This window comes from Phenylobacterium sp., from assembly GCF_035309685.1.
In the GTDB taxonomy this organism is placed as follows: domain Bacteria; phylum Pseudomonadota; class Alphaproteobacteria; order Caulobacterales; family Caulobacteraceae; genus Phenylobacterium.
The window spans coordinates 1-53,692 of the sequence record NZ_DATGEX010000042.1; the positions used below are offsets into that span (position 1 = coordinate 1).

Annotated in this window: 56 protein-coding genes and 2 pseudogenes (1 of these 58 cut by a window edge); 30 read left to right on the forward strand and 28 right to left on the reverse strand. The window is 68.9% G+C overall.

Translation table 11 applies throughout. The annotated features are described in order from the left end of the window. The 5 genes from VKQ35_RS13290 to VKQ35_RS13310 all read left to right on the forward strand — a co-directional run. On the forward strand, window positions 1-857 hold an 857-nt coding region (locus VKQ35_RS13290), incomplete at its 5' end, for an acyl-CoA dehydrogenase (protein WP_324362346.1). Then, window positions 857-2,086: an acyl-CoA dehydrogenase family protein gene (locus VKQ35_RS13295; RefSeq protein ID WP_324362348.1), complete on the forward strand. Its 1,230-nt coding sequence runs from the start codon at window positions 857-859 to the stop codon at window positions 2,084-2,086. The genes VKQ35_RS13290 and VKQ35_RS13295, both read left to right, overlap by 1 nt. A gap of 59 nt (window positions 2,087-2,145) precedes the next feature. Beyond that, on the forward strand, window positions 2,146-2,517 hold the full coding sequence (locus tag VKQ35_RS13300; RefSeq protein ID WP_324362351.1) for a metalloregulator ArsR/SmtB family transcription factor: 372 nt from the start codon (window positions 2,146-2,148) through the stop codon (window positions 2,515-2,517). Beyond that, window positions 2,514-2,963, forward strand: a complete 450-nt coding sequence (locus tag VKQ35_RS13305; RefSeq protein ID WP_324362352.1) for an SRPBCC domain-containing protein — start codon at window positions 2,514-2,516, stop codon at window positions 2,961-2,963. Before VKQ35_RS13300 ends, VKQ35_RS13305 begins: the two co-directional genes overlap by 4 nt. Before the next feature lie 17 nt (window positions 2,964-2,980). Then, window positions 2,981-3,616: a glutathione S-transferase family protein gene (locus VKQ35_RS13310; RefSeq protein WP_324362354.1), complete on the forward strand. Its 636-nt coding sequence runs from the start codon at window positions 2,981-2,983 to the stop codon at window positions 3,614-3,616. 116 nt (window positions 3,617-3,732) lie between these two features. Here VKQ35_RS13310 and VKQ35_RS13315 read toward each other — a convergent pair whose 3' ends face one another. From VKQ35_RS13315 to VKQ35_RS13330, 4 genes are all read right to left on the reverse strand, one after another. Further along, window positions 3,733-4,284: a GNAT family N-acetyltransferase gene (locus tag VKQ35_RS13315; protein WP_324362356.1), complete on the reverse strand. Its 552-nt coding sequence runs from the start codon at window positions 4,282-4,284 to the stop codon at window positions 3,733-3,735. Between the two features lie 263 nt (window positions 4,285-4,547). Continuing rightward, entirely contained in the window at window positions 4,548-5,780 is a 1,233-nt protein-coding gene (locus VKQ35_RS13320) for a glycosyltransferase (RefSeq protein ID WP_324362358.1), read from the reverse strand. Window positions 5,781-6,000: 220 nt separating this feature from the next. After that, window positions 6,001-7,614 carry an amidase gene (locus VKQ35_RS13325; RefSeq protein ID WP_324362360.1) on the reverse strand — a complete coding sequence of 538 codons (1,614 nt, stop codon included), beginning with the start codon at window positions 7,612-7,614 and terminating at the stop codon, window positions 6,001-6,003. Between the two features lie 102 nt (window positions 7,615-7,716). After that, on the reverse strand, window positions 7,717-9,651 hold the full coding sequence (locus VKQ35_RS13330; protein WP_324362362.1) for a potassium transporter Kup: 1,935 nt from the start codon (window positions 9,649-9,651) through the stop codon (window positions 7,717-7,719). Window positions 9,652-9,804: 153 nt separating this feature from the next. Here VKQ35_RS13330 and VKQ35_RS13335 point away from each other — a divergent pair, with 153 nt between their 5' ends. Further along, window positions 9,805-11,355: a DUF4118 domain-containing protein gene (locus VKQ35_RS13335; protein ID WP_324362364.1), complete on the forward strand. Its 1,551-nt coding sequence runs from the start codon at window positions 9,805-9,807 to the stop codon at window positions 11,353-11,355. A gap of 10 nt (window positions 11,356-11,365) precedes the next feature. Continuing rightward, window positions 11,366-12,091, forward strand: coding sequence for a response regulator transcription factor (locus tag VKQ35_RS13340; protein WP_324362366.1), 726 nt, complete (start codon window positions 11,366-11,368; stop codon window positions 12,089-12,091). Between the two features lie 155 nt (window positions 12,092-12,246). Here VKQ35_RS13340 and VKQ35_RS13345 read toward each other — a convergent pair whose 3' ends face one another. Beyond that, window positions 12,247-12,429 carry a CsbD family protein gene (locus VKQ35_RS13345; RefSeq protein ID WP_324362368.1) on the reverse strand — a complete coding sequence of 61 codons (183 nt, stop codon included), beginning with the start codon at window positions 12,427-12,429 and terminating at the stop codon, window positions 12,247-12,249. A gap of 158 nt (window positions 12,430-12,587) precedes the next feature. On the opposite strand from VKQ35_RS13345, the gene ettA reads away from it, so the two are divergent. Beyond that, window positions 12,588-14,252, forward strand: coding sequence for an energy-dependent translational throttle protein EttA (gene ettA / locus VKQ35_RS13350; protein ID WP_324362369.1), 1,665 nt, complete (start codon window positions 12,588-12,590; stop codon window positions 14,250-14,252). Between the two features lie 59 nt (window positions 14,253-14,311). Continuing rightward, the gene (locus VKQ35_RS13355) at window positions 14,312-15,610 is read left to right on the forward strand and encodes a calcium-binding protein (RefSeq protein WP_324362371.1); all 1,299 of its coding nucleotides are present in this window, start codon (window positions 14,312-14,314) and stop codon (window positions 15,608-15,610) included. 13 nt (window positions 15,611-15,623) lie between these two features. Here the strand turns inward: VKQ35_RS13355 and VKQ35_RS13360 are convergent, their stop codons facing one another. Further along, the gene (locus tag VKQ35_RS13360; protein ID WP_324362373.1) at window positions 15,624-16,064 is read right to left on the reverse strand and encodes a hypothetical protein; all 441 of its coding nucleotides are present in this window, start codon (window positions 16,062-16,064) and stop codon (window positions 15,624-15,626) included. Window positions 16,065-16,136: 72 nt separating this feature from the next. Next, complete coding sequence (locus VKQ35_RS13365) at window positions 16,137-17,417, reverse strand: MFS transporter (RefSeq protein ID WP_324362375.1); 1,281 nt, start codon at window positions 17,415-17,417, stop codon at window positions 16,137-16,139. A gap of 201 nt (window positions 17,418-17,618) precedes the next feature. Here VKQ35_RS13365 and VKQ35_RS13370 point away from each other — a divergent pair, with 201 nt between their 5' ends. After that, entirely contained in the window at window positions 17,619-18,554 is a 936-nt protein-coding gene (locus VKQ35_RS13370; RefSeq protein ID WP_324362377.1) for an NAD(P)-dependent oxidoreductase, read from the forward strand. Window positions 18,555-18,606: 52 nt separating this feature from the next. Here the strand turns inward: VKQ35_RS13370 and VKQ35_RS13375 are convergent, their stop codons facing one another. Then, window positions 18,607-19,278, reverse strand: coding sequence for a hypothetical protein (locus VKQ35_RS13375; RefSeq protein ID WP_324362378.1), 672 nt, complete (start codon window positions 19,276-19,278; stop codon window positions 18,607-18,609). Window positions 19,279-19,289: 11 nt separating this feature from the next. After that, window positions 19,290-19,889: a TetR/AcrR family transcriptional regulator gene (locus VKQ35_RS13380; protein ID WP_324362380.1), complete on the reverse strand. Its 600-nt coding sequence runs from the start codon at window positions 19,887-19,889 to the stop codon at window positions 19,290-19,292. A gap of 123 nt (window positions 19,890-20,012) precedes the next feature. Between VKQ35_RS13380 and VKQ35_RS13385 the strand changes: the two genes are divergently transcribed. Then, on the forward strand, window positions 20,013-20,378 hold the full coding sequence (locus VKQ35_RS13385) for a VOC family protein (protein WP_324362382.1): 366 nt from the start codon (window positions 20,013-20,015) through the stop codon (window positions 20,376-20,378). A 9-nt stretch (window positions 20,379-20,387) separates the two neighbouring features. Here the strand turns inward: VKQ35_RS13385 and VKQ35_RS13390 are convergent, their stop codons facing one another. Then, complete coding sequence (locus VKQ35_RS13390) at window positions 20,388-21,773, reverse strand: hypothetical protein (RefSeq protein WP_324362384.1); 1,386 nt, start codon at window positions 21,771-21,773, stop codon at window positions 20,388-20,390. Window positions 21,774-21,813: 40 nt separating this feature from the next. Further along, a pseudogene (locus tag VKQ35_RS22050) lies at window positions 21,814-22,146 on the reverse strand (tetratricopeptide repeat protein); the annotation flags it as partial. A gap of 146 nt (window positions 22,147-22,292) precedes the next feature. Here VKQ35_RS22050 and VKQ35_RS13395 point away from each other — a divergent pair. From VKQ35_RS13395 to metH, 5 genes are all read left to right on the forward strand, one after another. Continuing rightward, window positions 22,293-23,003, forward strand: coding sequence for a LytTR family DNA-binding domain-containing protein (locus VKQ35_RS13395; RefSeq protein WP_324362386.1), 711 nt, complete (start codon window positions 22,293-22,295; stop codon window positions 23,001-23,003). A gap of 67 nt (window positions 23,004-23,070) precedes the next feature. Beyond that, a complete protein-coding gene (locus VKQ35_RS13400; RefSeq protein WP_324362388.1) occupies window positions 23,071-24,042 on the forward strand; it encodes a metalloregulator ArsR/SmtB family transcription factor in 972 nt (323 codons plus the stop codon). Continuing rightward, window positions 24,039-24,986, forward strand: coding sequence for a methylenetetrahydrofolate reductase [NAD(P)H] (gene metF, locus VKQ35_RS13405; protein ID WP_324362390.1), 948 nt, complete (start codon window positions 24,039-24,041; stop codon window positions 24,984-24,986). The genes VKQ35_RS13400 and metF overlap by 4 nt, the downstream gene beginning before the upstream one ends. Continuing rightward, entirely contained in the window at window positions 24,983-26,044 is a 1,062-nt protein-coding gene (locus VKQ35_RS13410) for a homocysteine S-methyltransferase family protein (RefSeq protein WP_324362392.1), read from the forward strand. The genes metF and VKQ35_RS13410 overlap by 4 nt, the downstream gene beginning before the upstream one ends. Before the next feature lie 180 nt (window positions 26,045-26,224). Then, window positions 26,225-28,888, forward strand: a complete 2,664-nt coding sequence (gene metH, locus VKQ35_RS13415) for a methionine synthase (RefSeq protein ID WP_324362394.1) — start codon at window positions 26,225-26,227, stop codon at window positions 28,886-28,888. On the opposite strand, the gene VKQ35_RS13420 is transcribed toward metH, so the two are convergent. Further along, window positions 28,873-29,022 carry a hypothetical protein gene (locus tag VKQ35_RS13420; protein WP_324362396.1) on the reverse strand — a complete coding sequence of 50 codons (150 nt, stop codon included), beginning with the start codon at window positions 29,020-29,022 and terminating at the stop codon, window positions 28,873-28,875. The genes metH and VKQ35_RS13420 overlap by 16 nt on opposite strands. After that, entirely contained in the window at window positions 29,015-29,146 is a 132-nt protein-coding gene (locus tag VKQ35_RS13425) for a hypothetical protein (RefSeq protein ID WP_324362398.1), read from the reverse strand. The genes VKQ35_RS13420 and VKQ35_RS13425 overlap by 8 nt, the downstream gene beginning before the upstream one ends. Window positions 29,147-29,301: 155 nt before the next feature. Here VKQ35_RS13425 and VKQ35_RS13430 point away from each other — a divergent pair, with 155 nt between their 5' ends. Both VKQ35_RS13430 and VKQ35_RS13435 read left to right on the forward strand, forming a co-directional pair. Continuing rightward, window positions 29,302-30,729, forward strand: a complete 1,428-nt coding sequence (locus VKQ35_RS13430; protein ID WP_324362399.1) for a hypothetical protein — start codon at window positions 29,302-29,304, stop codon at window positions 30,727-30,729. An 11-nt stretch (window positions 30,730-30,740) separates the two neighbouring features. Then, a pseudogene (locus VKQ35_RS13435) lies at window positions 30,741-30,899 on the forward strand (vitamin B12 dependent-methionine synthase activation domain-containing protein); the annotation flags it as partial. Window positions 30,900-30,904: 5 nt separating this feature from the next. Here the strand turns inward: VKQ35_RS13435 and VKQ35_RS13440 are convergent. After that, window positions 30,905-32,026: a hypothetical protein gene (locus tag VKQ35_RS13440; protein ID WP_324362403.1), complete on the reverse strand. Its 1,122-nt coding sequence runs from the start codon at window positions 32,024-32,026 to the stop codon at window positions 30,905-30,907. Window positions 32,027-32,143: 117 nt separating this feature from the next. On the opposite strand from VKQ35_RS13440, the gene VKQ35_RS13445 reads away from it, so the two are divergent. Continuing rightward, on the forward strand, window positions 32,144-32,779 hold the full coding sequence (locus tag VKQ35_RS13445; RefSeq protein ID WP_324362405.1) for a hypothetical protein: 636 nt from the start codon (window positions 32,144-32,146) through the stop codon (window positions 32,777-32,779). A 10-nt stretch (window positions 32,780-32,789) separates the two neighbouring features. Here the strand turns inward: VKQ35_RS13445 and VKQ35_RS13450 are convergent, their stop codons facing one another. Then, window positions 32,790-33,275: a hypothetical protein gene (locus VKQ35_RS13450; protein WP_324362407.1), complete on the reverse strand. Its 486-nt coding sequence runs from the start codon at window positions 33,273-33,275 to the stop codon at window positions 32,790-32,792. A 159-nt stretch (window positions 33,276-33,434) separates the two neighbouring features. On the opposite strand from VKQ35_RS13450, the gene VKQ35_RS13455 reads away from it, so the two are divergent. Further along, on the forward strand, window positions 33,435-33,953 hold the full coding sequence (locus VKQ35_RS13455) for a hypothetical protein (protein ID WP_324362410.1): 519 nt from the start codon (window positions 33,435-33,437) through the stop codon (window positions 33,951-33,953). An 82-nt stretch (window positions 33,954-34,035) separates the two neighbouring features. Next, on the forward strand, window positions 34,036-34,692 hold the full coding sequence (locus tag VKQ35_RS13460) for a hypothetical protein (RefSeq protein ID WP_324362412.1): 657 nt from the start codon (window positions 34,036-34,038) through the stop codon (window positions 34,690-34,692). Between the two features lie 18 nt (window positions 34,693-34,710). Here VKQ35_RS13460 and VKQ35_RS13465 read toward each other — a convergent pair whose 3' ends face one another. Both VKQ35_RS13465 and VKQ35_RS13470 read right to left on the reverse strand, forming a co-directional pair. Further along, window positions 34,711-35,202 carry an FKBP-type peptidyl-prolyl cis-trans isomerase gene (locus VKQ35_RS13465; protein ID WP_324362506.1) on the reverse strand — a complete coding sequence of 164 codons (492 nt, stop codon included), beginning with the start codon at window positions 35,200-35,202 and terminating at the stop codon, window positions 34,711-34,713. 89 nt (window positions 35,203-35,291) lie between these two features. Further along, window positions 35,292-35,609, reverse strand: a complete 318-nt coding sequence (locus VKQ35_RS13470) for a hypothetical protein (protein WP_324362414.1) — start codon at window positions 35,607-35,609, stop codon at window positions 35,292-35,294. Between the two features lie 112 nt (window positions 35,610-35,721). On the opposite strand from VKQ35_RS13470, the gene VKQ35_RS13475 reads away from it, so the two are divergent. Together VKQ35_RS13475 and VKQ35_RS13480 are read left to right on the forward strand one after the other, a co-directional pair. After that, window positions 35,722-36,498, forward strand: coding sequence for a sulfite exporter TauE/SafE family protein (locus VKQ35_RS13475; protein ID WP_324362416.1), 777 nt, complete (start codon window positions 35,722-35,724; stop codon window positions 36,496-36,498). Further along, the gene (locus VKQ35_RS13480) at window positions 36,495-37,544 is read left to right on the forward strand and encodes a TauD/TfdA family dioxygenase (protein ID WP_324362418.1); all 1,050 of its coding nucleotides are present in this window, start codon (window positions 36,495-36,497) and stop codon (window positions 37,542-37,544) included. The genes VKQ35_RS13475 and VKQ35_RS13480 overlap by 4 nt, the downstream gene beginning before the upstream one ends. 113 nt (window positions 37,545-37,657) lie before the next feature. On the opposite strand, the gene VKQ35_RS13485 is transcribed toward VKQ35_RS13480, so the two are convergent. Then, window positions 37,658-38,431: a PEPxxWA-CTERM sorting domain-containing protein gene (locus VKQ35_RS13485; RefSeq protein ID WP_324362420.1), complete on the reverse strand. Its 774-nt coding sequence runs from the start codon at window positions 38,429-38,431 to the stop codon at window positions 37,658-37,660. A 201-nt stretch (window positions 38,432-38,632) separates the two neighbouring features. Between VKQ35_RS13485 and VKQ35_RS13490 the strand changes: the two genes are divergently transcribed. Then, window positions 38,633-39,715: a ThuA domain-containing protein gene (locus tag VKQ35_RS13490; RefSeq protein WP_324362422.1), complete on the forward strand. Its 1,083-nt coding sequence runs from the start codon at window positions 38,633-38,635 to the stop codon at window positions 39,713-39,715. Between the two features lie 78 nt (window positions 39,716-39,793). On the opposite strand, the gene VKQ35_RS13495 is transcribed toward VKQ35_RS13490, so the two are convergent. Further along, complete coding sequence (locus VKQ35_RS13495) at window positions 39,794-41,275, reverse strand: phospholipase D-like domain-containing protein (protein WP_324362424.1); 1,482 nt, start codon at window positions 41,273-41,275, stop codon at window positions 39,794-39,796. 209 nt (window positions 41,276-41,484) lie between these two features. On the opposite strand from VKQ35_RS13495, the gene greA reads away from it, so the two are divergent. Further along, a complete protein-coding gene (greA, locus tag VKQ35_RS13500) occupies window positions 41,485-41,964 on the forward strand; it encodes a transcription elongation factor GreA (RefSeq protein WP_324362426.1) in 480 nt (159 codons plus the stop codon). A 507-nt stretch (window positions 41,965-42,471) separates the two neighbouring features. Here greA and VKQ35_RS13505 read toward each other — a convergent pair. The 6 genes from VKQ35_RS13505 to VKQ35_RS13530 form a co-directional block, all read right to left on the reverse strand. Beyond that, window positions 42,472-43,596 carry an energy transducer TonB gene (locus VKQ35_RS13505; protein WP_324362428.1) on the reverse strand — a complete coding sequence of 375 codons (1,125 nt, stop codon included), beginning with the start codon at window positions 43,594-43,596 and terminating at the stop codon, window positions 42,472-42,474. A gap of 71 nt (window positions 43,597-43,667) precedes the next feature. After that, window positions 43,668-43,883 carry a hypothetical protein gene (locus tag VKQ35_RS13510; protein ID WP_324362430.1) on the reverse strand — a complete coding sequence of 72 codons (216 nt, stop codon included), beginning with the start codon at window positions 43,881-43,883 and terminating at the stop codon, window positions 43,668-43,670. Between the two features lie 154 nt (window positions 43,884-44,037). Further along, entirely contained in the window at window positions 44,038-45,123 is a 1,086-nt protein-coding gene (locus VKQ35_RS13515; protein ID WP_324362431.1) for a hypothetical protein, read from the reverse strand. Window positions 45,124-45,600: 477 nt separating this feature from the next. Next, window positions 45,601-45,993, reverse strand: coding sequence for a hypothetical protein (locus VKQ35_RS13520; RefSeq protein WP_324362433.1), 393 nt, complete (start codon window positions 45,991-45,993; stop codon window positions 45,601-45,603). Between the two features lie 53 nt (window positions 45,994-46,046). Next, entirely contained in the window at window positions 46,047-46,589 is a 543-nt protein-coding gene (locus VKQ35_RS13525; RefSeq protein WP_324362435.1) for a UrcA family protein, read from the reverse strand. Between the two features lie 81 nt (window positions 46,590-46,670). Further along, window positions 46,671-47,963: an MFS transporter gene (locus tag VKQ35_RS13530; protein WP_324362438.1), complete on the reverse strand. Its 1,293-nt coding sequence runs from the start codon at window positions 47,961-47,963 to the stop codon at window positions 46,671-46,673. A 298-nt stretch (window positions 47,964-48,261) separates the two neighbouring features. Between VKQ35_RS13530 and VKQ35_RS13535 the strand changes: the two genes are divergently transcribed. The 3 genes from VKQ35_RS13535 (at window position 48,262) to VKQ35_RS13545 (ending at window position 50,608) form a co-directional block, all read left to right on the forward strand. Beyond that, the gene (locus VKQ35_RS13535; RefSeq protein WP_324362440.1) at window positions 48,262-49,014 is read left to right on the forward strand and encodes a methyltransferase; all 753 of its coding nucleotides are present in this window, start codon (window positions 48,262-48,264) and stop codon (window positions 49,012-49,014) included. 74 nt (window positions 49,015-49,088) lie between these two features. Beyond that, window positions 49,089-49,313, forward strand: coding sequence for a CDGSH iron-sulfur domain-containing protein (locus tag VKQ35_RS13540; protein ID WP_324362442.1), 225 nt, complete (start codon window positions 49,089-49,091; stop codon window positions 49,311-49,313). A 128-nt stretch (window positions 49,314-49,441) separates the two neighbouring features. Continuing rightward, entirely contained in the window at window positions 49,442-50,608 is a 1,167-nt protein-coding gene (locus VKQ35_RS13545; protein WP_324362444.1) for a GAF domain-containing sensor histidine kinase, read from the forward strand. On the opposite strand, the gene VKQ35_RS13550 is transcribed toward VKQ35_RS13545, so the two are convergent. From VKQ35_RS13550 to VKQ35_RS13560, 3 genes are all read right to left on the reverse strand, one after another. After that, window positions 50,583-51,407 (reverse strand): sterol desaturase family protein, encoded by an 825-nt coding sequence (locus VKQ35_RS13550; protein WP_324362446.1) that lies wholly within the window; start codon window positions 51,405-51,407, stop codon window positions 50,583-50,585. The genes VKQ35_RS13545 and VKQ35_RS13550 overlap by 26 nt on opposite strands. A gap of 61 nt (window positions 51,408-51,468) precedes the next feature. Next, entirely contained in the window at window positions 51,469-52,296 is an 828-nt protein-coding gene (locus tag VKQ35_RS13555; protein WP_324362448.1) for a PEP-CTERM sorting domain-containing protein, read from the reverse strand. A 419-nt stretch (window positions 52,297-52,715) separates the two neighbouring features. Continuing rightward, on the reverse strand, window positions 52,716-52,928 hold the full coding sequence (locus VKQ35_RS13560; RefSeq protein WP_324362450.1) for a hypothetical protein: 213 nt from the start codon (window positions 52,926-52,928) through the stop codon (window positions 52,716-52,718). A 196-nt stretch (window positions 52,929-53,124) separates the two neighbouring features. Here VKQ35_RS13560 and VKQ35_RS13565 point away from each other — a divergent pair, with 196 nt between their 5' ends. Together VKQ35_RS13565 and VKQ35_RS13570 are read left to right on the forward strand one after the other, a co-directional pair. Next, window positions 53,125-53,487, forward strand: a complete 363-nt coding sequence (locus VKQ35_RS13565) for a hypothetical protein (protein ID WP_324362452.1) — start codon at window positions 53,125-53,127, stop codon at window positions 53,485-53,487. 8 nt (window positions 53,488-53,495) lie between these two features. Continuing rightward, window positions 53,496-53,692: the 5' portion of a hypothetical protein gene (locus tag VKQ35_RS13570; protein ID WP_324362454.1), read on the forward strand. The gene runs 133 nt beyond the window's last position; the window shows 197 of its 330 coding nt (coding positions 1-197); the start codon lies at window positions 53,496-53,498; its stop codon lies beyond the right edge, outside the window.

Consider the following 53,692-nt stretch of genomic DNA (forward strand, 5'->3'; position numbering starts at 1 on the left):
CCTTCGCCTCCACCGCCTATTTCCTCGCAGAGGCGCTGCTGATGGCCGGCTCGGAGGCGCAGAAGAAGGCCTGGCTGCCGAAGATCGCGGCCGGCGAGGTGATCGGCTGCTTCGCCTCGGTCGAGCGTCCCGGCCCACTGAACGAGGCGCAGGTGCAGGCGCGGGTCGAGGGCGGCAAGCTCACCGGAACCAAGCTGCCGGTCACCGACGGCGACATCGCCGACGTGGCGGTGGTGCTGGCCAAGGACGGCGGCCGGCCGAGCCTCTTCCTCGTCGACCTGAAGGGCGCCGGCGTGAAGCGCGAGACGCTCACCACCCTCGATCCGACCCGCGGCGCGGCCAAGCTGACCTTCTCCGGCGCGGCGGCCGAGCGGCTCGGCGAGGCCGGCGAGGGCATGGCGCTGGCCGAGGCTCTGCTGGCCCGCGCGGCGGTGTTGCTGGCGTTCGAGCAGGTCGGCGGCGCCGATCGGGCGCTCGAGATGGCCAAGGACTATGCGGTGAGCCGCTACGCCTTCGGCCGGCCGATCGGCAGCTACCAGGCGATCAAGCACAAGCTGGCCGACATGTACGTCAAGAACGAGCTGGCGCGGTCGAACGCCTACTATGGCGCCTGGGCCCTCAACACGAACGCAGCGGAGACGCCCCTGGCCGCCAGCGCCGCGCGGATCGCCGCCAGCGAGGCCTTCTGGTTCGCGGCCAAGGAAAACATCCAGACCCACGGCGGGATCGGCTTCACCTGGGAGATGGACTGCCACCTCTACTACCGCCGGTCGCGGCAGCTGGGCCTGGTGGCCGGCGCGCCCCGGGTCTGGAAGGAGCGGCTGGTCAGCCACCTCGAAAGAAGGAACGCGGCCTGATGGACTTCAACGACACCCCCGAAGAAGCCGCCTATCGCGCCGAGGTGAAGGCCTGGCTCGAAGCCAACGCGCCGAAAGTTCACGCGGGCGGCGATGACGGCGAAGGCGGCGGCTCGATGGCCGCCTCCAAGGCCTGGCAGGCGAAGAAGGCCGCGGCGGGCTACGCCCAGATCACCTGGCCCAAGGAATGGGGTGGGGCCGGCGGCACGCCGATCCAGCAGGTGATCTTCAGCCAGGAGGAAGCCAAGCACCCGGTGCCGGGCAACCCGTTCCAGATCGGGTTGGGCATGTGCGTGCCGACGGTGGCGACCTTCGCCGACCAGGCGACCAAGGACCGCTTCGTCGGCCCCGCCCTGCGCGGCGAGGAGATCTGGTGCCAGCTGTTCTCCGAGCCCTCCGGCGGCTCCGACGTGGCGGCGGCCAGGACCAAGGCCGTGCCGGCGCCGGACGGCTCGGGCGACTGGCTGATCTCGGGCCAAAAGGTGTGGACGACGGGCGCGCAGTTCTCCGACTTCGGCATCGTGGTCTGCCGCACCGACCCGGACGCGCCCAAGCACAAGGGCCTGACCATGTTCTGGGTCGACATGCACGACCCCGGCATCGAGGTGAAGCCGATCCACCAGATGAGCGGCGGCTCGGGCTTCAACGAGGTGTTCTTCACCGACGTGCGGGTCAAGGACAGCCAGCGGGTGGGCGCGCTCAACGACGGCTGGAAGGTCAGCCTGGTCACCCTGATGAACGAGCGGCTGGCGGTCGGCGGGGCGTCGGGCGCCGGGTGGCGCGAGTTCATGGAGGCCGCGCGGGCCACGCCCGGTCTCGACGGCGCGCCGGCGCTGAAGGACCAGGCGCTGCGCGAGAAGCTCGCCGACTGGTACGTCCAGGCCGAGGGGCTGAAGCACACCCGCAACCGCACCATGACCGCGCTGTCGCGCGGCCAGACGCCGGGGCCGGAGAGCTCGATCGGCAAGATCGTCTCGGCGCTGCAGATGCAGGACCTGGGCAACACCGCCGTTGAGATGCTCGACCAGTTCGGGATCATCAACGATCCGGAGCTCGCGCCGCTGCACGCCGCCTTCCATACCGGGGTGATGTTCGCGCCGGGCCTGCGGATCGCCGGCGGCACCGACGAGATCCTGAAGAACATCATCGCCGAGCGGGTGCTGGGCCTGCCGGGCGACATCCGCGTCGACAAGGACGTGGCCTTCAAGGACATGCCGACCGGACGCTGAACGGCGCGCCGACGGCCGGTTGCTTGACATCGCCGGGCTGGGCCTCAATAGTTTGCCCTATGGTGAACTATAGCCCCTCGCTCGACCGCACCTTCGCGGCGCTGACCGACCCGACCCGGCGCGCGATCCTCGCGCGGCTGGAGACGCAGGAGTCGGCCTCGGTGAGCGATCTGGCGCAGCCTTTCGCGATCAAGCTGCCGGCGGTGATGAAGCACCTGGACGTGCTGGATGAGGCCGGCCTGATCAGCCGCTCCAAGACCGGCCGCACGGTGACTGTTCGCCTAAGGCCTGAACCCATGAGGGAAGCGATGGACTGGCTTGCCCGCTACGAACGCTTCTGGTCGGCGAGCCTGGACCGGCTGACCGCGCAGGCGGAGAAGCGGGAGGCCGCGCTGAGGGGCGCGCAGGCCAAGAAGGACCGCGACGCGTGACCAGCCTGACCCTCGTGCGCCGGATTTCGGCGCGCCCCGCGATCGTCTTCGACCTGATGACCACGGCGGAAGGCATCGCCTGCTGGTGGGGCCCGGACGACGGGCCGGTGCTGATCGCCGAAAGCGATCCGCGCGTGGGCGGCCGCTACCGCGTGCGCTTCCGCCTGCTGGACGGCAGCGAGCACGAGAGCACCGGCGAATTCCTCGAAGTGCGTCCGCCCGAGCGGGTCGTCATGACCTGGCGCTGGCTCGGCGACGAGGACGAGGGCGGCGACTCCCAGGTCGAGATCGACCTCGTCGCCGTCGACGGCGGGGCGGCGACCGAGCTCACCTTCACCCACGCCCGCCTGGCCAGCGAGGCCACGCGGGCCAGCCACGAGGACGGCTGGAGCGGGGCCCTCGACAAGCTGGAGCGCCATGTCCTGCGGACCGGCGCGGCCGCGTAGAACGACGGAGAACGCCTATGATCACCGTGAGCGCCTATCGCTGGGTCCCGGAGTTCGCTCAGGGACTGGTCAAGGACCTGCGGGTCCGCTGGGCGCTGGAGGAGGCGGGCCTGCCCTACCGCGAGCACCTGTTGGAGGCCGGGGAAAAGGACGCCGCCGCCTACCGCGCCCTGCAGCCCTTCGGCCAGGTTCCGGCGTTGCGGACCGAGGGCCTTTCGCTGTTCGAGAGCGGCGCGATCGTCCTGCACATCGCCCAGCAATGCGAAGCCCTGATGCCGCACGACGCGGCGGGCCGCGCGCGGACCACCTCCTGGGTCTTCGCCGCCCTGAACTCCATCGAGCCGGCGGTGGATGCGCTGGGCGACACCGAGGGCGACGAGGCCTGGGCCGTGGCGCGCCGACCGGCGGCGCTGGCCAAGGTGCAGATGCGGCTGGACCAGCTGCAAGCCTGGCTCGGCGACAAGGACTATCTGGAAGGCCGCTTCACCGCCGGCGACCTGATGATGACCACCGTGCTGCGCAACCTGCGCCAGACCGACATCGTCGCGGATCGTCCGAGGCTTAGCGCCTATGTGGCCCGCTGCCAGGCGCGGCCGGCGTTCGGCACGGCGCTCGCCGATCACATGCGGCCGTTTGAGGCGACGGCGGCCTAGTCACAAGCCCCCGGCGCGGCCGTATGCTCGCAAGCGGACCCTCCGAACGTCGATGATGGGTGGAAATTGCCCGTTGGCGTCGCCCAAAGGCGGCAAGCGAGCGCGGGATTACATCGTCAAGAATGCACGCTGGCGTCGACGGGGCGCCAGTCGGCCGCTTTGAGGGCATAGATGAGGCTTCGGGGCGCGCCGTCCGTGTTGTCGATTGCGCCGCTCAGGATCATCCCGAGACGACTTAGCACACGGATAGACGGTTCGTTGTTCTCCCGCGTCACCCCGACCACCTCGTCCGCGCCGAGCCCCTCGAAGGCGAGCCGCAGCGCCGCGTCGGCCAGTTCACTTGCATACCCTTTGCCCCACGCAGCGGCGGCGAAACGGAAGTAGAGGTTCAGCGTCTGCCGACCGGCGAGTTCCCGCCGCACAATCCCGCCGAAGCCCGCAATCTCGTCCTTTTGCAGCGGGATCGCGGCCCAATAGCCAAACCCATGCGCGTCCCAGTGCGCTGACCAGGTCGCCAGCGTCACCTCGGCGGCGGCGCGCGAGATCATCGGACCAGCCGGATTGAACTGGTTGGTTTCAAGCGCGGCGTGCACCGAATGGATCGCGTCCAGGTCTACGAGCGTCGGACGGCGCAGGCGCAGGCGGCGGGTGAGGATCTCGGCGGCCAATGACTTGTGTCGAACTGAGAGGCGTCCGCAGGGACCGATGCTCCTTCGTAGCCGCATCGGACGTCGAAGGCGACCCTGCGGCGAACCCTTCCCCGGCTGCGCTCCCAATCAGTAGCGACAGCGGGGTAAGGCGCAATCTAACGCGTTGGTCTGACAACGCGGCGCACCGCAAAGCAGACCCAGCGAGCGTCGCTGTTGGATCGAAAACGGATATTGGCGTCGCGCTGCCATCCGAACCTTGCTCGGACTTTTGAGTACCGGGCCTAGGCGCTGAGCTTCCAGGGCGCCTGGCGCGGGCTGCGGCTGAGCAGCTGGGTGTAGAGCCGGATCAGGCCTTCGAAGGTATGGTCCCAGCTGTGGCGCGTTTCGGCGCGGCGGCGCGCGGCGAGCTTCAACGCGTCCAGGTCGCGGGCGAAGAGCGCCTCGACCGCCTCGGCCAGGCTCGCCGGATCGACGCCGTTCGAGAGCTGGCCGACGCCTTCGTCGAGCAGCTCGCCGACGCCGCCCTTGTTGGGGCCGACCACTGGCAGGCCCGCGGCCATGGCCTCGATGACCACCAGGCCGAAGGTTTCGTTCTCGTTGGCGTGCAGGAAGGCGTCGCAGCTGGCGATGACCCCGGCGAGCGCCTCCGGTTCGCCCTCGAACTGAATGGCGGCGACGCGGGAGGTGTATTTCGCATCCTTGCCGGCGCCGATCAGCACCAGGCGGTAGGGGTCGCCCAGCATCTCCACCGCGGCCACCATGGAGTCGATGTTCTTCTCCTTGGCCGGCCGGCCGGCGAAGACCAGCAGGCGGGTGTCGGCGGGGAAGTCGAGGCGCCGCAAGAGGGCGGCGCGGTCGCCGCGGCTGGGATGGAAGAGGTCGAGATCGACGCCGAGCGGGTGCACGCTCACCTGCTTGACCCCGGCCTCGGCGAGGCGGCTCGCGGAATGGCGGCTGGGCGCCACCACATGGTCGAAGCGGCGGTAGGCCTGCGCCCAGAGGTTGAAGGTCGGCTGCTCGGCCCAGTCGCCCAGGTGCAGGGCGGCGAGCGTCGGGGTGTCGGTGTGGCAGACCGCGACCACCGGGGCGCCCAGGCTCTGGCCGGCGATCAGGGCCGCGTGGCCGGGCACCAGGACGTCGCCCGCCTCAATGATGTCGGGATCCAGCTGCTCCAGCACCGCGGCCCATTTGTTGGGGCTGGCCGGCATCCGGTAGCCGTCACCGAACGGCAGCTTGGCGGCGCTGACGGTGTAGAGGCCCGAGCCGCCGGCCCGGGTCGCCCGGCCGGGCACCACTAGCGTCTGGCGGATGTCGGGGCGGTTGTCTTCCAGCCAGGTGCGCTTGGCGGTGAGATAGCGCTTCACCCCGCCGGAGCGGGGCGCGTACATCATGGTGGTGTCGATCAGATGAAAGCCGCCGGGCGCGCGGCCGGCGTCCGCGGTGAGCGCGGACTCCGATCGATCGAGATTTGGGCGATCGAGGCCGCCGGGTTTGTCCGCAGAGACGTCGAACACGCGTTCGGCCCTTCTATCCTCAAACCCCGCCGGCGCGCCGGCCCGAGGCGCCGCCGTATCGGAGGCAACGAACAGCGCCGCTGTCCGATCCCGCCGGCGTTTCGCCAGATTAGCGCGGCTTGCCGATTTTTTCCAAAGTCGCGCCAGAACCCGGGCCTTCTTGTTTTTCTGCTGAAGCTTGACGCTCAAAATGGGGCGAAAGCCCGACGAGGCAAGGGTTTCACCGCGGATCGTAGGCTTTGGCGAACTCCGGGCGGGCCCCCACGTTGGGCAGGAACTGCGGATCGATGCGGGCATGCGTCGCCTGTTCGAAGGCGTAGCCGAGCGCCAGCACGCGGGCGTCGGCCCAGGCCGGGCCGATCATCGAGATGTTCACCGGCAGGCCCGAGACATTGCCCATCGGCAGGGTCAGATGCGGATAGCCGGCCACCGCCGGCAGGCTGGAATAGGATCCCAGGCTGCGGCTGCCGTCGATCGGATCGACGATGGTCGCGGGGCCGGTGGAGGGGCCGACCAGGATCTCGACGGTGTTGTCGGCGAGCATCTTGTCGAGCGCCTCGCGGGCCAGGCGGCGCGCATTGGCGCGGCGCTGCAGGTAGCCCGCGTCGGTGATCGGCGGGGCCTTGGCGGCGCTTTCGAAGATCTCCTGGCCGAACAGCGGCGTCTCGCGCGGCTCCTTGGCGTCGAAGGCCACCAGCGCGTCGAGGGTGCGGGCGGTGACCTTGGGCGCGGCGGTCGCAAGGTAGCCGTTCAGGGCCGCCTTGAACTCGACGCGCAGGGCTTCGGTCTCGTTGGCGGAGACGGCGGAGAAGGCGGCGTCGTCCGGCCCCTTGACCTCCACCAGCACCGCGCCGGCCTTCTTCAGCGCCGTCAGCGCGTCCTCGAACACCGCATCGGTCTGCGGCGAGCGCCCGGCGGTCACGCGCAGGACGCCCACGCGGACGCCCTGCAGGGCGTCGGGCTTCAGACCCGCGAGATAGTCGGTCTTGTGGGCGTCGGCGTCCTTGGTCCAGGCGTCGGCCGGGTCGGAGCCGGCCATGGCGTTCAGCATGGCCGCCGCGTCGGTGACGGTGCGAGTCATGGGGCCTGGCGTGTCCTGCTCCGGCGAGATCGGCACCACATAGGTGCGGGAGATCAGGCCCAGGGTGGGCTTCAGGCCCACCACGCCGTTGGTGGCGGCCGGGCAGGTGACCGAGCCGTCGGTCTCGGTGCCGACCGCCAGCGTCGTCAGGCCCGCGGCCACGGCGACGCCGGAGCCCGCGCTGGAGCCGCAGGCGGTGCGGTCGAGCAGATAGGGGTTGCGCACCAGGCCGGCGATCGCGGTCCAGCCGCTGATCGAATGGGTCGAGCGGAAGTTGGCCCATTCCGACAGGTTGGCCTTGCCCAGGATCACCGCGCCGGCGTCGGTCAGGCGCTTGACCAGCGGCGCGTCGCGGCCCGTGATGTTGTCCTTGAGCGCCAGCGAGCCGGCGGTGGTGGCGGTGTCGTCGGCGGACTCGATATTGTCCTTCAGAAGCACCGGGACGCCGTGCAGCGGCCCACGCACCCGGCCGGCCTTGCGCTCGGCGTCCAGCTTGCGGGCGTCGGCGAGCGCATGGGGATTGAGCGCGATGACCGCGTTGAGCCTGGGACCCTTGCGGTCGAGGTCGGCGATCCGCGCCAGGTAGGCCTGGACCAGGGCTTCCGAGGTGAGCGTGCCGGCCCGCATGGCCGCCTGCTGCTCGGCGCCCGAGGCGAAGGGGTTGAGCGGCGTTGGAGGGGCGGTGGGCTGGGCGGCCGCGGCCGACGCAACAAGTGCGGTCAGGGCCGTGGCGGCCACGAGGGTCTTGAGCATGCGTATCCCCGAATCTTCCCTCGGGGCATTGGAACCGACCCGGCGCGAAAACGCCAGTCGGAGGCTTCTATGCCTGCGGTGGAGCGCTCTTCAGGCGCGGTCCTAGAAGGCCACCTGCGCGCCCAGCTCGACCACCCGCGAGGGCGGGATCTGGAAGAAGTCGGCGGTGCGGACCGCGTTGCGGGTCAGGAAGACGAACAGCACGTCGAGGATGTGGCCCAGGCCCACGCTGCGGCGCGGCAGCAGGGTGCGGCGGCTGAGGAAGAACGAGGTCCGCATGATGTCGAACTTCAGGCCCTTGGCGCGGGCCAGCGTCATGCCCTTGGCGACGTTGGGCGTCTCCATGAAGCCGAAGGAGAGCGTCATGGCCTTGAAGCCTGGCGCGAGGTCGTGGACCTCGACCCGCTCGGCGTCCGGCACCCGCGGGCGCGATGCGACCTTGACGGTCAGGAGCACCACCTGCTCGTGCAGCACCTGATTGTGCTTGAGGTTGTGCATCAGGGCGGCCGGCACCGAACCCGGATCGGCGGTCAGGAAGACGGCGGCGCCGCGCGCCTGCAGCGGTGGGCGTTGGGTCAGCATCGGCAGCACGTCGGAGAGCTTCAGGTCGCTCTGCTCGGCCTTGAGGACGCGCCGGATGCCGCGCATCCAGGTCCACATCAGGAGGATGACGCCCGACGCGATCAGCAGGGGCACATAGCCGCCGTGCACCACCTTGGCGAGGTTGGCGGCGAGGAAGGCGCCTTCCACCAGGAGGAAGGGCGAAAAGGCGACGATCGCCTGCCAGATCGGCCGGTGCTTCAGGCGATGGATGGCGACGACGGCGAGCACCGAAGAGGTGATCATCGCGCCGACCACCGAGACGCCATAGGCGTTCGCCAGCGCGTCCGACGAGCGGAAGCCGAGCACCAGAGCCGCCACGCCCAGCGCCAGGATCCAGTTGATCTGCGGCGCGTAGATCTGGCCCACGTGGGCCTCGGAGGTGACCTTGAGCGTGAGCCGGGGCAGGAGGCCCAGCTGCACCGCCTGCTGGGTCATGGAGAAGGCGCCGGAGATCACCGCCTGGCTGGCGATCACGGTCGCGGCGGTGGCCAGCACCACCAGCGGAATCTGGAACCAGCTGGGCGCCAGGTGGAAGAACGGATTGTCGACGGCGCTGGCGTCGCCAAGCACCAGGGCGCCCTGACCCAGATAGTTGAGGATCAGGCAGGGGAAGACCAGCGCGACCCAGGTCCACTGGATCGGCTTGCGCCCAAAATGGCCCATGTCGGCGTAGAGCGCCTCGGCGCCGGTGACCGTCAGGAAGACCGAGCCCAGGACGGCCGGCGCAATGCGCGGATGCTGCGCCAGGAGCGCCAGGCCGGGCAGGGGATTGAGCGCCTTCAGCATCTGAGGGTGGTGGAACAGGGGCACGACGCCCAGCACCGCGATGGTCGCGAACCAGACGACGCAGACCGGGCCGAACCAGCGGCCGACGCCGCCGGCCCCGCGTTTCTGCACCGCGAACAGGCCGATCAGCAGGACGAGCGCGATCAGCGGCACGAAGGAGTCGATCCGGCCGCTGAGCCCCTTCACCACTTCCAGGCCCTCGACGGCCGACAGGACCGAGACCGCCGGCGTCAGGATGGCGTCGCCGAAGAACATGCCCGCCCCGATCATGCCGATGACCAGGATCACGCCGGCCGCGCGGCCGCCGGCCTTCTGGACGAGCGCCATCAGCGACAGCGTGCCGCCTTCGCCGCGGTTGTCGAAGCGCATCAGGATGGCGACGTACTTCAGCGTCACGATCACCATCAGGGTCCACAGCATCAGCGAGACGACGCCGATCACGTCGGCCGCCGCCAGCCGGTCGCCGGCGCGCGCCAGGTGGTGAATGGACTCCTTGAAGGCGTAGAGCGGGCTGGTGCCGATGTCGCCGTAGACCACGCCCGCCGAACCCAGCGCCAGGCCCAGGAAGGCGCGCAGGTTGGGCGCCGGCTTGGTCGCGGTCGCTGAAGCCGACGCTGGGGTTTCGGTGTCGGGGGTGGCGGCGTCCAAGGCGGAGTCCTGCGGCTTTATCGAGGCGGGCTTGTCGCGCCGAGCGACATAAAGATCCCATGTGGTTGTTGGGGTTGGCGGCCCCAAGTGCTTGCGCCGGCGGGTTCGAAGGGCCTTCTTTGCGCCGTTCGTCCTGCGCCAGGGAGGCGCGCCATGAGCCTTTCGACCGAAATCGCAGCGGACCGCCCCGAGTATCGCCTGGGGCGGCTGCACCCGGCGGCGGCCTATGCCCTGTCGTTCCTGATGGTGGCGGCGGCGACCTTCGCCGCGGTCCTGGTCAATCAGGTCCAGGCGGTGCCCAATCTGTCGCTGGTCTTCGTGCTGCCGGTGGTGATCGCCGCGGTGAGCTTCGGCTGGGGGCCGTCGCTGGCCGCCGCGGTGGCGGCCGCGCTGGCCTACAACTTCTTCCTGATCGCGCCGCTCTACACCCTGCGGGTCGCCGATCCGGCCAACATCTGGGCGCTGTTCCTGCTCCTCGTCACCGCGGCCATCGTCAGTGCGGTCGCCGCCCAGTCGCGCCGCCGCGCCATGGAGGCCTGGAGCGCGGCGGACCAGGCGACGGCCCTGCAGGCGCTGGCCCGCAGCCTGGTGGCGGCGAACGGCGGGGCGGGCGCGGCGCAGGCCAGCGCCGACGCGCTGGCTCGGCTTTTCCAGGCGCCGGCGGCGGTGTTCCTGCAGGGCGAGACGGAGCTGGCGGTGACCGCCCAGGCCGGCGGCGGCGAGCTGGGCCCCGCCGACCGCGAGGCGGCAAGCTGGGCGCTGGCGGCCAGGATGCCCACCCGCGGCGGCGCCTATCCGGTGGAGGCCTCGGCCTACGATTTCTGGCCGGTGGTGACGCCGCAGCGGCAGCAGGCGGTGATCGGAGTCTCGATCTCGCTGGGCGAGGCCGGCCGGCCGGACAATCCCGAACGGCTGGTGGAGATCGTCTCGGGCTACCTCGCCGTGGCGCTGGACCGCGAGGCCTATGCCGCCCAGGTGCTGGAAAGCCGGGTCGAGGTGGCGAGCGAGCGGCTGAAGGCCGACCTGCTGGCCGCCGTCAGCCACGACCTGAAGACGCCGCTGTCCACGGTGCTTTTCACCCTGCAGAGCCTGCAGAAGTTCGCCAAGACGCACGACGCCAAGACCCGCGCCGAGCTGCTGACGCTGGCCGAGACCGAAACCTCGCGGCTGTCGGCGATGGTCGGCAACCTGCTGGATATGAACCGGATCGACGCCGGGGCGGTGGTGGTGAAGACCGCGCCCGTGGAGCCCGCCGAGCTGGCCGCCGAGGCCCTGCGCAGCGCCTCGGTGGCGCTGGCCGGCCGCGAGGTGGTCAACGAGGTCAGCGCCAAGGCCGCGCCGCTGGAGGTGGACGCCTCGCTGTTCGAGACCGCGCTCGCCAATGTGCTGGAGAACGCCGCCAAATACGCCCCGGCCGGCGCGCCCATCCGCCTGCGCAGCGGCGAGGCCGCCGGCGCCGGCTGGATCGAGGTCGAGGACGAGGGGCCAGGCTTCCCCGGCGCCATCGAGCCGATGTTCGAGAAGTTCTCACGCGGCGTCGCCGGCGACGGTCGCCCGCCGGGCACGGGCCTTGGGCTCTCCATCGCCCGCGGCTTCCTGGAAGCGCAGGGCGGGTCGGTCGAGGCGGTCAACCTGAAGGGGGGCAAGGGCGCCCGCGTGCGGCTCTCCGCGCCCCTGGCCAAGGCGATGCCGCAGCCTGCATAGTCGCGCTCGCATGAGCGACGCGCCAACGAGCGATTTAGCCGACCCCGCCACCATCCTGGTCGTCGAGGACGATGCGAGCCTGAACGCCGCGCTCTGCGCCACCCTGAAGGCCGCCGGCTACCGGCCGGTCGGCGCGCGCAGCGCCGCCGAGGGCCTGAGGTGGTTCGCCCACTATGCGCCGGACCTGGTGCTGCTGGACCTGGGCCTGCCCGACCGCGACGGCCTGTCGGTGATCGCCGAGATCCGGGGCCGTGGGCAACAAGAGGGGGGCCAGACGCCGATCGTGGTGCTGTCGGCGCGCGAGGCGCCGGCCATGAAGGTCGAGGCGCTGGACCTGGGCGGCGACGACTATGTGCAAAAGCCGTTCGGGGTGGAGGAGCTGCTGGCGCGCATCCGCGCCGGTCTGCGACACGGGGTGCAGGCGCGCGGCTCGGCGCCGCTGGTGCGCACCGGCGACCTGGCCATCGACCTCGGCCTGCGGCGCGTGGTGAAGGGCGCCGAGACGCTCAAGCTCTCGCCCAAGGAATACGACCTCCTGGCCGAGCTCGCGCTCAACCTTGGCCGCACGGTCAGCCACAAGGACCTGCTGCGCAGCGTCTGGGGCAGCGAGCGGGCGGACATCCAGTATCTGCGGGTCTATGTGGGCCAGCTGCGCCAGAAACTCGGCAACGCCGGCGGCCAGCCCCTGCTGGTGAGCGAGGCCGGCGTCGGCTACCGGCTCGCCGAGATCGCCTGAGCTCAAAACGCTGCGCGGCCCCCTTTGGCGAAAGCAACAAGGGCTGCGCTTCAGCGCAGCCCTTGGCCTCGAGGATCGTCCTCGCGAAGCGGCGGATGGCGCTCCGTTGGGGAGGGCCGGCCAGACCGCTCGGGGAGCGAAGTCGGTCCTGAGCGCTACTTCTTCAGCGCTTGGCGCGCGGCGTCCTTCAGGGAGCCGACGCCCTTCTGCACCTTGCCCGCCACGCGCTCGCCGGCGCCTTCGGCGGCCATGCGGTCGTTGCCGATCGCCTTGCCGATACCCTCTTTCATCGAACCCTTGGCGTCCTTGGCGGCGCCTTCGACCTGATCCTTGTGCATGGGAGCACTCCTCGCTTGATGTCATCGGGCCGGGACGGCCCATCGGCGATGAGTACGCAGAGGCCAGCTCAAGGTTCCGGGAGATTGCGCCGCGGGCCCGTCACCGCTATCTGCACGCCTCAATCCCAGTCATTTCAGTCGAGCGGTGCGGACGCCCCATGGCGCAGCAATATATTTTCCAGATGCAGGGCCTGACCAAGGCCTTCCCAGGCGCCCCGAAGAAGACCTTCTCGGACATCTGGCTGTCGTTCTATCCGGACGCCAAGATCGGCGTCGTGGGCGTCAACGGCTCGGGCAAGTCGACGCTGCTCAAGATCATGGCCGGCCTCGACAAGGACTTCCAGGGCGAGGCCTTCGCCGCCGAGGGCGTCAAGCGCGGCTATCTGGAGCAGGAGCCCAAGCTCGACGACAAGCTCGACGTCTGGGGCAACGTCATCGCCTGGTGCGAAGAGAAGAAGCTCTTCGACGAATACAACGCCTTGGCCATGAAACTGGGCGAGGAATACACCGACGAGCTGATGGAGGAGATGACCGCGCTCCAGGAGAAGCTGGACGCCGGCGACCTCTGGGACATCGACAGCCGCATCGAGATGGCCATGGGCGCCCTGCGCTGCCCGCCCAACGACGCAGCCGTGGGGCCGCTCTCGGGCGGCGAGCGGCGGCGCGTGGCGCTCGCCCGCCTGCTGCTGTCCAAGCCCGACATGATGCTGCTGGACGAGCCGACCAACCACCTGGACGCCGAGAGCGTCGCCTGGCTGCAGCATCACCTGGAGAACTTCCCGGGCTGCATCATCCTGGTGACCCACGACCGCTACTTCCTGGACCAGGTGACCAAGTGGACGCTGGAGCTCGACCGCGGCAAGGGCCTGCCCTACGAGGGCAACTATTCCTCCTGGCTCGAGCAGAAGACCAAGCGGATCGCGCAGGAAGAGCGCGAAGAGGCCGGCAAGAAGCGGGCGATCGAGCGGGAACTGGCCTGGGTGCGGTCTTCGCCGAGCGCCCGGCGCACCAAGTCGAAGGCGCGTCTGGCGGCCTTCCACGATCTGCAGAACGAGGCGGAGAACGCCAAGCAGACCTTCGCCCAGATCCAGATCCCGCCGGGCCCGAGGCTGGGCCAGGTGGTGATCGAGGTCACCGGCCTGGAGAAGGAATACGGCGACAAGCTGCTGTTCAAGGACCTGACGTTCAAGCTGCCGCCGGGCGGCATCGTCGGCGTGATCGGGCCGAACGGCGCGGGCAAGTCGACGCTGTTCAAGATCATCACCGGCCAGGAGACGCCAGACGCCGGGTCTGTGCGCCTGGGCGAGACGGTGAAGCTCGCCTACGTCGACCAGAGCCGCGAGACGCTCGATCCCAACAAGAACGTCTGGGAGGAGATTTCCGGCGGCCTCGACATCATGAAGGTCGGCGGCCGCGAAATCCCCAGCCGCGCCTATGTGGGCTCCTTCAACTTCAAGGGCGCCGACCAGCAGAAGAAGGTGGGTCTTCTCTCAGGCGGTGAGCGCAACCGCGTGCACCTGGCCAAGACGCTCGCCGCCGGCGGCAACGTGCTGATGCTCGACGAACCGACCAACGACCTGGACGTGGAGACGTTGGGCGCCCTGGAATCGGCGCTGGAGGATTTCCCGGGGTGCGCGGTGGTGATCAGCCACGACCGCTTCTTCCTCGACCGCCTGGCGACCCACATCCTGGCCTTCGAAGGCGACAGCCAGGTCGACTGGTTCGAAGGCAACTTCGAAGCCTACGAAGAGGACAAGAAGCGTAGGTTGGGCGCCGACAGCCTGATCCCCCACCGCATCAAGTTCCAGAAGTTCACGCGCTAGGCGTGTAAGCTTGACCGTCCGGCTATACTCCCACAGGTTGCGGCCGTGGGGTGTGCAGCATGCCGGTGATCAGCGGTACCGCGGGACCTGACGTGCTCGTCGGCACGTCCGGCGTCGATACCTTGGTCGGCGGCCTGGGGGCCGACACCCTGACCGGCGGCGGCGGCGCGGACGTGTTCGATATCAATACGCCGTCCGAGAGCCCGGTGACGGATCCCCCGTCCGAGCACGTCATCGACCAAATCACCGACTGGAACAGCTCGGACTTCATCCAGATCGCCGGCTCGCCGATCGCGACCTCGAGCAACGTCATCAACTATGGTGCGCTGACCAGCTATCAGGAGGCCGTCGGGGCGGCCCAATATCACCTGGGGACGCCAGGCATCGACTATCTCGTCGCCGACATCGTCGCCTACGGCTCCGCCCCCGGCGAGTTGCACGCCGTGGGCGAATACGTCATCGATATTCAGGATGGCGTGGCTGTCTGGCTCCCGGGAGCCGGCCCCGAATCCATTAGTCAGCTCAATTTCGGCCCGTCGCCGAGCACGGCTGTGCCTTACAGCCCGCCGCCCGATACCGGCAGCGATAGCGGCGACGGCTTCGATCCCGGTGCAGTCCTCACCCTAGTCACCGCCCCCGTTCCTGGCCTCGACCCAAACTCCGCCGCCTCAAGTTCAGGCCCAGGCGACACCAGCGGCGTCGTCAACATTCAGGCGACCACTGTCGCGACCGATGGCGACGACTATCTGACGGCCCTGTCGGCCCAAACCGAAGTGCACGCCGGCGCGGGCAACGACACCATCGCCGGGACAATTGTCGACGACTACCTGCGCGGCGACGACGGCGACGATTCCATCTCCGGCGGCCCGGTGTTCGACGACATCAACGGCAACCAGGGGAACGACACCCTCGCCGGGAACGACGGCGACGACTGGGTCGTGGGCGGCAAGGGCGACGACAGCCAGTCCGGCGGCGCCGGCAATGACATCGTCTTGGGAAATCTCGGCAACGACACCCTGAACGGTGGGGACGGCGCCGATCAGATCCGCGGCGGCCAGGGCGACGACAGCATCGTGGGCGGGGCCGGGGACGACTTCATCTCCGGCGACCGCGGCAACGACACCGAGGTGGGCGGCGCCGGCGCCGACATCTTCCACGGCTCGCAGGACGCCGGCATCGACAAGGTGCTGGACTTCAACCAAGCGGAGGGTGACCGGGTGATGCTCGATCCCGGCACGACCTACACCGTCAGCCAAGTGGGCGCTAACACCGTCATCGACATGGGCAACGGCAACGAGATGATCCTGGCCGGCGTGCAGCTCTCGACGCTGAAGGACGGCTGGATCTTCGAGGGCTAGGACAGGCGGGCGCCTACTTCGGCGGCGTCGTCGAGTCCGGGGCGCCGGGCGTGGCGGCGGCGGGCGGATTGACCGGGCCGGGCGCGGGCGCGCTCACCGGCGGGCTGGCCAGCTGCGGCGCCGCTTCCTTGGTCTCGCCGCTCAGGGAGGGCGGATTGACGCTGGTCGAGCTACTCGCCGCGGCGGCGGTGTCGGCGGGCAGGCTGGGCGTCGTGGCGCTGGTGTTGGCGCTGGCCCCGGTTTCGGCGCTGGCCGAAGCCGACGTGCTCTGGCCGCTCCACCAGTCCTTGTGGGCCCGGGTCTTCGGCGAGGCCTTCATATAGGCGTTGAGCTCAGCGTAGGGGATCGGCTGCTTGGGGCCGGCCACGGTCGGGGCGGCGGATGCTGCATCCGCTGAGAACAGACCGGCGGAAAAGGCGGCGGCCGCTGCGGCGGCCAACAGGATGGTCTTCATGGGAATTCCCTCATGACGAACGCCGTTCAAGGCGCCGCCCGGTCAACCCGCGAAGGCCGCCTAAGGTTTCGCTTAGGCCGCCGGCATTTCGCGGACCCGGCGCAGCGGCGAGAGGAGGCCCCACGCCGGTCCGATCATCAGCCCGGCGATGGCGATCAGCAGAGCCTGACGCATCCCCAGCACGCCACCCAGCGCTCCGCCGGCCAACGCGCCGACGACCGCCGTCCCGCCGCCCGCCACCCGGAAGGTCGCTCCGACCCGGCCCAGTACGTCGTGCGGCAGGATGATCTGGCGCAGGCTGCCGGCCAGGATCAGCGGCACGACCCCGAAGGCGTCGCCGAGCAACTGCGAGACCACCAGGCAGGCCATGCCGCCCGCCGGGTTGGACGCCGGCGCCAACAGCACGATCATGGTGCCGAGCGCCGAAAGGGCGCCGGCCGCGCAGATCGCCGGCCCGACGCCCAGCCGCCTGGCCATGGTCTGGGCCAGCAGCGAGCCGGCGAGCGCGCCCACGCCGCCGCTGGCGATGCCGAGGCCGAGCAGGGCCGGGCTCAGGCCCAGGTCCCGCAGCACATAGGCGATGTACAGCGCGCTGAAGAAGCCGCCGAACAGGCCGCCGATGGCGGTCATGATCAGCATGATCCGCACCCTGGGTTCCCCCCAGGACGTCCGCGCGCCGGTGATCACGCCGTCGACCCAGCCGCGCCGCTTGACGCTGGTGTCGCGCGGCGGCTCGGGCGCGCGGATGCGCGCCAGCAACAGGGCCGAGACCAGGTAGGTGGCGGCGTTGATCGCCACGGCGATCGGCGCCGTCAGCCACTGGAAAAGCACGCCCGCGAGCGCTGGCCCGCCCATCTCGGCGACGGACTCGGTGACGCTCATCCTGGCGTTGGCGTCGGTGACCAGGTGCTTGCCCACGAGGCCCGGCAGATAGGCGTGGTCGGCGATGTCGAAGAGCACGCTGGAGGCGGCCACCAGCACCGCGGCGGCATAGACCTGCAGCATGCTCAAGAGGCCCATCCAGGTGGCGATCGGCAGGACGATGAGGATCGCGGCGCGCACCAGGTCCATGGCGATCAGGATCGGACGGCGCTGGGTGTGGTCGACGAAGTCGCCGGCGATCAGGCCGACGACCAGGGCCGAGCCGCTGGAGAGCGCCGCCAGCAGGCCAAGCTGAGCCGGGGCGGCGGCTAGGCCCATGACCGCCATCATCGGCAGGCCCTCGCGGGTGATCCGCGCGCCGAAGTCGGACACCGTCTGGGCGCCCCACAGATTGAGGAAGTCGCGGTGGCGCCAGAGAACGCTGCTGGGCGCGCCTTTGGCCCGGCTCGCGGGCTTGGTTGGGGAAGGCATGGGATCGGTCAGCCGGTCGGGGACGCGGCCATACGGCCGCTTGAGCCGCCCAGACGAGGCTGAGCGGGACGCCGGTGGGCGATGATTTTCTGGCCGCCGCGGCCCACCGTGAGGCGCTTAGTGGCGGCGGGCGCCGTTCAAGTCAAGCTTGCCCGGATCGCGCGGCTATAGGACAGACGTGCTCGACCTGTAGGGGGAACGATGTCGCAACCGCTGGCCCTGATCGCCGTCCCGTTCCTGACCGTGCTGGAGCCGGCGTTCCAGAGCGGCGGCCTTTCGACGGCCCGGGCGTGGGAACTCACCGACGATCAGCGGGCCCGCGTGCGAAGCATCGTGCATGCCGGCGAGGTGGTGCTGACGCCGGAATATCTGAAGACCTTGCCGGCGCTCGGCCTGATCGCCTGCGTGAGCGTCGGCTATGACGGGATCGACGTCGCCTGGTGCCGCGCCAACGGCATCGAGGTCACCCACGCGCGCGGCCTGAACGCCGAAGACGTGGCCGACCACGCCATCGGCCTGATGCTGGCCGCCTGGCGCAACATCCCGACGCTCGACCGCACGGTGCGCGACGGCCGCTGGGTGCAGGAGGAGCGGATCGGCTCGCAGCCGAGCCTGGGCGGGCGCACGCTGGGCGTCGTGGGCCTGGGCCACATCGGCGCCGCTGTGGCCCGCCGCGCCGAGGCGTTCCGGCTGAACGTGCAGTGGTGGTCCCCGCGCGCCAAATCCGAGTCCCCCTGGCCCCGCGCCGACAGCCTGCTGGCGCTCGCCGAGGCCAGCGACATCCTGGTGGTCTGCGCCCGCGCCGAGGCCGCCAACCGCGGGATGATCTCGGCGGAGGTGATCGAGGCGGTGGGGCCCAAGGGCATGATCGTCAACGTCGGCCGTGGCTCGCTGATCGACGAGCCGGCGCTGCGCGCGGCGCTGAAGTCCGGCAAGCTGTGGCGCGCCGCGCTCGACGTCTTCCAGACCGAGCCCACGCCCGCCGACCTCTGGGCCGATATCCCAGGCGCCGTGCTGACCCCGCACACCGCCGGGTCGAGCAACGAGGCCGTTCCCTTGATGGTCGCCCAGGCGATCGACAATGTGCAGCGGTTCCTGAAGGGGGCGGACTTGGCAAGCCCAGTGGCGCCGGTCTGAGGCCCCGCGCTGACCGCTTCGCGGCGAACGATCCCAGGAGTGGTCCTCGTCGCTAGGAACCCGCTTCCAGCGTCTCGGCGGCGATCCGGCGCGAACGGAGGATCAGGGTCAGGCCCGCGGCGAACCACCAGAGGGCCTGAACCGCGGCGAACGCCGTGACCGGAGTCGGCAGCACCAGATTCTTCAGGGTCGCCAGGCCCAGGGCCAGGAAAGTCGCGCCCAACAGGATCGCCAGCCAAGCGAAGGCGCGCGGCAGGACTTGGGACCCCAGCAGGACGTAGCCCAAGGGAAGGAACAGGGAAGGCGCGGCGACGAAGAAATAGAGGTGCTGGATCGCGTAGCCGAACGTGTTGGCGATCCGCGGCATTTCCGCGGGCGCGGTGAACAACTGGCCGATGTAGCAGGCGATCTCCATCAGGCTCGTGGTCATCAACACGCCGGCCCCAAACAGGGTCAGCAGTCCCGCCGGCCGTTGGCCTGCGCCGGCCAAGGCGACGAGGGTGAGGGCCAGGGCGACGATCAATGCCGGCCCGACCGCCTGCAGCCAGGCGCCCCACAGGACCGGCCCCTGATGGGTGACGGCATAGCTCAGGAACGCCGCATCTGGCGCCGTGAGCGGCGGTCCGTTGTTGATGGCGAAGGATGAGCCAATCATCAGCACGCCGACCATTCCGGCGGCCCCGGCCAACAGGCAGGTTCGGCGGACGGGAAAGCCTTGGGTCATGGAGCGCCTCCTCAAGGTGTGTTCGGAGCGAGCCAAGCCTCGACAGCGGCTTGGGCGCTCAAGAGCTCGTTGACGTTCAGCGGAAAGGTCGCGGCGCCCCACAGGAGCGCGACCAGCACGGCGGCGGCCTCCGCGCTCGGCATGGCTGTCGAGAAGACGCCCTGGGCCGCGCCGTCCTCGATGATGTCCTGAAGGCTGCGCCGCCACGCCTGTTTCAGCGGTTCGATCACCTGCGCGATCTCGGGGTCGCGGGCCGCGCGGGCCATCAACTCACGCATCACTGCAATCATCTCAGGCGCTTCCGTCAGATAGAGACGCGTGTCGGCGAACTCCTGCCGAAGCCGCGCCACAGGTGAGGCGGCGGCCGCGCCCGGCGCTCGCAGCGTCTCGAACCCCGACGCCAACGACTGCGCCACGGCGGCGACCAGCGCCTGCTTGGTCGGAAAATAGTAGTGCAGGGTGGCCACGTTGATCCCGACGCGCCCAGCGACGTCGCGGGTCCGCAGGTTCTCAAAGCCCTGCGCGGCGATCAGGTCGAAAGCCGCGCGGACGAGCGCCTCACGGCGACCGGAGGCCGAATCGTTGGAGCGCAAAGGGTCGCCGGCGTTCATTGGGATTCAATCAATCAGTTGATTGAGTTTCTGTCAAGATAGGGCTGGCGCGGGGTTCGCGCCGCAGGACATGATGGGCAGGCCAATGCCCTGGCGGGGCCCAGGCGAGGCGGGAGGATTGGCATGGCGAAAGTGTTGGGTGTCGGCGGGGTGTTCTTCAAGGCGGCGGACCCGAAGGCCGTGAACGACTGGTACGCGCGCGTGCTCGGCTTCGAGATATCGAAGTGGGGCGGCGCGACCTGGCCGCATCCGGCGCTGGGCCAGACTGTCTGGACCGCGTTCGCGGCCGACACCGATCACTTCGCGCCGTCGAACGCGCCCTTCATGATCAACTTCATCGTCGACGACCTGGACGGCGTGCTGGCGAAGGCGAAGGCCGAGGGCGCGGAGCTGGCAGGCGAGCCGACCAGCGACGACTATGGCAAGTTCGGCTGGCTGATGGACCCGGCCGGCGTGAAGATCGAACTCTGGCAGCCGCCGCAGGAGTAGGGCGGGCCGTCAGGGCGTCTTCGGCGCCGCCTGGGCCTTGATCACCTCCATCGCCGCGTCGCGCCCGGCGGCGTAGTCGGCGAAGCGCACCGGCACCTCGATGTCGGGGGCGCGGGTGTCGGCGAAGTCGTCCGGCCAGCCGCCCTGCCAGTAGCGGTCGGAGACGTTCACCGCGATCTGGCTGTAGGGCAGGGTGAAGATGGTCTCGTCGCCGGGCGAGTTCGGCTTTCCGCCGGTGGCTTCGCCGACGAAGATCGCCTTCGTGAAACGGCCGAAATAGGAGACCGCGTTCATCGCCGCCGAATAGGTGCGCCGGCCGGTGATCACATAGAGATGGCCGGTGCGGTTGATTTTGCCGGCCCCGGCCACCGCGGCCAGCAGCGGCTCGTTCAGGTGGGTGTCGCCGCCGTTGTTGCCGCGCATGTCGATCACCAGCTTTTCGACAGGGAGCGCGGCGATCGTGGCGGAAAGCTCGGCGGCGAAGGCGGCCAAGGGCTTCGCCTTGTCGTCGGCCACCTTGTTGTACTGGACGTAGAGGATGCGGGTCGCGGGGTCCCAGCGCTGCCAATAGGGCCGGTCATTCCCCTGCTGGAAGTCGGCGGCGCTGCGGTCGCCGAGCCAGCGCCAGGCGGCGGGCTTCGGCAGCGCGTTCCAGATGTCGGGCTCGGAAAAGTCGGCGCTCACCGCCGCCGTCCGCCGCGCGCCGTCCGGCGTTTCGAGCGTCAGGGTAAGCTTGTCGTCGGCCTTGGCGACGCCGATCTCGTGCAGCATGGGCGTGTGCCGCAGGAAGGTCGGGGCCATGGCCTTGACCCACTGGCCGTTGTCGCGGCTGACCAGGGGCTCGACGCGGGCCAGCACGTCGGCGGCCGGCACGCCGTCGAAGGCGATCACCCGCGCCCCGACCAGATCCGCATAGGCCGGCGCCGCGGCGATCACGTGCAGGCCGTCGTCGAACAGGTAGAAGCCGAGCGGTAGGGTCAGGCCGAAGTCGCGGGTGCGGGCGCCCTCGATGGCGGTGTGCCCATCGCCCAGGCCGGCCGTCAGACGGAACAGCGCGACCTCGATGGCGCCATCGCTGAGCCCAGGGATATCGGCGGACAGCTTCGCCACCGCCGCCTCGAATTCCTCGCGGCTGTAGACGGCGTGGGAGACATAGCGGTTGCCGGTCTCGGAGCGGAACGGCTGGTAGGCCTTGTGCTCGACCCGTTCCGCCAGGAAGCGCAGATCGGCGCGCCAGGCCTCGTCGCGCGCGGGCCGCACGGGCGCCGGCAGGCCGAGCAGGGCGCGGACGTCGGGGTCGCCGCGCAGGGTTGCGAAATCGTCGTCTGTCCGTGCGGCGTCCCTCGCGCCGCAGCCCCAGGCGCATGGCCGTCGCCAGCCAGCGTTTGGCGTCATCCTTGCGCCCCAGCCGGGCGCCGCACTTGGCGATCCCGAAGGCGAGGATCGCGGGGTCCGCGGCCTTAAGCGCCAGCGCCGCCTCATAGTCCGTGGCGGCCTGGGCGAAGTCGCCGCCGTAGTAGTGCGCGCGGGCAAGGCCGAGGCGAAACTCGCCGTTCGACGGCGATCCGCCGGCCAGGCGCTGCAGCGGCGCCAGCGCGGCCGGCCAGTCGCCGCGCGACACAGCCGCGCGGGCGGTGACGAGGTCGGAGACGGCGTCGGCGGCGGCCGGCGGCGCCCAGCACAGGGCGGCGACCGCGGCCAGGGCCGCCGGGATGCGGCGCGTGCGCCCTCCAAAGGATGGAGATAGGCTGGGGAGCGATGGTTGAATTTGGTGTCACTCCTCGACAGGCGGCGTCCGGGACGGGGCGGCAGGCTCCGCGCGTCCGCGCCGCGCGCGCCAGCCCCGTTCGCGTAGACGGCGCCGTTTCTTCGCGAGCGGCGCCCGAGGTCCGCGGCGCTGCCGCCGAACTGGCGTTGCTGGGCGCCTTTGGCGCGGCGATGGGCCTGATCGGGCCCTATGCGACCAGCGCCATGCCGGCGACATCCCGCATCCCCTATTGGCTGCTGTGCATAGCCGGCGGCGGCGCGGTCGGGGTCGCGGTGGACGCCTGGCTCAGCCGCCGGATGGCCAATTCCTGGCGCCGCGTCGCCCTGACCAGCCTCCTGATCACCGTTCCGGCGGCCCTTCTGGTCGTGGCCTTGAGCGAGGTCTTCGAGCCGGCGCGGCTTCGCCCGACGCTCTCGCCGCGATTCCTCGGACAGGTTCTGGTGGTCGCCGTTCTGGTGATGGGCGTGAGGGCGCTCGCGCGTCGGACGCCGGCGACCGTGGTCCGCACCCGGATCGTCGTCGCGCCGCCGCTGCCGGAGGCCGAAGCCGCCTTCCGCCGCCGCCTGTCGTCCAAGCGCCGGACCGCGCGGCTGATCGCCGTCCAGGCCGAGGATCACTATCTGCGGGTCCACACGGACGCGGGCGCCGAGCTGTTGACGATGCGCTTCGCCGACGCGTTGGAGGCGCTGGCCGGCGCGGCGGGTTTTCAGACGCATCGGTCCTGGTGGATCGCCGGCGACGCCATCGAGGGCATTCGCTGGCGGCGGGGCGCCGGCGACGCGCACCTGGCGGGCGGGCTGGTGGCGCCGGTCAGCCGGGCCCACGCCGCGGTCCTGAAGAGCGCCGGCTGGCGGTAGGATCGCGCACCGGAGGCCCGCGCTCATTAACTTGACATAAAGACATAAAGATATCTTTATGTGAGCTATGAGTTTGACCGCAAACCAGGCTGTTGAGGTGCTGCGCGCCGCCGGTGAGCCCTCGCGGCTGCGTATCCTAGCACTTCTCGCGCGGGAAGAGCTCGCCGTTCTGGAGCTTTGCCGGGTGCTGGACCAGAGCCAGCCCCGGGTGTCGCGGCATCTGAAGCTGCTGGCTGACGCTGGGCTGGTGGAGCGGTTCCCGGACGGCGCCTGGGTGTTCTACCGCCTGACGCACGGCGGCGCCGCCGACGCGCTCATCACCGAGCTGCTGTCGCGGATCGATCCGGCGGACCCGGTGCTGCAGCGCGACGCCGAGCGGTTGCAGGCGGTGTGGTCGGAGCGGGCTGACGCGGCCGGCGAATACTTCGCCCGCAACGCCGCCCGCTGGGACGAGATCCGCTCGCTCTACGTCTCCGACGCCGACGTCGAGGAAGCGATCCGGAAGGCCGCGGGGCCGGGACCATTCCGCCGGCTGGTGGACCTGGGGTCCGGCACCGGGCGGATGCTGACGCTGCTGGGTCCGCACGCCGAGGCGGCGTTGGGCCTGGACCTGTCGCAGCAGATGCTGAACCTCGCCCGCAACCGGGTGACCGAGGCGGGCCTGGCCGGCTGCGAGCTGCGCCACGGCGACATCTTCGCCACCCGCCTGCCCGACGAGAGCGCCGACCTGGTGGTGGTGCACCAGGTGCTGCACTACCTGGCCGACCCCGCCGCGGCGGTGAAGGAGGCGGCGCGCATCGTCGCGCCCGGCGGCAAGCTGATCATCGCCGACTTCGCGCCGCATCGGCTGGAATTCCTGCGCGAGCAGCACCAGCATCGCCGCCTGGGGTTCGCCGAGCCGGAGATGGCCCGCTGGCTGGCCGAGGCCGGCCTCGGCGCGCTGACGGTCGCCGCGCTGCCGCCGGCCGACAAGGGCGGGCTCACCGTCAAGATCTGGACCGCCGAGCGCGGTCGGGCGCGCCAAAGGAGCGCGGCATGACTCTGCGCCGCAAGACCGATGGCCCCGATGACGTGCTGGGCCCCATCGCCCGCGCCGGCATCAGCGCTGGGACCCGGCCCAACGTCTCTTTTGAGTTCTCGCCGCCGAAGACGCCGGAAGCCGAGGAGACCCTGTGGGAGGCGATCCGCCGGCTGGAGCCGCTGGACCCGAGCTTTGTCTCGGTGACCTACGGCGCCGGTGGCTCGACGCGTGACCGCACCCACCGCACGGTGCTGCGGATGCTGAAGGAAACGCGCCTTCGCCCCGCCGCGCACCTGACCTGCGTCGAGGCCTCGCGCGGCGAGGTCGACGGCGTGATTCAGGACTACTGGGACGCCGGCATCCGCCACATCGTGGCCCTGCGCGGCGATCCGCCCGGCCAGATCGGCGGCGCCTATTCACCGCGCGCCGACGGCTACGCCAACGCCACGGAACTGACCGCCGGCATCCGCGCGATCGGCGATTTCGAGGTCAGCGTCGGCCTCTATCCGCACGTCCATCCCGAGAGCCCTGGCGTCGATCACGACATCGACGTCCTGAAGGCCAAGATCGACGCAGGCGCCACGCGGGCGATCACGCAGTTCTTCTTCGACGTCGAGGGTCTGCTTCGCTTCATGGACAAGGTCCGGGCGGCCGGTGTGACCATCCCCGTCTCGCTCGGCATCATGCCGGTGACCAACTTCAAGGGCCTGAAGAAGATGGCGGTCCCGATGGGGGTCCAGCTGCCGGCCTGGCTCGGCAACCTGTTCGAGGGCCTCGATAAGGACCCGGAGACGCGGCGCCTCTTGGCCTGTTCGGTGGCGACGGAGATGTGCGCCCGGCTGGCGGAAGAGGGCTTTTCCGACTTCCACTTCTACACGCTCAACCGCGCCGACCTTACCTACGCCATCTGCCGCGTGCTGGGCGTGCGCGAACCCGATCGAGAGAAGGAGGCCGCGGCGTGACCCGGCAAGAGCGTATTGCGGCGCTTAAAGGCGCCGCCAAGGACCGCGTCCTGATCCTCGACGGGTCGTGGGGCGTGATGTTCCAGAAGCGCGGCCTGACCGAGGCCGACTACCGCGGCGACCGCTTCGCCGACTATGCCGGGCAGCTGAAGGGCAACAACGACGTCCTGTGCCTGACGCGGCCGGACCTGGTGCAGGAACTGCACGAGGCCTACTACGCCGCCGGCGCGGACATCAGCGAGACCAACACCTTTTCGGCCACCTCCATCGCCCAGGCGGAGTACGGGCTGGAGGCGGCGGTGCGCGACATCAACCTGGAGGGTGCGCGCGCGGCGCGGGCGGCGGCGGACGCTTTCACGGCGCGCGAGCCGCAGAAGCCGCGGTTCGTCGCCGGCTCCATCGGGCCGCTGCCGGTGATGCTGTCGATGAGCTCCGACGTGAACGATCCGGGCGCGCGGAAGGTGAACTTCGAGCAGGTCTACGCCGCCTACCGCGAGCAGGTGCTGGCGCTGCACGAGGGCGGCGTCGACCTTTTCCTGATCGAGACCATCACCGACACGCTCAACTGCAAGGCCGCGATCAAGGCGATCCTCGACCTGCAGGACGAGGGCTACGAGCCGCTGCCGATCTGGATTTCCGGCACCATCACCGACCGCTCGGGCCGCACGCTGAGCGGCCAGACGGTGGAGGCCTTCTGGAACAGCGTGCGCCACGCCAAACCCTTCGCGGTGGGCCTGAACTGCGCGCTCGGCGCCGAGCTGATGCGGCCGCACATCGCCGAGCTTTCGCGCATCGCCGACACGCTGGTCAGCGCCTACCCGAACGCGGGCCTGCCCAACGCCATGGGCGAATATGACGAGACCCCGGACGAGACCGGCCACATGCTGCACGACTGGGCCGAGCAAGGGATCGTCAACATCCTGGGCGGCTGTTGCGGCACCACGCCGGAGCACATCAAGCACGTCGCGGACGCGGTCGCGGGCCTCGCGCCCCGGCCGATCCCGGAGCGGCCGACCGCCATGCGTCTCGCCGGACTGGAGCCGTTTGAGCTGGCGTAACCCATACCTCCGGTGTCATCCCGGAAGCTGCGCAGCAGCTGTCCGGGACCCATAGACGCCAGAGGTTCCGAAAAGAGCGCGCCGGCGCGGTTCGGGATGCCCTGACGCGCCGGCGATTATGGGTCCCGGTCTTCCGGCGCGATGCGCCGCAAACCGGGATGACACGGTAAGTAGAGCTGAATGCGACCTCTCTTCATCAATGTCGGCGAGCGGACCAACGTCACGGGGTCGGCGAAATTCCGTAAGCTGATCACCGACGGGGACTATCCGGCGGCGCTGTCGGTGGCGCGCCAGCAGGTGGACGCCGGCGCCCAGGTGCTGGACGTCAATATGGATGAGGGCCTGCTGGATTCGCAGGCGGCCATGGTCACCTTCCTGAACCTGATCGCCGCCGAGCCGGACATCGCCCGCGTGCCGGTGATGATCGACTCGTCGAAGTGGGAGGTGATCGAGGCGGGGCTGCGCTGCGTGCAGGGCAAGGCGATCGTCAACTCGATCTCCATGAAGGAGGGCGAGGCGAAGTTCATCGAGCAGGCCAAGGCCTGCCAGCGCTATGGCGCCGCGGTCGTGGTCATGGCCTTCGACGAGGTGGGGCAGGCCGACACGGCCGGGCGCAAGGTCTCGATCTGCACGCGGGCCTATCGTCTGCTCACGGAGGAAATCGGCTTCCCCGCCGAGGACATCATCTTCGACCCGAACATCTTCGCGGTGGCGACCGGGATCGACGAGCACAACAACTACGCCGTCGACTTCATCGAGGCCACGCGGGAGATCAAGCGCACGCTTCCCCACGCGCGGGTCTCGGGCGGGGTCTCCAACGTCAGCTTCAGCTTCCGCGGCAACGAGCCGGTGCGGCGCGCGATCCACTCGGTGTTCCTCTACCACGCCATCGCCGCGGGTATGGACATGGGCATCGTCAACGCCGGCGAGCTGCCGGTCTACGACCAGATCCCCGACGAGCTGCGCGAGGCCGTCGAGGACGTGATCCTCAACCGGCCGCAGCGCACCGACATCTCCAACACCGAGCGGCTGGTGGAGCTGGCGCCCAAGTACAAGGGCGGCAAGTCCGAGGCCAAGGGGCCGGACCTGGCCTGGCGCGAAGGGACCGTCGGCCAGCGGCTGACCCACGCCCTGGTGCACGGCCTGACCGACTTCATCGAGGCCGATACCGAAGAGGCGCGCGCCGCCGCCGAACGCCCGCTGCACGTGATCGAAGGCCCGCTGATGGACGGCATGAACGTGGTCGGCGACCTGTTCGGCTCGGGCAAGATGTTCCTGCCGCAGGTGGTGAAGTCCGCCCGGGTGATGAAGCAGGCCGTGGCCTATCTGATGCCGTTCATGGAGGCCGAGAAGGAAGGCAAGCCGCGCGAGGCGGCGGGCAAGATCCTGATGGCCACCGTCAAGGGCGACGTCCACGACATCGGCAAGAACATCGTGGGCGTGGTCCTGCAGTGCAACAACTACGAGGTCATCGACCTGGGCGTCATGGTCCCGGCCGACCGCATCCTCGACGAGGCGGTGGCGCAGAAGGTCGACATGGTCGGGCTCTCGGGCCTGATCACGCCGAGCCTGGACGAGATGGCCTATGTGGCCGGCGAGATGGAGCGGCGGGGCATGACCATCCCGCTGCTGATCGGCGGCGCTACGACCAGCAAGACCCACACGGCGGTGAAGATCGAGCCCAAGTACAAGGGGTCCCAGACCACCTATGTGCTGGACGCCAGCCGCGCCGTGGGCGTGGTCAGTGGCCTGCTCTCGCCCACCGAACGCGACCGGCTGATGGCCGAGACCGCGGCGGACTACGTCAAGGTCCGCGCCGCGTTCGCGCGCGGCCAGGACAAGCGCGCGCGCTCGACCCTGGACGAGGCGCGGGACAACGCCTTCACCCCCGACTGGACCACCTATGAGCCGCCGGCCCCGAGTTTCATCGGCACGCGGACGTTCGAGTCCTACGACCTGGCCGAGCTTGCCCGCCACATCGACTGGTCGCCGTTCTTCGCCAGCTGGGAGCTGATCGGGCGATACCCGCAGATCCTGGAGGACGACGTGGTCGGCGAAGCCGCGGTCAGCCTGTTCGCCGACGCCCAGGCCATGCTGCAGCGGATCATCGGCGAGCAGTGGTTTACCGCCAAGGGCGTCGTCGGCTTCTGGCCGGCCAACGCCGACGGCGACGACATCGTGCTCTACACCGACGAAACCCGCACCACCGAGCTCGCCCGCCTGCACAGCCTTCGCCAGCAGATGGCGAAAGACAAGAAACAGGAGGACGGCGGCCGCGCCAACGTCGCGCTCGCCGACTTCATCGCGCCGGTCGGCACGCGCCCCGACTGGATCGGCGGCTTCGCGGTCACCGCCGGCCATGGCGAAGCCGAGATCGCCAAGGCCTTCAAGGACAAGGGCGACGACTATTCGGCGATCATGGCCGCGGCGCTGGCCGACCGCCTGGCCGAAGCCTTCGCCGAGGCCCTGCACCGCAAGGTCCGCACCGAGCTCTGGGGCTATGCGCCGGACGAGCCGTTCGACATCGACGCCCTGATCGCCGAACAGTACCGCGGCATCCGCCCCGCGCCCGGCTATCCGGCCCAGCCCGACCACACCGAGAAGGGCGTGCTGTTCGAGCTGCTGGACGCCGAGGCCGCGACAGGGCTGAAGCTCACCGAGAGCTACGCCATGTACCCGACCGCGGCGGTGTCAGGTTTGTACTTCGCGCACCCGGAAAGCCACTATTTCGGGGTGGGACGGATCGAGAAGGATCAGGTCGAGGACTACGCGCGGCGCAAGGGGATGAGCGTGGCGGAGGTGGAGCGGTGGCTGGGGCCGATTTTGAACTATGAGGCGGGGTGAGCCGCAGCTTCGCGCTCGGCTTCGATCTCTTCGGCGATCCTTCGGCGCTTGTGGCCGATGAAGAGGGTCATGCCTATGGCGAAGACGAAAATCGCGCCCGAATAGACCGCAAGTCCAAGGAATGGATCATTCATCGGGTTTCGCCTGCGGCTGTAGGTGTATGCCGACCAGCAGGGCCACCAATCCGAACAGCAAGATAATCCCAATCGTGAGGCTGGGAAAGGCGACGACGCGCTTGGAGGCCAGGGGCGCCAGCATGGCCGCCCCAGCCGCGGCCGTGGATTTTCGAGGGGTAGGCTGAGACGGGAACGCCCCAAACCGGGGAAATTTGCAACCAAGCTTGACCGGAGATCGAGTCGCCGGTCTGCTGGCGCCGCGGCGGGGGCCGCTGAACGTGATCAGCGGAGTGTCGCGTGCCTGATTTTCACCTGAACTCGGACACCACCGTCGCGGCGGGGGCCACGATCGATATGCCGGCCCAGGGCGGCATCGGCTATCTGGTCGACCAGGGGCCGGCCGGGCCCAATTTCACCAACGACGGGACTATCGTTTTCACGGAAGTCCCCGGCCAGACCGGGGCGACGGCCTTCGAGCTCAGCCCCGGCAGCGGCATCGACTGGCAGGCCGCCACGGTCGACAACGCCGGCCACCTGACGGTGACCTCCCAGGGCTCGGCGGCGTTCCTGCTGACCGAGAGCGCGCCGGCCGTCACCAACGAAGGCGCGATCACGGTCACCGCCGCCGGCGCGGCCGAAGGCGTCGACGTCGCCCAGAAATTCACGGTCTATGTCTCGGCGCTGTCGAGCGCGGTCACCAACAGCGGCCATATCGACATCTCAGGCGCCGGAACCGCGACGGGCTTCTTTCTCGGCAACGGCGCGTTCGTGACCAACAGCGGCTCCATCGACGTAACCGGCACGGCGGCGGGCACGGTCGTGCACGGGATCTACAGCCCCTTCCCCACGTCGGTCATCAACAGCGGCGAGATCGTCGTCACCGACAACGACCCCAATATCGACAGCGTCGCGGTGCACGTCGGCGGCGGCACCACCACCATCCAAAACCACGGAACGATCACCGGCGACATCGCCATCGAGGACGTCAACACCACCACCGACGACAGCGAGTTCCAGAGCATCGACAACGACGGCGTGATCAACGGCCGCATCGTCATCAACGTGAACCCGATCCCCAACGTGCACGTGACCATCGCCAACAACGGAACCATCAACGGCGACATCGACTTAGGCCCCGGCGCCCAGAGCTTCTTCGGCCAGCAGGGGGTGCAGAACGGGTTGATCTCCGGCGGGGAGGGGAACGACCAGGAGTGGGGCGGCGCCTTTCACGACGCGCTCCAGGGCAATCAGGGCGACGACATCCTCCACGGTATGGGCGGCGACGACATCGTCGTGGGCGGCAAGGACAACGACATCCAGTCCGGCGACGACGGCGACGACGTGGTCTGGGGGAACCTGGGCAACGACACCCTGGACGGCGGGAACGGGAACGACCAGGTGCGCGGCGGCCAGGGCGACGACCTGATTTCCGGTGGGGCCGGGAACGACTTCATCTCGGGAGACCGCGGCAACGACACGGAGACCGGCGGGCCCGGCGCCGACATCTTCCACGGCAGCCAGGACGCCGGGATCGACCGGGTGCTGGATTTCAACCTCGCCGAAGGCGACCGGGTGCAGCTCGACCCCGGGACCACCTACACAGTGAGCCAGGTGGGCGCGGACACCGTGATCGACATGGGCGCCAGCAACGGCGCGCCCAACCAGATGATCCTGGTCGGCGTGCAGATGTCGACACTGACGGGGAACTGGATATTTGAGGGGTAGGGGGGTTGGGGGCGGTCTCGGGCCTCTGGTTCGCCCGCCCGGAGAACCGCGACTTCGGCGTCGGCCGGATCGAGCGGGATCAGGTGGAGGACTATGCGCGGCGCAAGGGGATGAGCGTCGCGGAGGTGGAGCGGTGGCTGGGGCCGATCTTGAACTGCGAGGCGGGGTAGGGGAGTTAGCGATCCTCGCCCGGGTAGATTATGCCGTGCGAATCCACCTTGGCGAGAGTGATCTTTGAGGCGCGAAACGTGCCACCGTCTGCGTAAGCCACGGAAGACACCAAAATCTCCTCCTCGCCGTCGTGATCTAAGTCTCCTCGTAGAAGTTCAAAGAGCTTCACCGGAAATCCGAACTTCCAATCGAAGTCTGCTGACCAGTCATCTTGCGACCTAATTGACGCCCAACCTGACGCGACAGCTGCTGCAAGCGTTGGATCGGATCTAAGACTGTCCTCTATGACCTTCTCGTTGTGAGGGGACGGAACATAATTCAGCCAAGAACTAGACCAGCGATCCAAGTTTTTCATCGTAATTCGGGGGAATCTGACCGCCGAATGCTTTGGCCACTTGGCGTCTTCGATAGCTCGCAATATCTCCGAGGTGCGGTCTGCAAGGGCGAAGAAGTTCATGTCTCGCTGGCTATCTCCAAAAAAACCATTTCCTTTTGCTTCGCGAAACTCAGCCACGTTCCGACAGGCCATCTTTGTCTGATTTGGCCCGGTAAGTTCAATTTCAGTTACGCTTCCACCCCCAAGAGCGAATGGCTTGCTAACTAGAGATGTAGCAATAGATGAATTTGCAGAGTATATATCGGTTCCAAGTTCGGGAGAAATCCGAATTGGGACATCTCCTTGAACTTGAAATTTCATGAGATCGACCATGTCATCAATTGACAAGTCGTATTTTTCCGCCTGCAATTTTATACTTAGAAATCCTGTTAGAGCACGATCACGTTCCGTAGAATCTAGAAATATTTTCTCAATCTTATCCTTCTTTTCACCTGCTATTTGCAAATAATAGACTATAGCAGATTCCTCAAATATTTTATTAGACTTTTGTCCGTTCCTTATGGATTTTGTTGGCGCTAGATTTTCAAATCCATTGATATCGAATTCATTCGGAATGATTTTCTTCTCTTTCAAGCGGGAAATTAATTCGTCACTCCCCTTCACCGGAATGATGTGGTCGATTTCAAGTTCAGAATACTCAACGGGCTCGCCAGTGTAGGTGCAACGCTTATTGTGGCCGTGCCAAATTGCAGAACGAGTGGCTGTATCAAATCCTTTTCGTTCCGCCATGTTGAGCCTCCGAGCCACCACTTCGCTTACACTGGCGACGCCGCATATTGAAGTCGTGTGCATAGTTTCGCGCGGCAAGGGTGGGTATGGTCCAAAGGGGACGGACGGGGAGGCGCGATGGCAACCAAAGCCAAATTGACTGCTCCTGATGGCGCCGACCGGACGGGAGAAATTGAACTCTTCGCCGAACGGATCGGCCTGGAGCGCGCCGCCTCGGGTCGGTACAGCATTCTGCTGACGCTTGGCCTCTATGGAGGCTTCATGTCAGGCCAACTGGATCCGGGCGCCGTTGTCCACGAAATCGAAGCCCTCGAGGGTGCGAGACCTCCAACTCGGTGGAAGCCACCAATTCAGAACAAGCACCCGCCGCTCAAGGGCCTGTGGCACAAGCACTATCGCCAACCGGGAATGAGCTCTCTCGCACTAAACCTTCAGATGGCGTTGCGTCGGTACGGACTGCCTCACCTTGAAGCCAAGGTTGCGGAGGCGCAGGCAGCGGGCGAAGAGCGTTACTTTGAGGAGGACGACATCAAGCGGGCGGTACATGACGCCGTCATCGGAAACTATGAGCGCCGGGCAGCCGATCAAGCGATGACCGGAGAGTGGTTGCTGTACGCCCAATTCGAGGGTCAGAATTACTACTTGGCTCTCGCAACCCATGACGTGACAACACATGACGATCTGCGGCGGCAGATCGATCTGCTTTGCTGCCAGGAGTTTCCCTTTCTGGCAGAGCTCCTACAAAGCGCCTAAACGCGTCGGCTCACGCCTCCGCTGCGGACAGCCCCAGCGCCTGCGCCAGGCGCACGTAGAAGGCGGTCGCGATTAGGGCGATGGTTTCGTAGGGGGCGATGAACAGCCAGGCTTCGGACGACCATTCGCCCATCAGCGCGACCACGATCGCCGGGCCGTAGAGGACCACGCCAATGTAGCCGAGCCTCAGGTAGGGGAACTCCGGACCGACGATGAAGCGCCGCAGGACCAGGAAGGGCAGCGCGAGCAGCGAGAAGGCGATGGTCAGGGGGATGGCGTAGATGGCGCAGGCCAGCACAATCCCCAGGGCCGGCAACAGGCCGTCCTGGATGGTTTGCAGGCTCTGCGCGCCTCCGCTCCAGACGATGATGACGAGCAGCCAGCCCAGGCCGCTCAGCAGGATCGCGGGGTAGAGGGCGATGAGGATGGCGATCCAGGCCTGGAACAGGCGGGTGAAGGGACCATGATGGGGCAGGACGGGGGTGGTGGCGGTCATGGCGCGAGGCTAGGCCGATGCCGGTGGCTGAAAACCGATGTTCCGTCGCTGGGTTCGTGAGGTCAGGTCACGAGCGGGCGGGTGGCCCCACGCGTCGGCGCTGGACTGAGGTTGGGCTCGGCCATAGGTTCGGGGTCGGCGACCGGGGGGCGCGCGTTTATGAAAATCAGAACATTCGTCGTGGCGGCGTTGGCCCTGGTGTGGGCCTCGCCGGTGCTGGCGCAGATCAAGGTTTCCGAGGGGACCGAATTCTCGATCCGTCTCGACGAGGCCGTCTCGAGCAACACCTCGACCGAGGGGGACCGGTTCACCGTCACCCTGGACGACGACGTGAAGCTGTCGGACGGCACGATCCTCAAGGCCGGCTATCACGGCGTGGGCGAGGTGGTCGAGGCCCAGAAGAACGGGATGCTGGCCAAGACCGGCAAGCTGAACATCCGATTGGTCTACCTGCGCGTCGGCGACGACCGCATCCGGCTGCGCGCCAACAAGGGCGCCGAGGGTGACGTCCGCGTCGGCAGCACCGTGGCGGCCGTCATCTTCCTCTGGCCGATCGCGCCTTTCATCAAGGGCACGCAGGTCAGCATCAAGAAGGGGACGATCCTGCGCGCCTATGCGGACCAGGACATCGCGCTGACGACGCCGCTTCCGCCGCCGCCGCCGGAGACGCCGCAGTAGCCGACGCAGGCCCGGCGCTCTGCGGTATCGGGCCCGCAGGTGATAGGGTCTCTCGCGTGAGACGTGCGGTGAGGGGCGGTGCATGAGGCTCGGCGGGATCGGAATGTCGGCGCTGGCGGCGGCCGGACTGATGGCCACGGGCGCGGCGGCGGCGGCGGCTGGGACCGGGGGGCCTCCGATGCCGGTCGCGCCGCTGATTCACGATGGCCTAGCGCATGCGCGCTCGGACATGGCCAGGGCGCTTTCGACGCCCCGGCTCTACAAGGTGACGCGGAGCGGCGGGGCGTCGGGCGGATTGGGGGTCTCGACTGGCGCGGTGGAGATGTGCGTCGACGCCGAGGTCTTCGACCGGCTGACGCAGGGCGTCGAGGCGCCGGCGGTCGGCGCGCCGGTGGAGGTGAACCGCAAGGGCTGCAAGCTCAGCTACGTGCGCCGGGCCGGCGGCGGCTTCCACATGGACAATGCCTGCGACAAGGCGGCCGGCGCGCCCCGGACCTGGCACAGCGTGGTCGACGGCACGGTGAAGGACATGCGCTCGTCGCTGGAGATGGCGGTGGACGACCCGCGCTCGGGCGACACCCGGATCGTGTCGATGGACATGCACATGGTCGACGCCGGCGCCTGCCCGGCGGACCTGGCGCCCGGCCAGATGCGCACGGCGGACGGGCGGATCCTGGACCCTTCGGCGGCTAGGGCGGCTGGGGCGGCTAGGGCGGCGAGACCGGCCGCGGCCCACTGAGCGCGCCGGCCGCCACGCCTAGTCGGCGCTGAGCATGCCCAAGAGCTTGACGCGGAAGACCAGCACCGCGTTGGGCGGGATCGGGCCCTGGCCCTCGGGGCCGTAGCCGAGCTCGGGCGGCACATAGAGCATCCACTCGTCGCCGACGTGCATGCGCGGGAGCGCCTCCATCCAGGCCGGGACCAGGTTGGCGAGCGGCATGACCAGCGGCTTCTGGCGGGCGAAGGATGAGTCGAACACCTGGCCGTTGGTGAGCGCGCCCTCGTAGTGGACCTTGATGATGTCCTCGGCCTTGGGCGAGGGGCCGGTCGCCGGGCCGGACGAGACGACCTTGTACTGCAGGCCCGACGGCAGGGTCTGGACGCCCGGCTGCTTGGCGTTGGCGGCCAGGTAGGCGGCGGGGCTCTGCAGGGCGGCGGCGGGCGCGGGCGCGGCCGGCTGGGCGAGAGCGGCGAACGGCGCGAGCGCGGCGCCGGTGAGGGCCAGCGCCCCAAGCCAGAGGGATTTCATCGTCACTTAAGGTTCCTGTCGCGGGGTTGCATCCCCGCATAGTCCGCCGCGGGCAAGGCGGATAGTCCCCTGCGCGCGCCGGCCGCGCCTTAGTTCCGGTAGCGGTTGGTCAGCCGGCGGTGGTCGGCGGCGCTGAAGCCCGGCGGATAGGCGAACTGGGCCCGCCACTTCACCCGCCCGCAGCCGGGGCAGGGCCAGGCGACGCGCCGGGCGACCTGGCCCAGGCGGGTGGGCGGGCCGCCGGTCTTGAGCTGGCGCAGGCGGTCGATGACGCGCTCCACATTGTAGCTCTTGGCCCAGCCGCACAGGCTGCAGGTGATGAGCAGGCGCGCGCCCGGATAGAAGCGGGTGTCGCCCAGCGTCGCCTCTTCGCCGAGCGGCAGCACCTGCATCTTCCGGGTGTCCATGTTCCGGGTGATCATGATTGGAACAAAAGCAGAACATATCGTCCGTGGCGAGTCCAAATTCATGGCGAAGCGGCGCTATCGCGACGCCGCGCCATGGGCTAGGACGCCGGTCATGCCTCACGCCGACGCCGTCCTGCGCCTGGGAATCCTGTTCGCCGCGGCGCTGTGGGCCGGGGTGCAGAACCAGCTGGCGGGCGGCGGCTCGTTCCTGACGCTGCCGGCGCTGATGCTGGCGGGGATGGACGCGCGGGCGGCCAACATCACCTCCACCGTGGCGCTGTTCCCGGGCCAGGTCACCGGCGGCTGGGTCGGGCGCAAGTCGGCCCAGGGGACCGAGGGGCTGTCGCTGCGGGCGCTGGTGGCGATCAGCCTAGCGGGCGGGGCGGTGGGCGCGGTGCTGCTGCTGGCGACGCCGTCCAGCTTCTTCGCGCGGCTGGTGCCGTGGCTGGTGCTGTTCGCGACCGGGGCGTTCGCCTGGGGGAGCTTCGGGAAGAAACCCCGCGCCGATGGGGCCGCGAGCCACCTGGGCCCCTGGATGGGCGGCTTCGTGCAGTTCCTGATCGCCATCTACGGCGGCTATTTCGGGGGCGGGATCGGCTTCCTGATGCTGGCGGCGCTGGCGCTGAGCGGGCTCGCCATGCGGGCGGCCGGCGCGACCAAGAACGTGCTGGCCGGCGTGATGAACTTCACCGCCGTGCTGATCTTCCTGTTCTCCGGCCAGGTGCGCTGGGTCGAGGCGGGCGTCGCCTGCGTGGCCGCGGTGCTGGGGAGCGTGGTGGGCGCCCGGATGCTCAAGCGGGTGAACGAGAAGGCGCTGCGGGTGGTCGTGGTGCTGATCGGCGTGGCGCTGACCGTCGGCCTCTTCTGGCAGGCGGGCCGCCAGCCGTGAGCGCCGCGCCGGCCGTGATCGAGGGGCCCGCGGCCTGGCGCGCGGGCGACCTGACGCCCGGCGAATGGATCCATGAGCTGACCGCCGCCGAGGCCGCCGAGATCGAGGCGGCGGCGCGGGCGCTGGCGGCCTCCGGCAAGCCGTTGGCGGAGACGACGGCGCATGACGTCCCGCTGCCCGGCGTGGGCGGGCGGCTGCGCGAGGTGCTGCGCTCGCAGGTGCTGGATGGGCGAGGCTTCGCGGTGGTCCGCGGCCTCGATCCCGCGCGGCTGAGCCGGCGCGAGCAGGCCGCCGCCTTCCTGGGCCTGGGCGCGCACTGGGGAGCTCTGCGGCCGCAGAACGCGGCGGGCCATGTGCTGGGGCATGTGAAGGACCTGGGCCGCGCGAGCGACGACCCGACCGCCAGGCTCTACCAGACCCACGAGCGGCAGACCTACCACACCGACAGCTGCGACGTGGTCGGGCTGATGTGCCTCATGCCGGCCAAGGCGGGCGGGCGCTCCAGCCTGGTGAGCTCGGTGGCGATCCACAACGAAATGCGCGCGCGTGCGCCGGACCTGGCCGCCGTGCTGTTCGAGCCCATCGAGACCGACCGCCGGGGCGAGGCCGCGCCGGGCGAGCGGCCGTTCTTCACGATTCCGGTGTTCAACTGGCACGCCGGCCACTTCGCCGGGATCTATCAGCGGCAGTACATCGAAAGCGCCCGTCGGTTCGACGGCGTCGCGCCCCTGAGCGCGGCGCAGACGGCGGCGCTGGACCTCCTGGACGCGGTCGCCGAAGACCCCGCCTTCCACCTGGAGATCGACTTCCAGCCGGGCGACATCCAGCTGGTCAACAACCACGTGCTGTTCCACGACCGCACCGCCTTCGAGGACTGGGCGGAGCCGGCGCGGCGGCGGCATCTGCTGCGCCTGTGGCTGGCGCCGGCCGAGGCCCAGGCCCTGCCGCCGGTGTTCGCCGAACGGTTCGGCTCGGTGACGCCGGGCGCCCGCGGCGGCGTGACGGTCCCCCGCGAACGCTGGAGTGCGCCGCTCGACGCAGAATAGATGTCGAGCCTTCCAAGGCGCCGCGCTGAAAGCGGTGTTGCGGCGGGCAGGCCGCGAATCTCGACGAAAAAGCCCCGGCGTGACCGGGGCTTTCTCCATGGGTGTCTCAATGATTACGCGGCCGCGACGGCCCCTTGGCCGCGGCGGCGGCGAAGCACGGCGCCAAGTCCGCCAAAGCCCAGGATCATCAGGCTCCAGCTGGCGGGCTCCGGCACGGAGGCGAGGCTGATATTGTCCACGCCGAAATCATTGCCGCTCGCGATACTGCTGTCGTCGGAGAGCCCGAGGTGGATGGTCCCGCCCTGCGCAACGTCGAATGTCCCGTGGACGGTTTGCCAGCCGTTCGCCGCCGGCTTGGTGTCGACGGTGAAGTTGATGTCGGTCGGAGTCGACGACCCCGGCTTATAGTACCAGAGCTGCAGCAGCGACGGCGTGCCCGTGGGCCCGTTCGCATTGCAGCAGAGATTGAGCAGTTCGTATGAGTAGGAATATTCGCCCGCGGCCAGGCTTATGCCGTTGCTGACGTAGGCGGCCGGGGCGGGCACGGAGTCATTGGTCGCCCCGTTCAGCATCAGAAAGGGGTTGGTGCTCGGAATATTGACCCAAAGGTTATGGACGTTGAACGGATTGGTTCCGATCGTCCAGGTTCCCTCATCGTACATGCTGTTCGGGCCGGTGTTGCTCGTGCCCGTCCGGAAGCTGTAGGCGGTCGTAAAGCTGTCGCCACTGGTCGACGAGACGCCCGAGGCCATCGCCCCGTTGGTCGTCGGCAGGGAATAGCCGCTGAAATTCTCCGAGAAGATGGTCCCGGCCCCCGCCGCGCCCGCCGCCAGCATCGCCATCGCCAGGACGGCCGCCGCCGCCGCGCCGCGTGTTTGAAGTTTCATAGGCCCAACCTTCCGGAAGTTGTGTTGCATCACAGGCAGCCGGATTGGCGCCGTCAGCCCGCGTACAACCGCCGCACTCGGGACGAGGTTCCGCCGCAATTCGAAATCTCTTAGGTTGAGCGTCCGAGAAGCCTTGCCGACCCGTAGCGGACCTTCTGCGAGTCCGTTTACAGTCGCTTCCAGCGAACTGCTGGGGGCGGCATGGACATCCACAAACCCAAGCCCTGGCGCGGTCCGAGGAAACGCCTCGGGGAAATCGGCGCCATCGCCGTCGCCGTTCTGATCGCCGGCCCAGCCCTGGCGCAGGGCGGGGCCGCCCGCCCTTCAGCCCCGCCGCCGACCGCGCCGTCCCCACCGAACGGCCCGCCGGGACAGCCGCCTCCCACGGGCTATCGCCCCCAGAGCGTCGTGGACGGCGTGCAGGTGGAGACCCCGTATTTCCAGGACACGCTGGCTGTCCTGGACAACCTGCCGACGTCGGCTCCGGCGAGGCCGAAGAGGGCCCGCAAGGTCCTGGTGTTCTGCAAGGCCGGGGGTTACGTCCACTCGGTCATCCCGCTGACGGCCTTCGCGATCGGGGCGCTTGGCGACAGGACCGGGGCCTGGGCGACCACGATCACCTACAGGCTGCAGGACTTCACACCCGAGCGCCTGGCGAACTACGACGTGGTGGTGCTGGACAACACCACCGGCGCCTTTCTGGACGACGCCGATCCCGTCGCCACATCGGCGCGTCGCGCCGCACTGCTGAGCTACGTCCGAAGCGGGCATGGCCTGGTGCTGACCCACGCGGCAGGCGACGCCTACCACACCAATGCCGACAGCCCGGGCGGACCCAAGAGCCTGTGGCCCGAATACAGCCGAATGGTCGGCGGCTTCTTCAAGTGGCACTGGCTGCTGCCGCAGCAGGTCACGGTGAAGATCGACGATCCCCGGAGCCCGATCAACGCGGCCTTCGCCGGACGTCCATTCACGATCCACGACGAGATCTACACGTTCGAACAGAACTCCTTCTCGCGGAAGAACGTGCACGTCCTGACCAGCATCGACTATTCGAAGATGTCGCCTGCGGACAAGGCCAAGGAGCCCGCGGAAACCAGGCGCGCCGACGGCGACTACGCGTTGAGCTGGGTCCGCCGCGAAGGCCAGGGCCGCGTCTACTACAACGCGCTCGGTCACAGCGAGCACGTCCTGTCCGTCCCGGCCATCCTGCAGCAGCTGACGGCCGGCATCCAGTATGCCGCCGGCGACCTCGCCGCCAACGACAGCCCTCCCGCAAGGTGACGATCTCGTCGCGGGTCGGCGCAAGACCTTAGGTCCGCTTTCGACCCGTTGCGGACATTCGTGTTCCTCACGCCCCAGTCATTTCACCGCTTCACGACCCCGCCGCGCGGCCATTTCAGAATGCGTCTTGCGACGCCAGGGCCGCCAGCTGTCGGCCGGCGAGAAGGGGTCGCCGAGATGATAGGCCGATATGACCGCGGCAACGCCCTTCACGGGCGGCAGTTCGATGGGTCGCAAACGTGCGTAGCCGGCGTTGCGCAAGGACTCGAGCGCCGCGCCAACGCCGCCCGCTTTGCGGATCGCGGCCTCCACAGCGCCCTCATCGCATCCCAGCCAATGGGCCAGCAGCCGGGTGCGAAGCCGGGTGATCTCGGCGCGGTTGCCGACGCCGGCGCGTCCGGCCGACTCGAAGCTCATATCGCACTCGGTATCCAGGCCCATGGAGCGATTGTTGATATTGGCCGAACCGATCCTGAGGAGCCGATCATCGATGATCGTCAGCTTGGCGTGGACGATGATGATCCGGCCAAGTGTCGTAACCGGGCTGTAGGCCCGGAAGCGACCGTGCTTGTCCGCATGTTTCAGCGTCTCGATGAACTTCACTCTCGTGCGGTCCATGGTCGCCTGGTCGAAGAAGCTCGGCGAGTGTTCTGTGCCGATCAGGACAACCTCCGGGCCATCCCGGTCCTGCAGCCGGCGGGCCAGTGCTCCGGCGATTAAGGGAGAGGTGAAATACTGGTTCTCCATGTAGATGCAGCGCCTTGCCTGGGCGATGGATTCAAGATGGAGGCGTTCGACCTCGCGGACTTCGGGGTGATGCTTCCAGGCGCCGTGGGTTCGGGACAGGCCGACTTCGATGGCGTGGAACTGCGGCCTGATCTGGGACGGCCACGCCGGCCGCACTTTCGGTGAATCGGGCGGCGTTTCGCCGGTGCAGCGCGCCCACCGATCGCGAAATAGCGCGCCGAGAGCCTTGGCCGGCGCCCCTTCGACGATACCCATAACCTCGTGGCGGCTGTCGAAGTCGTTTTCGGAGTTGCCGTGGGCGTGCTTCGTCTTCTCCCGGCGGGGATCATTGTCGAGGTGATGGCAAGTGTCCCAGCGGTCAGGTCCGATGTCGCCCCCGCCGCAGAAGGCGATCGCGTCGTCAATGATGATCGCCTTCTGGTGATGCGACGCCCCCATGGGCAGCTTCCCGTCGAGGACGAATTTCACGTGACTTCCGGCGAACGTCTTGCGATCCGCCAGTGGGAACCAGTTCTGGGTAGCCGCAACTGGAAGGGCCGACTGCCAGCACAGAAGGCGGACGTCGAGCTTGGGATTGTCCTTTGACAGGCGCTTCAGGAAATTGGCGATCCTGTCGTCTTCCTGCCCCGTGCAGCCGGGCTGGGGGTGGAAAAGCGTCTGAGGCTCGAAGGCCCAGTTGAGCAGGTGGATGGAATGCCTGGCCTTGCGCATGGCGGCCATGGCGGCGTCGAAATAGTCCGCCATGTCGACGATCAGCGCGGCCCGCGCGCTCGTCTCGCGACGCCAGCAGGTCACTCCCGGTTCCAACAGCATGCCTGGGCCTTCCGCTCAGGCAGGGAAGCCCTTAAGGCGCAGGTTGTTCCCAGATCGGCGTTCGGCGGGTCCGCTTGCGGGCATCCCCGGCTCGACGTCGGCCACCGGTCAAGAGGGTCGCCCGATCCCGCGATCGCCATCCCTGCGCCCGCCGTGGGAGGAGGAGGAGGACGCTTTCCTGGCCGCCGCTTGGGGCCTAGGGTTTTCCCATGGCCGTCGCCTTCACCCGGGAAGAGGACTACGAGTCCCAGGCCGCCGATCTGCCGGACCGGCCGGTTTCCGCGCATCCGAACCTGGTGACCGCCTCGGGGCTCGCCGCCATCGAGGCCGAGCTGGCGGCGGCGCGGGCGGCCTATGGCCAGGCGCAGAGTGACGGCGGCATCAGCGCCGACCGCACCGCCATGGCCAGGGCGACCCGCGACTTGCGCTACTGGTCGTCGCGCCGCGCCAGCGCCCAGCTGACCGAGCCGCAGGGCGAGGCGGACAAGGTGCTGTTCGGCCGCACGGTGGAATTGGAGCGCGAGGACGGGCGCAGGCAAAGCTTCCGCATCGTCGGCGAGGACGAGGCCGATCCCACAAAGGGCAGCGTCTCCTACGCGTCCCCGCTGGCCCGCGCGCTCCTGGGCAAGGCGGTGGGCGATGTGGCGCTGGTCAACGGCGCCGAGGTGGAGATCGTAGCGGTCCGCTAGCGGCGGGAGGAGGCCTCGTAGGTCGGGCACGAGGTCACGAACGACGCCGTGCATTGGCAGATGTTCGAGCGGAGCGCGACCTCGACGGGCGTCGGGGCGCAGCACGGCAGAATCTGAGCGAAGCGTATGAACAGGGCGGCTCCCACCAGCCAGCCAACCCCTGCTAGCCACATACGCACGCGTGGCGACGACGCAATCATGAAATCTGACCCCCTGACGAAGCCCCGGCGCCCGTGTGCCAAGCGGATTAACCAAACGCGATGCGTTGGATTGCCGCGCGGCGCATCTGACCAGGGGAAGACGCCGTAGTGTTGGGATCGCTTTCGCGGCGGGGAAGAGGCGGTTCTGTGGCGAACAGCGGTTAGTTATGGGCGCTTTCGCCGCACGTTCTACAGCAGAGCTTCGCGAGATATATTATGGCTAAGCTCTAGTTTGTCTCCAAAAATATGCGATGGATGACAGAAACATTACAGTGAAGCTTTAAGTGATGACAAAATATTCTCGCGCCTAGTTCGCGCCCTTGAGGCCCAGGCGGATGGGGATGTGGATGACGCCGCCCTCCACCGGCTCGCCGTCGGCCGACCAGAGGTTCATCTTCATGGTCGAGGCGAGCTTCACCGCCGCCTCCGAGAAGCCGAGGCCGTCAGGGTCGGCGGCTTCCGGCGCGCACTGGGTGAGCGTCCCGTCGACGCCGACCACGCAGCGCGCGACGCCCCGGCCGCTGGTCAGGCCCTTGCCGGCGGCCTCCGGCGGAAAGACGCCTGGCGCGGACTTCAGGTCGACGCCGGTGATCCAGACCGGCGCCATCACCGTGCGGTCGGCGAGCGCGGGGCCGGCCGGCCAGCGGATCGGCACATCGACCCAGACGGGCGTGGCCTGGCGAACCGCGGCGAGGTCCGGCGCCACCCGGAACTTCTTGGCCAGGTCGAGCGCGGCCTTGCCGAAGCCGAGCTTGTCCGGCGTCTCGGCGATGACCTGGCACGTCGTCAGCAGGCCGGTGTGGAGCAGGTGGCAGTGCGCGACGGCGTAGCCTTCGGCGCCATTGGCCTTGGCCGGATAGGCGGCGGCGAGGTCCTCGAAGGTCGCGGCCTGAACCCAGACCGGATAGTTGAGCATGGTCACCTGGCGCATCGCGAGCGCGTTGCCCATGCCGCGGGCGGAGCCGTTCTTCAGCACCGCGGCCATGGTGACGGTGGTGTCCGGCGCCTTGAAGGTCAGGGCGATGTTGCGCATCGCCGGGACCGGCCCGTCCGGCCCTTGGGCGATCGGCAGCTTGAAGGTCGGCCGCATCTCCAGCGCCGCCTTGCCGAAGCCCTTGTTCCTGGGCGTCTCGTTGGTGACCTCGCACCATTCCGCCAGGCCATGGACATCGACCTTGCAGCGCAGGTTCACCCGGCCGTCGAGCCGCGCGGCGTAGGCCGTGCCCGGCCAGATGACGACCATCCTGCTGATGTCGTCGTCGTCGCTCTGCATGTCGATCTTGAGGTCGGGCGCCGGCGCCTTGCTCTCCGGCGAGACGGTCACCGGCGAGACCGTGCTGGTCGCCGCGGTGGCGGCTGGGGCCGCGGGAGGCTTCGCGGCGGTCGCCTGCGGGTCGGCGGCGGCCATCAGGGCCAGGACTGCGGCGAGCATGGAGGATCCCCCTGTCGGTCGTCGGATCTCGCGGCGAAGGTTGCCACGGCCGCCGCCCGCTGGGTAGCAGCTCAGCGGTCGCGCAACGACGGCAGCTTAGGCGCTTCGGGGGGCGGCCCGTCGATGCCGCGCCAGGCGCCGCCGACGTCCGCCGCGCGGCGGCGCGCCATGCGTTGCTCGACCAGGGCGGCGATGAGGGCGAGGGCCACCACCAGGGCGAGCGGGTGCGCCGCCAGTCCGTGCAGACGGCTGAGGAAATCCAAACCCTGATGAACGGCCGAACTCATGGCCATGAACCTTAAAGCGCGTCCCTGCGAGAGCGTAATCGCGCCATGCCTAAGCGTGCGTGAAGCAAGTTGCTTAACACTGTCAGATAGATAGCAAAAAGCCCCGGAGCCTTGCGGCGCCGGGGCTCTTTAGGGTCCGAAAGGACGGGAGCGGCTATTCGGCGCCGGGCTTGCCGGCGGCCTTGGCCGCGGCTTCCTGCTCCTGGCGGCGCGCGCCGCCGAGCATGCCGGGGAGCGCGTAGTTGCCCTCGTGGCAGGCGTACTCGTAGACGATGCCCTGCAGCTTGTAGAACTCGTACTCGCCGCCCCAGGGCTTGGCCCAGGTGGTCGGGTCGTCGATCGTGTACTGGTAGAGGACTCGGTTGTCGCCGTCGCGGGTGAAGCGCTCGGTGACCTTCAGGTTCTTCCAGGCGCCGTTGTAGGCCTGGGACTGCGGGATGTTGGTGGTCTCGACGACGAGTGTCTTGCCTTCCCAGTGGCCGACGGAATCGCCCATCCACGGCCGCACGCCATCGGTGCGGTGCTGGGCGTTCAGGCGGATGATGCGGGTGTCGTGGACCATCTCGACCACGATGGCCACCGAGTCCGGCGTCTGAACGAACTCGTAGTTGTTGTTGTAGAAGCCGTTGGGCAGCATCGGCGGGCCGGCGTTGCGGCCAAAGCCCAGGATGCAGCGCTCGCCGAGCGAACGGTTCTCGGGGTTGTCGAATGAGCCCATGCCGCCGCGGCCGAAGCCGCCGCCGCCGGTCTGAGCCGAAGCCAGGCGCTTGGGCACCTGCCCGTCGGGCGTGGTGAGGAACGAGGTGCGGGGCTCGCCACGCACCCGCATCACCGACGACCCCGGGTCGAGCCAGCCGCGGTTGTAGCCGCCCACGTCGCCGCCGGCCGCAGCGAATTCCGGACGCAGCTTCTTGGGATCTTCCTTGCCGCCCTCGACGCCGGAGTTCGGGTCGGTCGGCTTGTTGCCGTCGGCCACCTCCTGGGTGACCTCGGCTTCCATCTTGCGGGCTTCCTCGGCGGTGTAGACCGACTTGGTTCCCAGGCTCGCCGGGCGGACCTCGCGGGTCAGGGTGGCGTTGGACCAGTAGCCCGACAGGTCGGGGTGGCCGTCGGCGGCCATCGGAGCCTTCGCGGCGGAGGCGGTTTTTGCCGGCGCCGGCTTGGCGTCGTCGGCGGCGGAAGCCACAAACGGAACGGCGCAGATCGCGGTTCCGAGGGCGAGAATGAGAGCGCGGTTCACAGCTGACTCCAGTGGCGAAGCTTGGCGCCTCAGCGGCGCGTCGCGTTGATCTAGCAACTTACGTCCCGCCTGACCCCCGGGCAATGCGTCCCAGGGGGTCGGCCCCGGTCTTCCGCGGGGCAAGGCTTTTCGTCGCGCCGCCCCTTTGCGCTTCCATCGTTGCGGTACTGTTTCAGGAACGGCGTCCGAAGGGCGTGATTTTGCCGAAGTCCGGGCGCGTAGCTCAGCTTGACCGGTCCGCAGCATGCCGCTCGCCATCCCCGAGCAGCTTTCACCCGTCCCTCCGGGGGCGGCCCGGTCCAGAGCCCCCGACGCTGAATACTCTCCCGGCGCCGGGGGCTCCGCCGGCGGCGTGCGAGCCGCAGGCCGTCGGACGCCCATCGGCGACACGTCACGCAGCCGCCAGAAGGACGATGCAGGGTCTTGCCGCAGCGAGCCTGACCGGCGGATGAACCATGGTGAAGGTTGGCGGGGCGGCTAGGTCGGCGGGTCGGCGTCGCCGGGGGCCGGCGTCTGCGGCGTCTGAGGTTCAGGCGCGGGCGGCGCGGCGGCGGGCTCGGGCGCGGTGCTCGCGGCGTCGGCGCCGGGCGCGGTCTGGGCGACCTGCAGGGCAAGGCCGGGCGCAGCGTCGGCGGCCGGCGGCGCGTCACGATGTTTCGGCGGATCGACCGGCGGCGCGACGTCCGCGGCCGGCGTGGCCACGGCGATCTTCAGGCTGGCGTCCTGTTGCGGCGGGAAGGGCAGGGCGCCGGCCGGCGTCAGCTGATGGACGACGCCGGCGCCGAAAGCGCCCGCGCCCAGCAGCATCAGCCCGGCCACCGCCCAGCCGCTGATGCGGGGCGAATGCGGGCGGATGTCGAGGCTGGCCATGACAACTCAACCCCGACGCCGCCGCATCGTTCCGGCCTGATTGCCCGCCCGGCCTAGTTGCCTCTGGCCGGCGTGCGCTGGCCGGCGCGCGACATGGGGCCGCCGTAACGGGCGCGGTTCTCCGGCGTGTCGGGGATCGGGCCGTTGTCGACGGTGTAGGCGCTGGCCTCGAAGCCCGTTGCTTGCGCATAGGGGGCTTGCGCATAGGGGACGTCCGGGACGGTGGCGCTGGTCGGGGTCCCGAAGGCGTCGACATAGGCGGGTGAAGAGCTGGCGTCGGCGAAGGCCTGGCGCACCTGGCCCATGGCGTCGCGGATGGCGATGTCCTTGCAGGACTTGCCCATGTTGTGGTGCGTCGCCGGGTCCTGGTTCAGCTGGTTGCAGAGCCGGCCGGCGGTGTCGCTGACCCGGCGTTGCAGGGTCGCCCGGTCGGCCCGCTGGGTGAGGTCGAGGTCGGCGTAGCTGACCGCCTCGGAGAGGCTCTGGGCGCGGGGCCCATGGCCGGTGACGGTGAGCTCGTCGATGTTCTGGGCGAGCGCCGGGGCGGCGGCAAGCGCGGCGGCGGCGGTGAGGGTGGCAAGCGCGAGATAGCGCATGGTCGCGGCTCCTTATCGTGGAAGCTCAGCAACCGCCGACCGTGGAACGCGGTTCCCTGGACGCCGCCCAGGCCCTACGGTTCAGGCGTCGTGGCCGGCGGTGATCGCCTTGGGCACGAAGGGGATGACCAGCAGGATCGCGGCGTAGACGGCGATGGTCGCCCAGAGGGCTGCGTTGAAGCCGCCGTGGTGCGAATAGAGGTCGGCGCCCCACAGGTCGCCGAACCGCTGGGCGACCCAGTACATGGTCAGGAACAGCATCATCATCGTCCCTTCCAGGCCCTTGGGGCTGGAGCGGATGGTGAGGTCGGTGAAGGCCGCCTGGCCGATGCCGCCCAACAGGCCCATGGGCACGGCCGCCCAGAGCGCGCCGACGGGAGAATGGATGAACAGCAGGCTGGCCATCTGCGGCACCGCCAGCACGCCGCCGATCCACACCAGCGGGCGCAGCGAGATGCGCTGGGCGAGCCAGGCGTAGAGCCCGTACATCGGGATGAAGCCGCCGTAGAAGATCGTGTAGAACAGCCCCACCTGACCGTCGCTGGCGTGGATGTCGTTGCTCAGGTGGAACTGCATGGCGATGCCGGCGCCGGGCGCGAACTGCCAGAGCAGCTGGATCAAGAGCGCCGGGTAGATCGGCCACCACTTCAGGAGCCGCACGAAGTCGGCGCCCGATGAGATCGCCTCGGGCTCGATCTGGCCGTCCTCGAACACCCGCTTGGGGCCAAAGGCGCCGAAGGCGGCGATGAGCACCATCAGGCCGGCGCCGATCAGGAAGACCGAGCGCAGGGCGCGCGCGGCCGGCACGTCCTCGATGGAGCCGGCGAGCAGGCCGCCCAGCCAGCCGGAGGCCACGGCGGGGATGATGATGGCGGTGTTCATCGCCGTCGACATCTGGCCGGACATGGCGTGGCGCCGGCCGATGGCGGTGGCGATGCCGCTGGCCGCCCCGGTCACGAACTGCAGCAGGATTCCGACGAGGATGGCTCCGGCCAGCAGCAAGCCATAGGTCGGCGGTGCGAAGGCGAGCGCCGCGAAGGCGGCGACCGCGCCCAGGCCGAAGACGACGAGGTGGCCGCGGTCCCCGGCCCCGAACGGGCTCCAGCGGTCGCGGATGAAGCCGCCGAGGAAGCCGATGTAGGTCGGCGAGGCCGCGATCAGCGCGAACAGCGCCACCTGATCGGGGCTCTGGTGCAGGCGGTTCTTCAGGAAGAAGACCAGCGGCAGCGCGATGAGCTGCAGGTAGGGCGCGGCGAAATTGAGCACCAGGACCGGCACGGCGACCCAGAGCAGGAGCCGGGTCCGCTCGGCGGCGGGGAGCGGCGTCGCGCGGACGCCCGGGATTTCCTCGACGACCGTTCCGCCGCCGCTCACCCGCGCGATCCCGCCATCGTCGTCAGCTCCGCCATGTCGATGTTCCCCGAACGCCTAAGGGGTAGCGTGGGGATTCTGGCAGGGGAAGAGGGGCAAAATAAAAGCCCCGGCGATCGGGGGTCGCCGGGGCCTGGAGCCGGGGCGTCCTGGGCATGGACACCGGCCTTGCGGGTATGACGGCGCCCTTGCGTCACATCCCTAGGTCGCCCCCGATGGCCCGCGAATTTTTCCGCGAGCGGGCCCGAAAACCGGTGCTAGGTTCGCCCTCGAAGGCTTAGCTTCAGGAGAGACATCGAGCATGGCTCGCAATCTGACGATTTCGGTTCTGGCGGTGCTTGCCGTCGCCGGCGCAGCGGCCGCGGCCGCGCCCGCCAACCTCACCGCGGCGCTGGGCGACGCCAAGCGGCCGCCGGCGGACAGCTCGCGCGACGTGGCCCGCCACCCGGCCGAGCTGCTGGCCATGGGCGAGGTGAAGCCCGGGCAGAAGGTCGCCGACTTCATGATGGGCGGCGGCTATTTCACCCGCATCCTATCGCCGGCGGTGGGCGAGAAGGGCCACGTCTGGGCCTTCCAGTCGGGCGAGTTCATCGGCTTCCGCCCCGCCTACGGCACCGACCAGACCAAGGTGGTCGCCGACTATACGAACGTCACCCCGCTCGCCGCCCCGATCGCCTCGGCCGGGCTGCCGGACGGTCTCGACCTGGTGCTGACGGTGCAGAACTACCACGACCTGCACCTGAACCGCATGCCGCCCGGCACGGCGGAGGCGGCCAACAAGGAGATCTTCAAGGCGCTCAAGCCCGGCGGCATCTACCTGATCGTCGACCATGCCGCGGCGCCCGGCACGCCCACCGAGGACGCGGCCAACAAACTGCACCGCATCGACGAGGCGGTGGTCAAGAAGGAGGTCGAGGCGGCCGGCTTCAAGCTGGTCACCGAGGACGACAAGCTGCTGGCCGATCCGGCCGACACGCACGACAAGAGCGTCTTCGACCCCTCGATCCGCGGCAAGACCGATCAGTTCATCCTGAAGTACCGCAAGCCGAAATAGGGACCCCTGCCGCGCCCCTGGCCGTCCAAGGCCAAGGGGCGTCCGGCCTGCCAGGCGCACGGAGGAAAGACCCGATGCCGATCAAGATGCTGTTTTCGCCCAATGGCTCGATCGTGGTCGGCGGCGACCTCTCGCAGCTGAAGCTGATCGATTCCACGGGCCAGCCGATCGACGTGTCCGGCGAAAAGAAGATCTGGCTCTGCCGCTGCGGGGCCTCGAAGACCAAGCCGTTCTGCGACGGCAGCCACGAGGCCATCGGCTTCCAGGCCTCCGATCCCGCCGCGCCGCTGGAAAGCTGAGCCCTGTTCGGCGCTGAACCGGCGACGTAGGGAAACCGCCGCGCGCTGACGTCTATGTCGGTCCGCGGCGCGACAGATCGCAAAACCTGTGATCCGTTGGCTCCGGGGACCGAGGTCGGGGACTGTGCGTGAGTATCGCTGAAGACGTCGAGAGGGTCGGCCGGATCGAGGCGGTGCCGATGATCCTGGAGGTGGTGTGCCGCACCACCGGAATGGGCTTCGCCGCCGTGGCGCGGGTGACCGAGGACCGCTGGGTGGCCTGCGCGGTGCGCGACGAGATCGCCTTTGGACTGGTCCCTGGCGGCGAGTTGGAGGTGGGCACCACCATCTGCGACGAGATCCGCCGCAGCGGCGAGGCGGTGGTGATCGACCACGTGGCGAAGGATGCTGCGTTCTGTGGCCACCCCACGCCGGCGCAGTACGGCTTCCAGAGCTACATCTCGCAGCCGATCTTCCGCGGCGGGAAGTTCTTCGGCACGCTCTGCGCCATCGACCCCAAGCCGGCGCATCTCAAGACCCCGCAGGTGCTGGGGATGTTCAAGCTGTTCGCCGAGCTGATCGGCCAGCACATGGAGACCCAGGACCGGCTGGCCGAGAGCGAGGCCCAGGTGATCAGCGCGCGCCACGCGGCGCAGCTGCGCGAACAGATCATCGCCGTCCTGGGCCACGACCTTCGCAACCCCCTGGCCTCGATCCAGGCCGGCGGGCGGCTGCTCGCCAAGACCCCACTGGACGAACGGGCCAGGATGCTGGTGGGCGGCATGCAGGCCAGCGTCATGCGCATGGCCGGCCTGATCGACAATGTGATGGACTTCGCCCGCGCCCGGCTGGGCGGCGGCTTCGAGATCGAGCGGCGCGCCGACGCCAATGTCCGCGAGGCGGTCCTCCTGGTGGTGGATGAACAGCGGCTGGCCCATCCGGATCGGGAAATCGTGGCCGACATCGTGCTGGACGAACCCGTGGCGTGCGACAGCGGCCGGGTGGCGCAGCTGGCGTCCAAGCTCTTGAGCAATTCGCTCAGACACGGCGAGGATGGTTGTCCGGTCTCGATCCGCGCGCGGGCCGAGAGGGGCCGCTTCGAGCTGTCGGTGGCCAACAATGGGCCGCCGATCCCGCCCGAGCGGCAGGCTGTGCTGTTCCAGCCCTTCGAGCGCGCCGAGCATCACCATGGCCAGCAGGGGCTGGGGCTGGGGCTCTACATCGCCGCCGAGATCGCCCGCGCCCACGGCGGGACGCTGGGGGTGGTTTCGGACGAGGCCGAGACGCGCTTTACGTTTTCGATGCCGCTGGCTTAGGCGGCGTAAACGGGTCGAGAAGCTGGTCGAGCATGCCCTCGGGCATGGCGGCGTCGACGCCGTAGGCGGGCGGCCAGGCCTTGGGCAGGTGATAGGTGCCGAACAGGCGGTCGACCACGGGGAACAGGGCCGCGTAGTTGTGGTCGCGGTGTGCGTCGTTGGTGTGATGCCAGTGATGGAAAGCCGGCGTGGAGACCAGCTGCTCCAGCGGCCCGAGCCGCCAGCGGACGTTGGCGTGGACGAAGAAGCCCCAGACCGTCCCGAAGATGGCGATGAGCCCGGCCAGGCCCGCGCCAGTCGCCGTCGGCTGCACCAGGCCCAGGATGTAGAGCGGGGCGAGCGCGCAGAGCTTCTCGAACACCTGGTCGACCGGGTGGGCGCGGCTGGAGATCAGCCAGTCGACGTGCTCCGGCGCGTGGTGCACGGCGTGGAAGCGCCAGAGCAGCGGAATCTCGTGGCTGAGACGGTGCCCCCAGTAGCCGCCGACCTCGCTGACCGCCAGGCCCGCGGCGAGTTTCGCCCAGACCGGCAGGCCGGCGATGGCGGCGACGTAGGCGTGCGGCGTCAGGTGGCGCAGGCCGACGCTGAGAACCGCCAGCGGCGGGGCCAGCAGCGCCAGCGGCAAGAGGCTGTTCAGGAAATAGAAGGCGATGTCGGCGGGCGCGGTCTTCCAGCGGCCCGGCGTTCGGCGCAGGGCGAACAGGCGCTCCAGCGGCGTGAAAATGACCGCCAGCAGCGCCAGCCAGACGACCAGCCGCAGGGCCTGCAGGCCGAACGCCTGCACGTAGCTCAAACTCATGACTGCGTCATCGCGCGGCGCTCACCAGAAGGAAAGGGCCTCGCTCCGGGTCAGCCGCCGGTCAGGCGGCGGCGAGCCGGCGCCGGCGGATCATCGCCCCCACGCCGCCGAACCCCAGGACCATCAGGCCCCAGACCGCGGGCTCGGGAACCGTCAGGGACACGCCGTCGAGCAGGGCGACCGGCGGCAGGTTGCCCCCTGGCGCGCCGTCCGACAGGAAGGAGAGCACCTCGCTCGTGCTGGTGGCCTTGAAGCTGGTCTTCACCTGCATCCACGGCGTGAAGCTTCCAGGCTGTCCGGGCAGGGCGGTGTTTAAGTACTTCAGTGTCGAATAGGTCTGGGTCGTGGTTCCGTCGCTGAAGCTGACGTGGAGCTGGTTGGAGATGTAGTTCACGCGGTTGGAGAGCTCGCCGCCCGCCCAATAGAAGCTGAGGCTGTAGACGTCGCCGACGACGAGCCCGTTGACCGTCTGCTCCAGCGGCCCGGTGAAGGTCGGGTCGCCGTCGAGGATCATGAAGGCCCCGCCGTCAGGGCTGAGGCCGGGGAAGTTCACGTCCACCCGCTGCTGCTCGCCAGGGTATTCGCTGACCGCGTCCTTGCCGGTGGGGTCAACGCCGGATTCCCAGAGGTTGTAGGCCTGGTTGAAGGGCGGGCCGGCGGTTCTGGGGGACGTCCAGCCGGTCACGGCGGTCCTGAAATCGTAGCTGGTGGAGCCCACCGTGTAGGTGTTGCTGATCTCGGCCCCATTGTAGACGCCGCCGGCCACCAGCGCGGTGAGGGACGGGTCGACGGCGCCGAAGCCGCCGTTGGTGATCAGGTTGGTCGACGCGCTCGCGGCCGAACCGACGCCAAGCGCAAGCGCGAAGGCTGTGAGAGCAGTCAGGCGCATGCCGATATCCCCCGAACGCCGTTATTCAGCGTAACGGAGATGGTTAACAGGCGTCGGGAAGGCGACAATCCAATTCCCCCGTCAGGCGAACTATTCGCTGTGGATAGCCTCGCCGTGGCCGCGTCCCTATGTGCGGGGTCGAGCTTCACCGCAACAAGCTGGAGATCGTCGCCGGCGCGATGCACTAAGGGCTTTCGTCCACGAACCACACGAACGGGTCTGTGCTTCCGAGACTCCGCGGCAGCGGAGGCTCAGTCTTTTGAACCGCCAAGACCGCAAAGGGCGCGGAGAGAGCTTGCCGCTGAGGCTGTGCGCGCCTCGGCGATCTCGGCGTTCTCGGCGGTCAATCAATTGCTGAGCGCCCGCGGCGCGGGCCTTTCAGGACCAGAACCGTTCGTGTGGTTCGTGGACCGTCTTCCTTAGCCTGCGTGTGGCCGTTCGCCGACAGCCGGGCGTGACCGATGACCGGCGGCGGCGATGAAGCGGCCGCCCTGCCAGAGTTCGGCGCGGATGTCGGGGCGGCTGGGCGGGACGATACGGGAGACCGCCTCCGCGTCGGCCGTGCAGTAGAAGCTCTCCGCGGGCTCCAGGCGTCCGTCGTCATGGACCAGGTAGATGCGGTAGACGGCCATGGTCTCTACTCCCGTTCAGGCCCCGGCCTGTTTAGAGACCCGCAAGGCGACGGGGGTATGTCGGCCAGACGACCGGTTCGTCATGCCCGCGCCTTAGTTATGGCGGAGCTTTGGCCCGGTTCGCGCGTTCATCGGCTTACGGCCTAGCTTTGCGCCCACAGCGGGCGGTCGGGGGGAGGAAGGGCGTCTCTTGAGTATGGTCCGGACTTTCATCCAGGCGTTCACCAGTCCCGCGGCGGGGCCGGTGGGCTTTGCGCTCGCGCTGATCCTGTGCGGTCTGCTGATCGCCACGGCGACGTCGGCGAACCACAGCGAACAGGCCTTGATGCGCAGGATCTCGGCGCTGACGGCGGAGAACCAGAGGAACGGCATCGCGCTGCACGCCCGGCTGGCCGCCTGCGAGGGCGGGTCGGCGGATATGGAGCGGCGGCGGCTGATCAACGGGACGCTCACGCCCGAGCAGCGGGCCCAGCAGCTGGCCGGACGTGAGCCGCAGGGCTTCGACGTCTGCGCCCGCATGGAGAGCGCCGACCGCGCGGTGCTCGAGACCCTGCGATGAGCCGTGGGGTGCTGAGAACGGGCGCGGGGCTGGCGGCGTGCGGCCTGCTGCTGGCCGCCTGTCAGAGCCTGAAGCCGAAGGCGCCGCCGGCGCCCACGCTCGCGCCGCCGCCAGCCGCCGCCCCGGCCGCGCCCGCGCCGGTGGTGGTGAAGACCGTGCCGGTGAAGGAGGCCTGCGTGCCCAAGACCCTTCCCAAGGCGCCGAA

Bases quoted from the DNA above. Each gene is read 5' to 3' on its own strand.
- VKQ35_RS13325 (WP_324362360.1), bottom strand. From the start codon at position 7,614: ATGCTCAAGACCCTCGTGGCCGCCACGGCCCTGACCGCACTTGTTGCG.
- VKQ35_RS13470 (WP_324362414.1), bottom strand. From the start codon at position 35,609: ATGGACACCCGGAAGATGCAGGTGCTGCCGCTCGGCGAAGAGGCGACG.
- ettA (WP_324362369.1), top strand. From the start codon at position 12,588: ATGGCGCAGCAATATATTTTCCAGATGCAGGGCCTGACCAAGGCCTTC.
- VKQ35_RS13560 (WP_324362450.1), bottom strand. From the start codon at position 52,928: ATGGCCGTCTACCGCATCTACCTGGTCCATGACGACGGACGCCTGGAG.
- VKQ35_RS13425 (WP_324362398.1), bottom strand. From the start codon at position 29,146: ATGCTGGCGCCCCTGGCCTCCAAGCGCGTCGTCGCCTTTCCCAGCCTC.
- VKQ35_RS13505 (WP_324362428.1), bottom strand. From the start codon at position 43,596: ATGCTCGCCGCAGTCCTGGCCCTGATGGCCGCCGCCGACCCGCAGGCG.
- VKQ35_RS13295 (WP_324362348.1), top strand. From the start codon at position 857: ATGGACTTCAACGACACCCCCGAAGAAGCCGCCTATCGCGCCGAGGTG.
- VKQ35_RS13445 (WP_324362405.1), top strand. From the start codon at position 32,144: ATGGCAACCAAAGCCAAATTGACTGCTCCTGATGGCGCCGACCGGACG.
- VKQ35_RS13420 (WP_324362396.1), bottom strand. From the start codon at position 29,022: ATGAATGATCCATTCCTTGGACTTGCGGTCTATTCGGGCGCGATTTTC.
- metH (WP_324362394.1), top strand. From the start codon at position 26,225: ATGCGACCTCTCTTCATCAATGTCGGCGAGCGGACCAACGTCACGGGG.
- greA (WP_324362426.1), top strand. From the start codon at position 41,485: ATGGCCGTCGCCTTCACCCGGGAAGAGGACTACGAGTCCCAGGCCGCC.
- VKQ35_RS13540 (WP_324362442.1), top strand. From the start codon at position 49,089: ATGCCGATCAAGATGCTGTTTTCGCCCAATGGCTCGATCGTGGTCGGC.
- VKQ35_RS13495 (WP_324362424.1), bottom strand. From the start codon at position 41,275: ATGCTGTTGGAACCGGGAGTGACCTGCTGGCGTCGCGAGACGAGCGCG.
- VKQ35_RS13360 (WP_324362373.1), bottom strand. From the start codon at position 16,064: ATGAAGACCATCCTGTTGGCCGCCGCAGCGGCCGCCGCCTTTTCCGCC.
- VKQ35_RS13365 (WP_324362375.1), bottom strand. From the start codon at position 17,417: ATGCCTTCCCCAACCAAGCCCGCGAGCCGGGCCAAAGGCGCGCCCAGC.
- VKQ35_RS13555 (WP_324362448.1), bottom strand. From the start codon at position 52,296: ATGCGCCTGACTGCTCTCACAGCCTTCGCGCTTGCGCTTGGCGTCGGT.
- VKQ35_RS13400 (WP_324362388.1), top strand. From the start codon at position 23,071: ATGAGTTTGACCGCAAACCAGGCTGTTGAGGTGCTGCGCGCCGCCGGT.
- VKQ35_RS13385 (WP_324362382.1), top strand. From the start codon at position 20,013: ATGGCGAAAGTGTTGGGTGTCGGCGGGGTGTTCTTCAAGGCGGCGGAC.
- VKQ35_RS13370 (WP_324362377.1), top strand. From the start codon at position 17,619: ATGTCGCAACCGCTGGCCCTGATCGCCGTCCCGTTCCTGACCGTGCTG.
- VKQ35_RS13485 (WP_324362420.1), bottom strand. From the start codon at position 38,431: ATGAAACTTCAAACACGCGGCGCGGCGGCGGCGGCCGTCCTGGCGATG.
- VKQ35_RS13455 (WP_324362410.1), top strand. From the start codon at position 33,435: ATGAAAATCAGAACATTCGTCGTGGCGGCGTTGGCCCTGGTGTGGGCC.
- VKQ35_RS13535 (WP_324362440.1), top strand. From the start codon at position 48,262: ATGGCTCGCAATCTGACGATTTCGGTTCTGGCGGTGCTTGCCGTCGCC.
- VKQ35_RS13345 (WP_324362368.1), bottom strand. From the start codon at position 12,429: ATGCACAAGGATCAGGTCGAAGGCGCCGCCAAGGACGCCAAGGGTTCG.
- VKQ35_RS13465 (WP_324362506.1), bottom strand. From the start codon at position 35,202: ATGAAATCCCTCTGGCTTGGGGCGCTGGCCCTCACCGGCGCCGCGCTC.
- VKQ35_RS13375 (WP_324362378.1), bottom strand. From the start codon at position 19,278: ATGACCCAAGGCTTTCCCGTCCGCCGAACCTGCCTGTTGGCCGGGGCC.
- VKQ35_RS13475 (WP_324362416.1), top strand. From the start codon at position 35,722: ATGCCTCACGCCGACGCCGTCCTGCGCCTGGGAATCCTGTTCGCCGCG.
- VKQ35_RS13390 (WP_324362384.1), bottom strand. From the start codon at position 21,773: ATGACGCCAAACGCTGGCTGGCGACGGCCATGCGCCTGGGGCTGCGGC.
- VKQ35_RS13490 (WP_324362422.1), top strand. From the start codon at position 38,633: ATGGACATCCACAAACCCAAGCCCTGGCGCGGTCCGAGGAAACGCCTC.
- VKQ35_RS13380 (WP_324362380.1), bottom strand. From the start codon at position 19,889: ATGAACGCCGGCGACCCTTTGCGCTCCAACGATTCGGCCTCCGGTCGC.
- VKQ35_RS13525 (WP_324362435.1), bottom strand. From the start codon at position 46,589: ATGCGCTATCTCGCGCTTGCCACCCTCACCGCCGCCGCCGCGCTTGCC.
- VKQ35_RS13440 (WP_324362403.1), bottom strand. From the start codon at position 32,026: ATGGCGGAACGAAAAGGATTTGATACAGCCACTCGTTCTGCAATTTGG.
- VKQ35_RS13510 (WP_324362430.1), bottom strand. From the start codon at position 43,883: ATGAGTTCGGCCGTTCATCAGGGTTTGGATTTCCTCAGCCGTCTGCAC.
- VKQ35_RS13460 (WP_324362412.1), top strand. From the start codon at position 34,036: ATGAGGCTCGGCGGGATCGGAATGTCGGCGCTGGCGGCGGCCGGACTG.
- VKQ35_RS13450 (WP_324362407.1), bottom strand. From the start codon at position 33,275: ATGACCGCCACCACCCCCGTCCTGCCCCATCATGGTCCCTTCACCCGC.
- VKQ35_RS13310 (WP_324362354.1), top strand. From the start codon at position 2,981: ATGATCACCGTGAGCGCCTATCGCTGGGTCCCGGAGTTCGCTCAGGGA.
- VKQ35_RS13335 (WP_324362364.1), top strand. From the start codon at position 9,805: ATGAGCCTTTCGACCGAAATCGCAGCGGACCGCCCCGAGTATCGCCTG.
- VKQ35_RS13550 (WP_324362446.1), bottom strand. From the start codon at position 51,407: ATGAGTTTGAGCTACGTGCAGGCGTTCGGCCTGCAGGCCCTGCGGCTG.
- VKQ35_RS13355 (WP_324362371.1), top strand. From the start codon at position 14,312: ATGCCGGTGATCAGCGGTACCGCGGGACCTGACGTGCTCGTCGGCACG.
- VKQ35_RS13565 (WP_324362452.1), top strand. From the start codon at position 53,125: ATGGTCCGGACTTTCATCCAGGCGTTCACCAGTCCCGCGGCGGGGCCG.
- VKQ35_RS13340 (WP_324362366.1), top strand. From the start codon at position 11,366: ATGAGCGACGCGCCAACGAGCGATTTAGCCGACCCCGCCACCATCCTG.
- VKQ35_RS13300 (WP_324362351.1), top strand. From the start codon at position 2,146: ATGGTGAACTATAGCCCCTCGCTCGACCGCACCTTCGCGGCGCTGACC.
- VKQ35_RS13520 (WP_324362433.1), bottom strand. From the start codon at position 45,993: ATGGCCAGCCTCGACATCCGCCCGCATTCGCCCCGCATCAGCGGCTGG.
- metF (WP_324362390.1), top strand. From the start codon at position 24,039: ATGACTCTGCGCCGCAAGACCGATGGCCCCGATGACGTGCTGGGCCCC.